Below are 54,610 nucleotides of genomic sequence, written 5' to 3' on the forward strand. Positions count from 1 at the left end.
CCCCCCCCCCACCCCCCCCCCCCCCCCCCCCCCCCCCCCCCCCCCCCCCCCCCCCCCCCCCCCCCCCCCCCCCCCCCCCCCCCCCCCCCCCCGCCACCCGCCACGGGGCGGCTCCCGGGCGGATCATCCGTCCGCGGTCTCGCCGACTTCCACGACCTCCCGGCCGGCCTCGGTCTCGTAGCGCAGCAGATCTCCCGGCTGGCATTCGAGCACCTCGCAGAGCGCGGCCAGCGTCGCGAACCGCACCGCCTTGGCCCGCCCGTTCTTGAGCACCGCCAGGTTGGCGGGTGTGATTCCCACACGCTCCGCGAGTTCACCCACGGACATCTTCCGCTTCGCCATCATCACGTCGATGTCGACGGTGATCGGCATCAGATCACCTCGTCCAGCTCGGCCTGCATCTGCGCCGCCTCCCGGTCGCGCGCGACGGCCTGGGCGAGCAGCGTCCGCAGGACGAGGACGATGAGCGCGACCCCGAGGACGGCCACGCCCACCCCGCCCAGCAGCAGGACCACACCCGGGGCGACGGCCTCGCCCGGCGCCAGGACGACTCCGAGTGCGAACACCAGGAGGGCGGCCGCCACGACCGCACCGATCACGACATCCACGTAGCGGAAGGCCCCGTGAGAGAACACCGTTCCGTGCCGCACCATCGTGACCAGCTGCCATACGCAGACCAGGACGACCTGGACCGCCACGATGCCCAGGACCGTGATCACGAGGACGCCCGCCCGGGGCAAGGCGAGGTCGTCGTCGATCCCGTTCAGGTCGGCGGCGAGCAGCGGCACCATCACCGTCTGAATGAACACGGACCCTGCCAGCAGCATCACGAGCACACCGCGCAGCGCGCGCACTGTCACCCTTCCCATGCCTCTCCTTCGATCGACCAGCGATGGAAATCTATCGAGATTCGATAGGTGAGGCAAGCGGTCGCGCGGAAGCCGTCTGCCGTGGCGCGACGTGCGGGGCCCAAGCACGCAAGGCCGTCGCCCCGCTGCCGCGCCCATCGGCCCCGGCACACCCCCGCCGGCCCGCACCGGACGCGGGGCGGCGGGGTGTGCCGGGGCCGCGGACCGGCCCGGTGATAATCGAGCGATGACGGAGACAGGCCTGGAGGACGCACCGCGTATCTCCACCAGCAGTGCCGTACGCCGGCAGAGTTTCGTACGCACCGAGACGGGGAGCGCGGCCCTGCTGCTCGCCGCGGTGGTCGCGGCGCTGCTGTGGGCCAACATCGCACCGGGCGTGTACGAGGAGGTCTGGCGGACCAAGCTGTCCATCGGCCTCGGCTCCCATCAGCTCTCGCTCGAGCTGGCCGAATGGATCAACGCGGGCCTGATGAGCCTGTTCTTCTTCCTCGTCGGCCTGGAGGCCCGCCGGGAGTTCGACATGGGCGAGCTGCGCGACCGGCGCTGGATGCTGCTGAGCGCCATCGCCGGCCTGACCGGCATGGCCGTCCCGGCGCTCATCTATGTCGCCGTCAACGCCGGGCACACGTCCGTCCACGGCTGGGGCGTGGCCATGTCGACGGACACCGCGTTCGCGCTCGGCATCCTCGCGCTGTTCGGCTCCCGGATGCCGGCCGCGCTGCGGGCGTTCATGCTGTCGATCTCCGTGGTCGACGACCTGGTCGCGCTGCTCGTGATCGCCTTCTTCTACAGCGACGACATCCGGCTGCCCGCGCTGCTGGTGGCGCTCGTCGCGCTGCTGATGATCGTCGGCCTGCGGCTGCTGGGGGTACGCCGCGGGATGTACTGCGCGCTGCTGTCGGTGGTGGCGTGGGTGGCGCTGCACGAGGCGGGCGTGGATCCGGTGGTCACGGGACTGGCCGTCGGCGCGCTGGTCGTCGCCTACCCCGCCGACCGGGTCGACCTGGAACGGGCGAGCGGTCTCTTCCGCCTGTTCCGGGAGCAGCCGACGCCGGAACTGCAGCGTTCGGCGGTCCAGGGGCTCGCCGCGGCGATCTCGCCGAACGACCGGCTGGAGCAGTTGTTCCTGCCATGGGTGAGTCTGGTGATCGTACCGCTGTTCGCCCTGGCCAACGCCGGTATTCCGCTGAGCGCGGCCGGGCTGGCCGACGCGTTCACCTCCCGCATCACCCTCGGCATCCTGTGCGGGTTCGCGGTGGGCAAGGTGCTCGGCGTGGTGGGTTCCATGGCGATCGCCCGCCGGCTCAGCGGAGGACGGCTGCGGCCCGGCGTGGGGTGGGGATCGGTCACTGCCGGCGGCGCGATCGCGGGTGCCGCGTTCACCGTGTCCCTGCTGATCGCGTCGCTGGCGTTCGACGGCCGCGAGCTGGAGCAGGCGCGGATCGGCATCCTGTCCACGCTGATCGTCGCCTTCCTCGTCGCTTCGGCGGTCACCGGGGTGATCAGGCTGCTTCCGCCGGCGCGTCGGGCCCGCGCCCTGCTCGGCACGAACGAGCCCCTGACCGATCTGGCGGTCGCGGTCGACCCGCGTCACGACCGGGTACGCGGACCCGCGCACGCGCTGGTCACCCTGGTCGAGTACGGCGACTTCGAATGCCCGTACTGCGGCCAGGCGGAGGCGGCGGTCCGGGAACTGCTCGGCAGCGACGCCGATGTCCGCTACGTGTGGCGGCATCTCCCCCTCCACGACGTCCATCCGCGCGCCCAGCTCGCCGCGGAGGCTTCCGAGGCGGCCGCCGCGCAGGACAGCTTCTGGCCGATGCACGACCTGTTGATGGACCGTCAAGACGCGCTGGGAAAGGCCGACTTGCTGCGGTACGCGTCCGAACTCGGGCTGGACGTCGCCCTCTTCCGCAAGGATCTGGAACGTCACCTGGGTGCGCGCCGGATCGCCGAGGACATGGACTCCGCCGACCTGAGCGGAGTGTCGGGCACACCGACGTTCTTCGTCAACGGGCGCCGCTACCACGGCGCCTACGACATCGCGGGCCTGTCCGACGCGGTGGAGCAGGCCCGCCAACGGGCCCTCGCCGCACAGGTCTGACGACGGCACGGCTCGGGCCGGTCCCGCACCCGAACGCGCGAGAGCCTGCCGGTGCGGCGCCGAACGCATGGCGCTCGGGGGCGGGACGGCATGGGGCCGCCCCCTCCGCACCGGAGGTCCTCGCGGTGATCATGTACGACCTGAGGCCCTCAAAGGGTCACGCAAGACCTGCTTTCCCCGCGGGGATCACGTATGAACTGAGGGCCCTCACGGTGATCACGTACGGCGGGGCGGCAGGCCCCTCGTCGAGCGGGCCGTCTCCGGCACGCTCGACGAGGGGCCGCCCGCCGGCCCGCCTCCTCGAGGCGTCAGCCCCGGCGCCCCGACGGCTCCTCGGCGACGGAGCCCCGGTCCTCGCCGGAGACCGGCGGCCCGGCTTCGCCGGATAGCGCCCCCGCGCCGGTCGCGGTGCCCTCGGCACGGTCTCCGTGCCCCGGCCACCAAGCGGCGTGGCCGATCAGGGCGGTGAGGCTCGGCGTGAAGAACATCGACATCACGAAGGCCGCGACGGCGATACCGAACGAGACCGCGAAGCCCATCTCGGTGAGGAGCGCGTTGCCCGCCAGCATCATCGTGGCGAAGGTCGCCGCGAGGATGAAGCCCGCCGCCGCGACGGTGGGACCGGCGTGCCGGACCGCCATACCTGCCGCCTCCCGCGGGTCGCGGCCCTCGCGCGCCTCCTCGCGAAGCCGGGCGATCATGAGGATGTTGTAGTCGGTGCCGATGGCGACCACGAACAGATACATGATCACCGGGAGCATGAACATCAGCCCCGAGTGCCCCTGCCCGTCCTGGAAGATCCAGACGGTGGCACCGAGCGTGGCGCCGAAGCCGAGGCCGACCGAGGCCATCAGATAGAGCGGCGCGACGACACTGCGCAGCAGCAGCCCGAGAATCACCATGATCAGCGCCGCTGCGACCGGGAAGACGGTCCGGTAGTCGTGGTTGACGGCCGTACCGATGTCCTTGTAGATCGACGACATCCCGCCGACCAGGGCTTCGGTCCCGTCGGGGGCGGCGGAGTGCGCGACGTCCCGCACCTCGCCGACCGCGTCGATCGCCCGGTCCGTGGAGGCCTCGTACTCGAGCGTCACGGTGAAGTCCGCCGTGGTACCCGCCTTGTTCAGCTGGGTCAGCTTGGCGCTCGCGACACCGTCCACGGCGCCGAGCCTGTCCGCGTATGCGCCGAAGTCGGCCTTGTCCAGCGGCTTGCCGTCGGAGCTGGACAGGTAGACGTCGGTGGGCGCGGCGGCACCGGCGGAGTACGCCTTCTGCATCTCGTCCTGGACGACCATGGACTCCTTGGTGTCGGGCATGGACCCCGACGCCAGGTCGAACGTGGCCTTGTAGCCGAACATGCCGAGCGACAGTGCGACCAGGACGAGACCGGACAGCGCCGCCGTCAGTGCCGGGCGCCGCTGCACGCCGCGGCCGAGCGCAGCGAAGCGGGCGTTCTCGGGCTCCTGGCGCCACGACTTGGACGGCCAGAAAACCTTGGGCCCGATGAGCGAGACCACCGCCGGAATCAGGGTCAGTCCCGCCACCAGCGTGGCGGCGACCGCGATGGCGAGTGCCGGGCCCATCTGCTTCAGGAAACCCAGCGTGGACAGCACGAGCGCGAGGAAGGCGATGATGACCGCCCCGGCCGCCGAGGCGATGGCCTCGCCGACCCGGCCGACGGCGTTGACCATGGCTTCCTTGGGTTCGTCACCGGCGCGCAGACGCTCGCGATAACGGAAGATCAGGAACAGGAAGTAGTCGGTGCCCACGCCGAAGAGCACGACGATCAGGATCGACGAGATCGAGCTGTTCGCCTGCAGGTCGAACAGCTTGGTGGCGTAGGCGATCAGCCCGTTGGCGACGGCGGACACCAGACCGATCAGGATCAGTGGCAGGACGGCGAGGATCGGTGCCCGGAAGATGATCAGCAGGGTCACCAGGATGATCACGAAGGTGCCGATGCCGATCAGCGCCTGGCCCCGGCTGGACGAGTCCTGCTGGTCCAGGGCCTGCGCGGCGGAACCGCCGAGCTTGACGTCGAGACCGGTGCCCTTCGCGAGGTCCTTCACCTCCTTGCGCAGCACCTCCGCCGCGTCGGCCTGCTTGGGCTGACCGGCGTTCTTGCTGTCCATCTGGACCAGGGTCGTGGTGTACCTGCCGTCCTCGGACGGCCGGCCGGGGACGACCTTCTGCACCTGGTCGATGTTCTTCCTGCCCAGCTCGGAGGTGATGCGGGCGACGTCCTTCTTGTCGGCCGCGGTCAGCTTCGCGCCGTCACTGCGCTGGTAGAGGGCGATGGCGGACGGGGTGAAGGCGCTGGGGAACGCCCTCTCCTGGAGATCCGCCGCCCTGATGGATTCGTAGCTGCTGGGCAGAAAGCTGCTCTCGTCGCTGCTGCTGGGCAGACTCGGAGCGGTGGCGACGATCGCCACCGCCGCGATCAGCCACGCCACGATCGTCCAGACGGGATGTCGGACGACGGCGTTCCCGATACTTCGGAACATGCGGAAGGTCCTCCTACGCAGGAAGATCACCACAACCCGGGGAGCGGTCCCTGGCAACGGCGACCCCGACCGGCACCCTCCACCGGTACCGGCCGATCGGTTGTCTTGGGCTCCGATCGTAGTGACCGCGTCCGGTAATTCTCATGCCTAATACGGATCTTGACGCAACTTCACCTTCGCACCCGCGACGCCGGAACGCGCCGGCATCGGGGGTGCGTTCGGGGCGCGATCAGAGCGACGAGGCCTGTGCCCACGTCCCGCAACGGCACGGGCGCGGCTGCTGCCGACGCCGAGTGGTCGAGTGGTCCTGGGCGCGGCAGCCGGCGGAGGAGGCGATTCGGGAACCGTGATCGCAGGGTGCCGTGCGAACCCCCCGACCCGGTCCGGACGCACGGGCGATCGCATCTGCTTCGCATGCGCGGCCGGACCGGACCCGGGGGACGGAGAACCGTTCCGGGGCCTTCCGTCAGGCCCCTCAGCCGACGGTCGGCGTTGCCCGGGGCGCCGCATCGGTACGGCTCCCGAGAGCCGCTCCGAAGTTCCCCTCGACCTCGGCCTTTTCGGCGGAGTTCGGATAGGGGTTCGTGCACGCCACGCCCGCGCTGGAGCCCGACATAAGGCTGGAACACGGGCCGGGCTTGCGGTCGGGCAGTCCCAGGATGTGCCCGAGTTCGTGGGACGAGATGCGGATCGTGTTGTACCCCTGGTTGACGGCCTCTCGCCCGATGTAGACGGTTCCGTTGCCGAGCGAGGTGGTCAGGGCGCGGGGCCAGCCGTTGTCCGCGAGAACCCGGATGTTGGCACGCTGTCCGGACGCGACAGGACGCAGCTCGACGCCGTCCACGCTCTCGTTCCAGATGGCTGCGCCCCGGTCCACCGCGGACTTGAACTCGGCGGAGCCGCTCGCGTCATAGGTGACGACACGGGCCGCCGAGACGGACACGGCACCCGGCGAGGAAGCCGCGGCGGCTTGACCGCCCAGCAGGGGCAGGGACAGTAAGAGCGACGCGGCCAGACAACCGGTCGTGGTTCGGACGTGCATGGTCGACCTCCTTGTGGGGGCAGGCAGTCGTGCACATGACATTCGCCCTGTCCCTCCCCCACCGGGAGGAAACCCAATCCCTCAATCGGGCCGCCGCATCGGCGTCTCGGGTGCGGCCGTCCCGCATGGCCGGTGCCGCGTCGACATCCGCAATGCGGCAGGCCCACCGGCGCGGTGGCGCGTCGAAGCCTGGGGTCCGGCCGTCCCAGTCGCGCCGGGCCGGCGCGAGCGGGCGGTCGGCCCGGACCGTGGCGGCCACCCTGCTTCGGCCGCCGGCCCAGAGACCATTCAGGCGCCTTCCCGCTCCACCGGAAGCCACAGCTCGGCGTCCGCCTCCGTCCCGTCGGACGACATGCGGGTCCGCAGGATCTCGGGGCCGGGGCGGCTGCGGTACGGGTTGGACGGGAACCACTCGGTGAACACGTCCCGCCACAGGAACTGGATCGCCTCCGGCGCCGGCCCGGAGGTGGTGAAGACCGCCCAGGTGCCGGCCGGGACCGGCAGGACGTCCGTACCTTCGGGGGCCGTCGTGGACGTGATCACGCCCTGGTAGTAGTCGAGTTCGGTCCCCTCGGCGCGACTGGGGTCCAGGTCGTCACAGACCGCGAGGACGCCCTGCGGCTCCCCGTCCGACATCTTCTCCAGCCGTTCCAACGCCTCGCGTCCGATGCCGCGGACGAAGTCGATGATCGCCTGGTTCGGACCCGTGTGCACCAGCGGTACCCGGGCCTTGAAGCCGACGACACTGAAGGCGGGCCTGTCCACTACGCGGTACCGCATGCTGCTGTTCCCTTCGACGGTGAGGCGGAAGGCCAGCCGGGGCTGGGACACGAGCGCGGAGCCGCTTCGCCGGGCCTCGCCCGGACCGACGCCGTGCATGGCGCGGAACGCCCGTGCGAACGCCTCGCCCGAGCCGTACCCGTAGCGCACGGCGATGTCCAGCAGCGGCTCACCGCCCGCGAGCACCTCGGCTCCCGCCACGGTCAGCCGGCGGCGCCGCACGTACTCCGACAACGGCATCCCCGCGAGCGCGGAGAACATCCGACGCAGGTGGTACTCCGAGGTCGCCGCGATACGGGACAACTCCGACACGTCCACGGACCGGTCGAGGTGACGCTCGATGTGGTCCATGGCCTGGTTGAGCCGGTCCAGCATGCCCGGCCTCCTTCCTCTGTTCGACCACCACGCTAGGCGGCACACCTCCCCTCGGACCCGACATCCTGTGCCCGATCCGGTCGGGTGCGAGCGGTCGCGGGCCCCGTCCGTCCCGGAGCCCGCTTGGCGGCAGGACACCTCGGGCCGAGGCAGGTGAGCCAGGCCCGTCTCCGGTGACAGACACACCGGAAGCCCGGCACCTCCACATGCCCGGAGACGGACATGGATACGGACGCGGCCATGGACGCGGCAGGGCACGGGGAGCGGTACCCCGCCCGCCGGCAACCGCTCAGCCGGCGAGTCTCAGCGACAGCTGATCCTCGATCCTGCGGTAACCGAGGCGCTGGTAGAGCGCGTTGCTGGTGGGATTAGCCAGGTCGGCGAAGAGCACCACGTGACCCGCCCCACGCTCCTGGGCCAGCCGGGTGGCCGCCGCGGTGGCCCCGGCGGCATAGCCCCGGCCGCGCCGCGAGGGCGGCGTGTAGACGGGTCCGATCCGGGCGTGCCCGACCAGGACCTCGGACGTGGCCGCGAGCGACACCGGCCCCTCCCCCGCGACCTCCCAGAGGACCAGCTGGCCGGCGGCCGCCCTGCGGGCCGCGAACTCCTCCAGGTTCCGGTCCGCCGGCAGACCGGTCTCGGCCAGGAAGGCCCCCAGCCATGACGTCAGCAGCGCCAGATCCGCTGCCCCGGCAACTCGGGACCGCCCCTCGACCGTCGGCGGCTCGATCAGTTCGGTGAGCCCGAACAACCGCTCCACGCGCTCGACTTCATGGCGTCCCCAGGCCCGGCCGAACGCCGACGCGACCTCGTCGGCTCCTCTGACGGTGGCCACGCCCCTTCCTCGCAACACCCCCGCCAGCGCACCCGCCGCCTCCGCAGGCATGGGGCTCAGCAGCGCCGGGTGAGGAGGCGTCTGGAGGAAAGCGCCGCCGACCGTCCCTCCGTCGGCCCACCAGCCGAGACGCGCGTCGGACCAGACCCCGGCACGAACGTTCTCGGAAACGGTCAGGAGTACGGAGGAACGGGCAGGGTCCCCGGCCAGCAACTCGCCCGCAGCCTCACGGAACTTCTCGATGTCGTCGGTCAGATGCCAAGTCATGGCCCATGGTCGCGTGCTGCCGCGGGAGCCGCACCTGCTTTCTGCGGGGCCCGGTGACGGACGCCGTGGCCGGTAGGGCGGTTCGGAGCCCGGAGACATTCCGCCGCGCACCCCCGTAGGCTTCCGGACTGGAACGATCAAGATCGCCGGCCTTCATCTCCCGTGCCCCACAGGCGAGTTGCCCCAGCCGGGGTTGCCGGGTTCCACACCCCGGTCCGGGCGGCGGCGAGACGGCGGTTGACCTTCACCTTGGGGGAGGACTCACCATCGGTGGAGCCGGGCCACCCGCTCGGCACGAGGAGGGAACGAGCATGGGTCTGCTGACCATCGGGGCGTTCGCCAAAGCGTCCCGTCTGTCGCCGAAAGCGCTGCGCCTGTACGACGAACTCGGCCTGCTGACCCCCGCACGCGTCGACCCGGTCACCGGCTACCGCCGCTACGCCCCGGACCAGTTGGAGCAGGCCCGGCTGGTCGCCTGGCTCCGCCGCGTCGGCATGCCACTCGCCCGCATCCGGCACGTCTGCACGCTGGAGGCGGCTGCGGCGGCCGAGGAGGTCCGGGCGTTCTGGGCCCAGGTCGAGGCCGACACCGCCGCGCGCCGGGACCTCGTCGCCTTCCTCGTCGACCACCTGTCCTGGAAGGACGTCGCCATGTCCCCGACCGCCACACCCCTGGAGATCCGTTACGCCGCCCTCTCCGACCCGGGCCTGGTCCGCGAGAGCAATCAGGACACCGCCTACGCCGGGTCCCGCCTGCTCGCCGTCGCCGACGGCTACGGCCGGCGCGGAGGCCCCGCGAGTGCCGCCGCCGTGGACGCGCTCAAGCATCTCGAAACCGCCGGCCTCCCGGCGGGAGACCTCCTCAACCTGCTGGAGGACACGGTGGAGCGGGCGGAGCAGGCCGTACGCGGAGCAACGGGGGCGGAGGACTCACCGGACGAGGCGGGGACCACGCTCACCGCGATGCTCTGGACCGGTTCGCAGCTGGCCCTGGTCCACGTCGGTGACTCCCGCGCCTATCTCGTGCGCGAGGGAGAGCTGTTCCAGATCACCCACGACCACACCCTGGTCCAGTCGATGGTGGACGAGGGGCGCCTCACTCCGGAGGAAGCCCTCTCCCATCCCCGGCGATCCCTGCTGGCACGGGCCCTCGGCACCGGTTCGGCAGCCCCGGACATGCGTCTGCACGACGCTCGCGCCGGAGATCGTTTCCTGCTGTGCTCGGACGGTCTGTCCGCCGTCGTACCGGCCGCGGAGGTTCGCCGGGTCGTCACGGCGGCCGACTCCCCCGACCGGGCGGTACGGGAACTCGTCGACCTCGCCGCCGACGCAGGCGGACCCGACAACGTCAGCTGCGTGGTCGCCGACGTGGTCGACGCCCGGGCCCAGGAGCCGGCGCGCGCACCGGTCACGTACGCGACGGCCGACTCCACGGAAACCGGCGTGCCCCGCGGCTGCCGGAGCCGCGGGCCAGGTGAGTGAGCAGTACGTCGCGGAAGGCGGCGGTCGCCACCCGGCCGGTCGACTCGACGTGCGGTGGGCCGTCGGCTGGTTAACAGTCGTGACAGTCCCCCACTCGAAGGAGAGCTCCATGCTTCGGCGTATTTCCCTGGTCCTCGTCGGTCTGACGGCTGTCGGCTTCCTCGCGGCGTCCCCTGCCGCCGCCCACGACACCGACATCGACGGCGGCTGGGTGGACGGCAGCCACGTCCGCGTGAACGACATCGAGATCGAGACCTTCGACGCCGGCTCCTTCCACGTCGGCTGATCGACGGCGCACCGAACAGCCGATGGGCTCCCTCGCGGCGCCCATCGGCTGTTGTGCGCGCGGACGGGCGGGATCCCGCACCCCGGCGACACCGGCCGGAGGCCGGCCGGCGGGTGCGTGCCGGACACGACACAACTCACGCCGCCGGTCGGGAACTCGCGGCTCTCAAGGAGCGAGCGGTGCCCGAGCCCCGTCGTCGGCCCCGTCGTTCGGTGGCCACGAGAGTCGCGGGCGGCCGAACCAGTCCTTCGCGTCCGCGCTCGTCGACAGCAACACCAGTACCGCGCCCATGGCAATACCCACGCCCCACGCCCCGCGTCCGGCCAGGAGGGCGGCCCCGCTGCCGAGGGCGATCACCCAGCCGATCACGACCGCACCCCGCCGGACCCTCGCGCCACCGTCGGCGAAACGGGCCGCGACGACGAACGACACGACGGCGAGCAGCGTGAAGGCCGTAGCGGCCAGAAGCAGCATGGGCATGATCAGCAAGCCCATGGCACCGGTCTCGAGCGTCGCGGCGACCACGGTGAGCCGGACGACCGGGACGAGGCACGCCGCGCCCGAGAGGACGAGCACGGCGCGAGCGCGTCTGACTGCGCCGGGCATACGGGTCATGCGCGTTCCTTCGCTGATGTACGTGCGGGCGGAGCCGGATAGGACGCTCAGGTTTCCTGCGCGCTTCCGTCCGCCAAATTAGTCGTCCGGCGGTGGTTCGAGAACACCTGCGATCTCTTCGATGCCGATGAGCAACCCTCCATGTCCCCGCGGAAGGGAACCGGGCACATGCTCGGAGACGGCGAGGGCGTACCGTCCCGGGTGAAGGGTCACGTCGGTCGAGGAGACCGGTGCCGGCGGCATCGGCGGGGGAGGCAGTTCCGTGGTCGCCCATGAGGATTGCGAGCGCGCACGATGTGGGGTGGTCAGGGCGTGAGCACCCTGTCGGCCGGGCCCATCCGCACTGCACGACTGGACCTGGTGCCGCTTCTCGTCGAGCACGCCGAGGAGATGGCCGAGGTGTTGTCCGATCCGGCCCTGCACACGTTCATCGGCGGCACCCCGGACACACCGCAGGCACTGCGCTCGCGCTACGCGCGCATGACGGCCGGCTCTCCCGATCCGGACGTGTCCTGGCTGAACTGGGTGGTCAGGCTCCGTGAGGGAGCGTGTCCCACCGGTACGGTCCAGGCGACCGTCGGCCACTCCGACCAGGGCGCCAGCGCCGAGATCGCCTGGGTGGTGGGAACGGCGTGGCAGGGCAGAGGAATTGCCTCCGAGGCCGCGCGCGGCCTCGTCGACTGGCTCGGCCGCCGGTCGGTGCGGACGGTCGTCGCTCACATTCACCCGGAACACCGGGCGTCCGCCGCCGTGGCCGTCGCCGCCGGGCTCTCCCCCACCGGCATCCGGCACGAGGGCGAGGTCCAATGGCGCCGGGATCTCTGAAGCGGCGGTGGCCCACGGCGGAGCCGGCCCCGCGGCCGAGTGCGTTCGACGGGCGTCGTCGCTGAAGGCGGAGGAACGGCGGGCGCCCGTCTGACAGGGAGTCGGAGGCGAGGGGGGCGGCCCGGGGGGCCCCCTGTTCCCCCCCCCCCCCCCCCCCCCCCCCCCCCTCCCCCCCCCCCCCCCCCCCCCCCCCCTCCCCCCCCCCCCCCCCCCCCCCCCCCCCCCCCCCCCCCGAGCCGACTGCGCCGCCGAGGTCACCCCTGGGCCCACTGCCTGCTCCGAACCGCCGTACTGAGTCCGCCGCCGGTTCCGAGCCGTCGCCACAGCCCCCGCCGCCGGTTCCGGCGACGTCGCTCCCGGCTCCCCCGACCAGGCCGGAGGCTCCCGGCGCGGCCGGAACGGGCTCAGGCCTTCAGGACGACCTTCTCGCAGTTGTCCTGCTTGTTCTTGAAGATGTCGTAGCCGTGGGGAGCCTCGCCGAGCGGCATGGTGTGCGTGATGACCCGTGTCGGGTCGATCTCTCTCCGTTCGATGCGCTCCAGCAGCGGCTTCATGTACCGCTGCGCATGGCACTGACCGGTGCGCAGGGTCAGCGACCTGTTCATCCAGGCGCCGGCCGGGAACTTGTCGACGAAGCCGCCGTACACGCCGATGACCGAGACGATGCCACCGCTGCGGCAGGACGTGATCGCCTGACGCAGGACGTGCGGACGGTCGGTCTCGGAGCGCACGGTCTGCTTGGCCTTGTCGTAGAAGTGCACGTGGCCGGAGCCGTGGGTCGCCTCCAGGCCCACCGCGTCGATGCACTTGTCCGGGCCGCGACCGCCGGTCAGCTCCAGCAGGGCGGAACGGACGTCCACGTCCTCGAAGTTGATGGTGGAGTAGCCCTCGGCGGCGGCCATGTCGAGGCGGTAGCGCTCCTTGTCGATGGCGATGACCTTCGCCGCCCCCAGCACCCGGGCACTGTCCATGGCGAACTGGCCGACGGGCCCCGCACCCCACACCGCGACGACGTCCCCGTCCTGGATGTCGCACATCTCGGCGCCCATGTAGCCGGTGGGCAGGATGTCCGACAGGAACAGGACCTGTTCGTCGGTCAGATCGGACTCGATCTTGAGGGGATTGAAGTCGGCGAAGGGCACCCGGGCGTACTCCGCCTGGCCTCCGGCGTACCCGCCGGTGAGGTGCGAGTAGCCGAAGATGCCTGCTGTCGGATGCCCGAAGAGCTTCTCCGCCATGCCGGCGTTCGGGTTGGAGTTCTCACAGCACGAGTACAGCTCGTTCCGGCATGCCGCGCAGGACCCGCAGGCGATCGGGAAGGGCACGACGACGCGGTCGCCGACCCGCAGCTTGTCGCCGTCGACTCCGGGGCCCACCTCCACGACCTCGCCCATGAACTCGTGGCCCAGGATGTCGCCCTTCTCCATGGTGGGGACATAGCCGTCGAGCAGGTGGAGGTCGGAACCGCAGATCGCCGTGGAGGTGACCCGGATGATGGCGTCACGGCTGTTCAGGATCGACGGGTCGGGAACCTTCTTGACCTTGACCTTGTTCTTCCCCATCCAGCAGTTCGCCTTCACGACAGCGCCTCCTTGAGCTCCTTCTTGGTGAGCGGCCGGGCGGGATGCTGGGGGAACTCCTTGCGGGCCCGCTTGCCTCCCGGGGCTCCCTCCGAACGGACGACCTCGCCGGTCTCCACGACCTGCTTGAAGCGGCGCAGGTCGTCGTCGAGCTGCTGCGACGGCTCCTCGCCGAAGTAGCGTGCGACGGCCTTGCCGAGCGAGCCGCCGGGGATGTCGTAGCGCAGGGTGACGTGGACCTCGGTTCCCCGGCCCCCGGGCGCGGGGGTGAAGCGCACCTCGCCCGAGTTGTCGATGTCGGCTCCCTCCAGGGACCGCCAGGACAGGACCCGTCCGGGCACGTCGTGGATCGTCTCGGCGTCCCATTCGACCTTGGAACCGAAGGGGGCCGATGCCTTCCAGTGGCTGGTGCGCGGGCCGGTGACGCGCACCTCGTCCAGGTGGGTCATGAATGTCGGCAGCGTGTCCAGCTGCTGCCAGTGCGCGTACACCTCCTGAGGGGATCGGATCACGGTCGTGGTGGCGGTGAGTTCCATGGAGATGCTCCTGCTCGGGCGGGTCACGGCTGCGTGGACGTCGACGGCGGCGATCGCCGCTGTCGCCGCCGTGACGAGTACGGTGCGGCCGGTCCTGCGGCCGTCGTGGTTCCTCGGTGCTCTGGTCAGCAGCGCCAGATCGACGGCGTCGCCACCGACGCGGGTCCACAGCCAGGCGCGGCGCGGCCGGCCGAGCAGACCGGCCGCCGCCGTCAGCTCGCGTACGCCCAGGGCCACGGTGGCCGGACGCCGGCCCGGCGTGGCGGCCACCCCCAGGCTTCGCGCGAACCGCCCGGGCGCGGCCACCTGCCCCACGCCGAGCAGCGCACTGGCCCAGCCGCGCACCAGCCGGTCGTGCCGGAGAGCGACGGGCGAGCCGTGGCGCGCGACGCGGGACCAGACCCGCCTCCCGCCCGGCGGGCTCGCGGATCGTGGACGTAATTCCAGTCCGGTCGTCATGGTTCACTCCTGAACGAAGTCGGACGGCGAAGTCCGGCGCGTCGGCCCCGCGGCGAAGTGGGGCCACTGTGACGAGCACCCGTATCCGGGCGAATCAAACGGAGATCACCGGAACGTCCGATCGCGAGGCGGACAGGAGGGACCCACGGCGATCACGGACGGTCAACGGCCCGGGGCGTATCCCGTTCCTCCGGCCCCGCCGCCCCTGCGGGCTGCCGCGGCGCTCTGTCGACCAGGCACGTTCGCCTCTGCGGCGAGGGTGGCGGCACCTTTTGCGGGCCCTGCGGCCCGACCACCCGGGCTGGCGGGTGTCGAGGGCACCGGTGACCGGCGCGGCCCCGTGCCGTCGCTCAGACGTGCTGTCCGACGGCGTCGATCACACCCGCGCCGTCGCTGTGCGGGACGACGCGCGCGTACGGCATCGACGAGCCGAGCCAGCCGCGCCGCTTCTTGGTGTCACCGGGGTTCACCCCCGACACGGTGACGCGGACGCGGACTTCGCCGAAGCCGGGCTCGGGATCGGGCAGTTCACCGACGCGGAGCACTTCGGCGGCCGGACCTTGGGTCTCGTACCAGGCGGCGAGCATGCGGTCTCCCTGTTCCTGCCGCCTCGGCACGCCAGGGCCCCAGGCCGAACGAGTTCGTGCCGACCGACGGCCGCCGTACGGAAGGGCGGGCGACCGGCCAGTCGGACCACGAGCCGGAGTGGGCGATGCTACAGCTGCTCGGTGTCCGCTGACAGGTTGTGCCAAGCATGTCGGCAGGCGCCTTTGCAGTACATCTCCCGACGACGGGTGTCGGCGACGGCGAACACGGAGACGATGACACGGAATGCGTTGACGTGCTCGGCGGCGGGGAGAGCGGCGAACCCGTAGCGGGGCGGTTCCCTGCAGATCATCACCGAGGGATTGGCCGTGGGCTTCACCCCGGACCGCGCCACCCCGGCACGGCCGTCCGCGGCCGTGATGCGCGCCTGCATCGCATAGCCGGCGACTTCCTGCAGCACCTCCTGTCGGCGCGTCGGCGCGAGGCCGGCGAACCAGCCCGCACCAGCATCCAACGTGCGGCGGTCTTGGACGATCTCGTTGACGACGCGCTCGGTCTCGCGCCGGAGGTCACGGTCGTCGGCACTGCTTGTCCCGGTCACTGCCCGAGGCTCTCACGATGCCCGGTCCAGGCCGAGGTCGGTGTCCGCACGCGACAACGCACTTGGGCGTACCGAGGTGGCCTCAGCCCGCTGAGCTGGGGCTCTTGCTCCGGTTGGCATGGAAGCGTGCCTTCTTCTCACGATTCCCGCACGTGTTCATGTCGCACCACCTGCGGCTGCGACTTCGACTGGTGTCGAAGAAGGCGGCTCGGCAGGTCGGCGATGCGCACAGAGCCAGTTTCCCGTCCCGTTCGCCCGCGATGATGCTGATCGCGTCGGCGGCGATCACGCCGAGGGCGTCTTCCACGCCGGAAGTCGAGCCGAGCCGCCATCGCCGCCCGCCCTCGGGCGTCAGGATCGCCGCGGCCCGCCCCTGGACGCTGCAGTCATTGATGACGTGCACGGCAGCGGCCGGGAGAGGCTCCTGGATCGCGGCCGCCGTCGCGGCAGCGTGAATCGACTCCCGCAGCTTCCGGGCGAGTTCGAACTGGGCGGAGCTGCAGGCGTCCACAGCGAGGCCGTACACCGCCAGCCAGTCGATGAGGCGCTGCGGTGTGGGAATGCGCTCCACGGCGTCGCCGTGCCGCTCCGACAGCGTTCCCGTGAAGCTGGTCGCCAGCACGGCGCCGAGGCGAAAGTCAGGGATCCCAGCAGGCATGGAACCACCTTAGCCGGTTGCACGCGGACACGGAGGCATAGTAGAACCGTCCTAGCCGGTTCGCGATGCGTCAGAGCCGGTTCCGCGATGGCCAGGAGGTCTCATGCCCCGCCCGCCCAACGACGTGCAAGCATGCGAAGCCCACGCGACAGACGCCGACCTCGAAGAACTGCGCGCCCGACTCGCCGCCGCGCGGCTACCGGAGGCCGAGACCGTCCATCGCGCCGCGCCCGGTCCTCGCCGATGGGATCAGGGCGTTCCTCTCGCCGACCTCGTCGACCTCGTGAACTACTGGCGCACCGAATACGACTGGCGGCCGTTCGAAGAACGCCTCAACCGCATCGGCCAGTTCCGTACGAACATCGATGATCTCGGAATCCACTTTCTGCACCGCCGATCCGCCCGCACGGATGCCACTCCCCTGATCCTCACGCACGGCTGGCCAGGCAGCATCGCCGAGTTCGTCGACATAGTGGACGAGCTGGCGGATCCGAAAGATGCAGAAACGCCGGCGTTCCACGTCGTGGTCCCGTCGCTGCCAGGTTTTGGCTACAGCGACAAGCCGACCGGCACCGGATGGGGAACCGAAAAGATCGCCGCCGCTTGGGTGGAATTGATGGGACGGCTCGGGTACGGCACGTTCCTGGCCCACGGCGGCGACTGGGGCGGAAACATCACCACGGTTCTCGCCGGCAGGTTCCCGGCGCACGTTCTCGGCATCCACACCTTGTTCGCCGAGGCGCCGCCCGGCTTGACGACGGACGGCCTGACGGCGACCGAGCGCCAATGGGCCGATGAGACCCGCGATTTCTGGCTTCACCGCGCGGCGTACGCGAAGCAGCAGGCGACCCGGCCGCAGACCATCGGCTACTCGCTCGTCGACTCACCCGTGGGACTGCTGGCCTGGATCCTCGACAAGTTCTCCGAGTGGTCGGACACCGTGGACAGCCCGTTCGAGACGATGTCCAGGGACAGGATCCTCGACGACGTCACGCTGTACTGGCTGACGCGAACCGGCGCCTCGTCGGCCCGCATCTACTACGAGAGCCACAACTCACTGGACCCCGAACTCCGGGTCGACGTCCCGTCGGCGATCAGCATGTATCCCCGCGACATCGAGAAGTGTCCGCGCCCCTGGGCACAGGAGCGGTATCGACACATCGTCCGATGGAGGTCGCACGAAGTCGGGGGACATTTTCCGTCGCTGGAGGTCCCCGACTATTTCGTCAAGGACCTGCAGGAGGGCCTCGGGGCAGTGCTGGCCGCCCACCGGTGAAGGCGCCCAGGCGCCCGCGGCCGGTCACTCGTTCGGAGCGTGACCTGGGAATTCACGTCCGGGAGGACGCAGACCGACGGCCTGGCTGACCGCGCAGATCCAGCTCAGAGCCCGCTCTCCCCATCGTCATCGGGGAACGGCAACGGATCCGTGACCCAGCCGGCGGTCAGCACGAGCCGCGTGTGGCTCCGTTCACCGCACGGACCGCTGTCGTCGGGACTGCCAATCCATCCCCATCGTCAACGCGCGCCAGATGCGCCCGGTCATACGTCGGCTCAGTGACGCGCCACCCCGCCCCAGCAGCACCGTACCCGTACGCTGCGGTCCTACTTCGTACCCGTCCGGCGTGTACTCGAGCGCTCCCACGTCCCCGCTTGCCGCCTCCTCCCGCCTGCAGGCCAAGATGGATGCACTATCCACCCCGCGGCCCAGAAACTCCGGGCCGGGAACAGCGAGGATGCACCCTTGATCCACCACAGGACGGCCAATGTGGTTCTGGCGCTCTCGGGACTGCTGCTCTCCGCCTGCGACTCAGGCTCGCCCGCGCAGCCGAAAGCCGACCGACGGGTGGTCCTGGACCGGCTGGCGGCAGCCGACAGCGCCCCCTACTCAGCCGCCCTCGACGCCGTCACACGCTCCGGAGCCACACGCCTCCAACACATGGCCGGACGGATCAACCTCAACGCGCCCTTGACCGGGCGCACAACGGACAAGACCCAGCAGTACAGGGAAGACGTCGTCATCACCCGGAAAAAGGTGTACCGGCGCGCTACCGGCACCCATGGTGTGTGGCAGGAGTTTCCCGCGTCGGCGGCCAAGGGCGGCATCCCGGTAGACCGGCTTCCTCAATACGCCCGTCTCATACTCCGCGGCGGATCCGTGCACCAAGGCGGTGAACCCATTCGCGTGTCGGCCCGCCTCACCCCCGAAGACATCGCATCAGTCGACAAGACCAGCGGTCGCAACCTGAACGGAGCCACCGCAATAGACGCCGACGTCTGGATCGACGAGGACGGCCGCATCGTGCGCGTGCGCCAGGACATCCACTTCGCCTCCCACCCTGACGTCACCGGCACACTCACACTCGGGGCCTTCAAGAGCCCTATCGCCGTGGGTGCCCCGCAAGCGGAGTGAACCCTGCCGGCCCGTCGACACGTGGACACCCCCAGCCTTCGGCCAGCTTGTCCACGGCGCGGCTGGTGCGGCGCACTCTCGCCCTTCCGCCGTCAAGGGATAGGCTTCCACCTGGGACGTTGCATCCACCCGCCCGCACACCGGCGCAGCAGCCGAGGGAGAGAAGAACCGCCATGACGACCACGGCCCGCTCGAGTGTGCAGCACGAGGACGAGCAGGTCCGTGTCACCCGCTGGGACTTCGACCCCGGCCAGGGCACAGGGCTTCATGTGCACGCTTACGACTACGTCGTCGTCCCCGTCACCGACGGCCTGACCGATGCGATCACCCCTGACGGCACCGTCACCCGCTCGCAACTGCGGGCGGGGCAGTCCTACGCCCGCCCTGCCGGCGGCGAACACGAGGTCGTCAACGCCGGCACAGCCCCGCTGGCCTTCGTCGAGATCGAGATGAAGCGGCCGTAGTGGTACCGCGGGCCACGGAGTCAGGTGAACGCCCGCCACCGGCACGAGCCGTGGTCAACCCATGCTGCGAACACGGGAAGGTGCCGACAGAACCCAGCAGGCCATCGCCCACCCAGCGGGAAATCTGGGTCTTCGTCGTGACCACTCCCCCGCACCCGCGTTGACCGGCCATGACTCCCCCACCTGTGCGCACCCTGGTGCGCCGCGCGACACCCCTGCTCCTGGCCACCGCCGCCGCCCTGGCTCCGCTCCCGCTACTCCCTCGGCCGGCCACGGCCACGGCGTGGCCGGTGGTGAGCGGGAGCGTCCCGTCGTCACCGCAGGCTGCCGTGGGGAGGGGCACTCCGTCGCATCTCCGCCGCGCGCTGCCCGGGTCGGCGGAGCCCACGCCGTCGGTGTCCGTCCCACCGGCGGTTCAACCGGGGCCGCTGGAACGCCTCTTCGGATCGGAGGTCCGGCGGATGCCCACGACCCGCCGGGTGATCGCCCTGACCTTCAACGCGGCGTGGGACGAGACGGGAATCGACGGGGCCCTGGCCGAGCTGCGGCGGCGCGGGGTGCCCGCCACCTTCTTCCTGACGGGGCGGTTCGCCGAGCGTCACCCCGCCGCGGCCCGCGCGATGGCGGCCGAGCACGGCCTGGGCAACCACTCCTACAGCCATCCCCCGTTCGACGGACTCACCCCGGCGGCGGCGCGGGAGGAGGTCCTGCGCGCGGACCGGGCGATCCGCCGGGCGAGCGGAGCGGCCCCGCTGCCGTTCTTCCGCTTCCCGTACGGCGCCACCACCCCGCGGGGGATCGCAGACGTCAACGCGCTGGGCTTCGCGGACATCGAGTTCAGCGTCGACACCAACGGCTATCTCGGTACGGCGCGCGGCATGACGGTGCAGAAGGTCGTGGACCGAGTCCTGGACGGTCTCTCACCGGGAGAGATCGTCCAGATGCACGTCGGTACGTCGGACGGGGGCGCAACCGCCCTCGACGTGCAGGCACTTCCCCGGATCATCGATGCCGTGCAAGCCCGCGGCTACCGCATCGCCGACCTGCGGAGTCTGCTCTCCGCCTGACGACCGACGCGGGGTGCGACCCGGGCGGACTCAGGCGCTGGTGGCGTACAGCTCCCGCAGCGGCTGTGCTGAGTCCGCCCCGTCGTGGCCGAAGGGAGCGTCGAAACTCCACACCATGAAGAGCAGGAGGACCACCAGCGCGCTGAAGGTGGTGGCCAGCAGGATCTCACGTGGCGAGTGGCGGATCTGGAGGGTGTAGAGGAGGCCCAGGGTGACGGCTCCGCCCGCGATGAGGCCGAACCACACCACCCCCGGGAGGGTCGTGCCCGCACTGTCCAGACGCTGGTGCCGGGCGTCGTCCGCGGCGGCCACCTGGTCCAACAGCGGCTGATAGGCCTGCGCTTGGAGTTCGTCGGCCGGGGCGTGGCGGGCGATGTCGGTGCGGATGCGCCCCATCAGCCGGGCACCTTCGGCTCCGGGTTCCTCGTCGTTCTGGATCGCCGGCCACTCGGCCGTGACGGCGTGCCGGGCGTACGTGTCGATGTGTTCGCGCACCTGGGTGCGGAAGGCGGCGGGATAGACGTCGAGCCGCTGGTTGATCTCGTAGAGGGCCTGGGCCTCGCGCTGGACCGTGTCCTCCGCGGCGCTGCGGGCCTCCCAGACGCCGGCGATGGCGAGGCCCAGGACGATGGCGTAGACGACACCCACCATCATCACCATGTACTCCAGTACGTCGGGTGTCTGCGTGGTGTCCTCGTCGGCGAGGCGGCGATGGCGCATCACGGTGACCGCGACGACCAGGGCACAGACCAAGACGGAGGCCAGGGTGTAGATCATCCATTCCGGCACGGGAGAACTCCAGGACTACGGGTGGGTGGGAGGGGTGGGCTTCGGTCAGCCGCGGCTGCGCCTACGGGAGTTGGGCCGCAGCGCGGCGGCGGCCAGGATGGCCGGTGTGGTGACGACGGACGTCCTCATGACCGTCGACATTCCGACGGGCGCGGGCCGCGCCGGACCGCCGGTGTAGTGGCGGCGCGGCACCCAGTGGAAGGCCGCCACGGCCGGCGGGGCGGGCCTGGCGGGCCGTACGCGGTGGACCGACGGTGGCTCGGGAGTCGTCGCGGGCGCCGCCGGCTCGATGGCGTCACCGGGCGTCGCAGGCGGTGCCGCGCTGCGGAGCATCGGTGCCGCCGGGGGCTCGGGCGGGCCGCCATGGTCCCGCGATGGCTCGGGCCCGGGCGCCGAGGGGGCGGGAGCCGGAGAAGAAGGGGTCGAGGAAGAAGGAGCCGGGGAGGGAGGAGCCGAGGGCGTCTCCGATGGAGCGGGTGCTCCGCCGATCTCGACCCACGCCCCCGGAGCACACACGACGATGTGCTCGGCGGTGCCGTCGATGTGAACCCCGGCGGCGGTGGCCGACATGCCGGGCAGCGGGCACAACGCCGCGACTCCGAGACCTACGGTGACCCACCCGCTCACCTGCAATGCACCCCTGTTCCGCGAGTCGAGGAGCGTCCCCCTGCCCGGATCGGGAGAGGAGGACGCCCTGTGGGTCGGTTGACGCGCTACAAGAACGACGAGGTGGAGCGTGCGGTAACGGCGAGATCGTTCTCGGCTGCCGAACGGGTGGGGCCGAGGCCGGCGGTCCGAGGTGATGCGGTGCCGGCCTCATTTATCCGCTCGCCGAGCCGCGTCGGCCTGCGTAGGGTCGTCCCGCGCGGACGAGGGTGCGGGGGCGCCGGAACGCACGGGCGTGCCGGGCCGGAGTCGGGGGACGATGAGCAGAAGGCGTTACGTCGCACGGGGCGTGCCCGGCGGCTACCGGATCTGGGACAACCGGGGGCGCCGGTGGTGGGGCGACTTCTACGAGCTCTGCCCCGACGATCTCCTGACCGAACTCAACGGCCGGGCGGACCGCGACCGGATCACCGCGCTCATGAGGCGATACCGCGCTCAGAAGCGGTAGCCGCCGTCGGCTCTTTCCGGAAACGGCAACAAAAGTGGCCCGCGGGGGCGTCCTGAACACAGCCTGGGCGGCATGACAGGAAATCAGAACGGCTCCCACTCCACAGCGGCCGAAGAGGATGCCGCACGGAATCGCGACCGCGGCGCCGTCTCCACCACGCACGACCAGGGAGGTCCGGCGGTCCGAGGGGCCGTGGCCGCCGCGCCGATCGCGCGCGCGGCCGCCCCCCGCCGCCCCTCTGGCGTGCCGGACGCGGATCAGGCCATCGAACACCCGGCGTTCTCCGCGGAGATGGAGCAGCAGGTCACCGCTGCCGTCCTCGGCGACCGCCGGCACGGCCTGTGACGCCGCACCCCGCCGCCACGTCTCCGCGACTCCACCGTACGCGTCTTCCACGCCGCCCAGACCTGAGGATCATCCCGACATGACCGAGCACTCCACCACCCGTCCGGCCCTGCACGTCGGCCCCCCGCCCCGGCATCACATGGCGCTGATGATCTGGCTGGCGGTCTTCCCCACGCTCACCGTGCTGCAACTGCTGCTGCGCGGCCTCGGCCTGCTCGACGGTGCGCCGCTGGTCCTGCGCACCCTGGTGCTGGCGACCATCGCGGTCCCGATCGTCATCTACGGCCTCATGCCGCCGCTGCAGCGGCTTCGGACCCGCCTGGTCGGCCGCCGGAGCCGGACCTGACGGTGCTCCGGCGTCCGCCGTCCGTGAGGCCGACGCGGCAGGTCTCGTACGACGTACCCGGGTCCGCCGAGACGGCGGATCCCGGGCGTCCGCTCGGCCGGGCGCGAGCCATGCGTTTTCCACCGACGGGTTTCGGTCACAACCCTGTTGTACGACCGGATCGAATGCGATGCTGAGCCCGCGGTGATCCTCCCGCTCCACGGTGGAAACCGCTGGTCGCGTCCGTGTGCAACGGTACGGACAGGCTGCGCCGTCCCTCCCGCGCCCTCCCCACGGGAGGGCCGACGCGTGTCCGAAAACGGCGCGGTGTTGGGCCGCCCGGAAACGGGCGGAACGGTCAGCGCCGGCGTCCCCCGGCCTCGCCGTCGGTGTCGTCGGTCAGGGCCAGGCGAGCGGTGATCCTCTTGCCGACCGGTTCCCGTTCGATCCGGAAGCCCTGGGTGATGGCCATGACGATCTCCAGGCCGTGCTGCCCGATGCGGCTGGGGTCGGCGTCCCGGGCCACCGGCAGCACCGGATCGCTGTCCCACACGGTCACCTCGACCGCGGCCCCGTCGATGCGCAGCTCCAGCAGCACGGGGCCGGGGGCGTACTTGCGGGCGTTGGTCACCAGCTCGCTGACCACCAGCTGGGTCAGGTCCATCGCGCGCGCGGACACCGCGAGGGCCTGCTCGGTCTGGACGCGCGTGAGGAACCCGGCCGCGAAATGCCGGGCCTCGGCGATGCAGGCACCGTCCCCTTCCAGCGCGACGACGGTCTTCATCGGATCGGAAGTCGGCACCCCGTCGCCGCCTTCCTCACCACCGGAAACTGACTCCACCAGGTCCACCTTCGTTCCCCCGTTCACGCGCGCGCCTACCCCGCTCTCGACGGCCCATGCATGTCCGGGCTCCCGGTCCGGTCCGCGCGGGTGCATTTCCCCGTGCGGGCGGGGCAGGCTCTCCACGTGTGTCGTCGCTGACGAGACCTACCGGCGAGCGCAGCAGAGGAACCAGTGGCAGACGCTCACGAACCAGCGCGTCCCGAGCCGTTGTCGATCGGCACCGGAGCCGCCGACGAGGTCCGGGTCGTCGTACTGCGCGGCGAGATCGACCACAGCATCCGCGAGCACCTCCGGCGGGCGCTGCTCCCGGGCGGCGTCGTCCCGGCCCCGCGGACCGTGGTCGACCTCAGCGGTGTGACCTTCATGGACTCCACCGGAATCAACGTCCTGATCGCCGCTCATCGGGCCTCGGTGGACGCCGGCGGCTGGCTTCGTCTGGCCGCTCCCCGGGAGCAGGTCCTGCGGGTGATGCGCATCGTCGGGCTCGACGCCGTCATCCCCTGCTATCCCGCTCTCCGTCCGGCACTCGACGTCTGAACGCACCGGGTCCCGTCAGGGGCCGCGCGTCGTCGCCTCCCGAGGTGCGCGGCGGCTCGCGGCCCGCCGGTCAGAAGAGGTGTTCCTGCTCGGCGGGCGCGGTCCGGCGCCGGGCACGAGGGGCCGGAGGACGGGCGGGTGGCTCCTTGCCGAACAGGGGCTCGGTGCCGTACTCGTCCGGTTCGGCCGGTACGGCGGTGGGTCCCGTACCGACGCTGAGCCGCAGCGGAGCGTCCCGGTCGAAGTCTCCCGGCGTCATCGCCGTCCAATCGCGGTCCCGACGCTGTCCGCTCACCGACACTCCTCTGTTCCCACCAACGGTGCACGGGCCGGGTGTCGTCCCGCCCCTCCACACTCCGAGCGCTGGGCGGCCCCCGGGCCATGGTCCGAGGGCCCCACCACTCCACTCTTTCCCGGATACCCTCGCCCGGCACCGCCTTCACACAGCAATGATCAACGCTTCCATGCCGTCGACGGGCTCCGCAACCGGGCAGGCTGCCGACGTACCCGTGACGTCGTCAGCGTCTCGGTGCGAGCGTCGGCGATCAGGACGCTCGGTGGACGCGGGGGCGGGGTCCGGCGCCCCGGAATGGCCAGCGCCGCCACCGCTGTCGCGCGGCGCCGGCCCGGTTCGTCAGCCTGCCCGCCACGGGCGCCACGACCGTCACCGCCGCGGTCCAGGCCGGCAGGTGCAGCCCGGCAGCCGGCGGGGCGTCGCCGCGCCCCGAAGGCATCCGGTTGCTCCCCCTGCGTGCCCATGGACAGCCCGGCTTCGCCGTCCACCGCGACGGCGACGCGGACGCCGTCCAGGTCCGCTCGCTGCGGGGCCCGGCCGTCGCCGCCGGCACGGCGTTCCACGACCCCGCGCTCGTACGGCGGTTCGGGCTGCCCCTCCGCCTCTGAGGGGGCGCGGGTCAGCCGCCCACGTGGATGCCGGGGCGACGGTCCGGGTCGGGCTCGTTGCTGCGGATGATCTCGCGGGTGACGGGAGCGGTGTCGCCGCGGCCGAGCAGGAAGTAACGGACCATGTGGACCAGAGGACTTCCCTCGGCCCAGGAGAAGTAGCAGTGCGGCTGGACGCCCGTGGCGTTGCGCAGGGCGAGCAGGATCGCGGCGATGGCGTTCGGCGCGGCCGGGGCCTCGGCGCGCAGGACCCGGTAGCCGTCGACCTCGACGCCCCGCACGGAGAGGGTCTCGCTGAAGTCGGACGGGTCGACGACGTCGATCTCCAGGAACAGCACGTCGGCGGGGCCGGGCACCGGGTTGGTGCCGCGCTGCTCCCATTCCTTGTGGGCGTATTCGGCGCTGTCGCCTGCCTCTCGGCGGTTGGCGATGATGTTGATCGAGTTGTCGTGGGCGAGGGTGTCCGCGATGAACCGGCGGGCCTCCGCGTCGAACACGATGCGGTCGGCCCGCAGTTCCGTGGTGCGCGAGACCCGGGAGATCAGCGACACGGCGATGATGCCGGCGATGAACATGCCGGAGATGGCGATGCCGTCGGGCTTGTCGACGATGTTGGCCACCAGGGCGTAGAAGAGCACCGCGGTGAGCAGTGCGAAGCCTGTGGCGTGGACCCGTCGGCGGCTGCGGACGACCGAGACCGTGACCGCGAACGCGCCGGAGACCATCATGGCCAGGATGCCGGTCGCGTAGGCACCGGCCTGCGCGTCGACGTCGGCGTCGAACGCGATGGTGATGGCGACGCAGAGCACGGTGTAGACGATCACGACGGGGCGGACGGCGCGGCCCCACTCCGGGGCCATCCCGTAGTCGGGCAGGTACCGGGGCACGATGTTGATCAGGCCGGCCATCGCGGACGCGCCGGCGAACCACAGGATCAGGATGGTGCTGATGTCGTAGGCGGTGCCGAACGCCTCACCCACCTTCTCGTGCGCCAGCCAGGCGAGCGCGCGGCCGTTGGCCCCGCCGCCGGACTCGAACTCCTTGTGCGGGATGAGGACGGTCGTCACGAAACTCGCGGCCAGCAGGTAGACGCTCATGACGAGGGCGGCGGTGGTCAGCAGGCGCCTGGTGTTGCGGATGCGGGACTGCAGTTGCTCCTCGGGGGTGCTGCCCTTCGCGGACACCAGGGGCATCATGCTCACCCCGGTCTCGAATCCGGACAGGCCGAGCACCAGGAGCGGAAAGGCCAGCAGTGCGGGTTCCACAAGCCCGCCGAAGCCGCCTCCCAGGTCGCCGAGCGCGTCGGTCCACGCCGAGAACGCGCCCTTGGTGGTGAAGACGTCCACCAGGCCGACGGCGATGACCACGGCGTTGAGTGCCAGGAAGACACCGACGAGCGGAATGGCCACCTTGACCGCTTCGCTGAACCCGAGGAGGAACACGCCGCCCAGGAGGAGCAGCAGGATCACGGTCAGGCCGACCTCGTGGCCGTGCAGGGCCTCTGGGAAGAACGGGTTCTCCACGACGTGGACGGACGCGTCCGCCGTGGAGAGGGTGATCGTGATGATCCACGAGGTGGCCACGAAGCCGAGCAGGACCAGCACGAACAGCTTGCCCCACCAGAAGGGCAGCAGGTCCTCGAGCATTGCCACGGACCCGGCGCCGTGCGGACTCTCCCGGGCGACACGCCGGTACATCGGCAGCATGCCCACGAGTGTGAGGGCCACGATCAGCAGCGTCGCGAGCGGAGACACGGCGCCGGCGGCGAGCGCGGCGATCGCCGGGACGTAGGCGAGGCTGGAGAAGTAGTCGACACCCGTCAGGCACATGACCTTCCACCAGGACTGCGGGTGGGTGTGTCCCTCGCCGGCCGCGGGTCCCACCGGCTGCACGCGGTGGCGCAGCATCCACTGCGCCAGCCTGCCGCTCGGCTGCGTCCGCGGCGCCGGGCTCTCGACCTCTTCCGGCATCACCGGGTCGTTCGCTGGCTTCATGTCCCCCATCGTTCCTCTCACTTGCCGCCGCCCGGCGCATCGGTTGTCGTCGTGTCGGCACGAGCGGACGATCACCGAGTATGCGACCTGGCGGGCGGCCCTCTCCCACCGGGGCGGCCCATCGCCCCGGTGCACCGGCCGGACCCTTCTTCCCCGGCACGCGGTTTCCACCCGGCCCGTACCCTGCCGGAGCGGCCGCGCTCCACGCCCGTCGGCCGCCGGCGTCACGCGGACAGGCGCCGTCGGCCGCAGCACAGGTCGCGGCCGGCCGACGTTCTCCGCAGCACGGTGCGCGGGCGGGACCGGTCGCGTCACCCGCGCGGGCGGGTCACGACAGCTGCTGGGTCCCGCCCAGGGCGATCTCCGTCCAGACCGTCTTGTCCGTCTCGGAGTACCGCACGCCCCAGCCGTCCGTGACGGTCGCGCAGATGTGCAGCCCGCGCCCGCCCTCGTCGTGTGCCTTCGCGTGGCGCAGGTAGGGGGCGTTCATCGCGGCGTCGCTCACCTCGCAGGTGAGGGAGCCCTCGCCCCTGAGCAACCGGAGGGTGATGGGCGCGGCGCCGTAGCGGATGGCGTTGGTGACGAGTTCGCTGACGACCAGCTGCACGGCGAACGGGTCGACGTCCAGGCCCCACTCCTCCAGCCTCCGTTCCACGTCCCGACGGGTCTCCGACACCGCCTCGGGTTCGGCCGGGACGCTCCACTCGGCCATCTCCTCCTTCGGGAGGCGGCGCGTCCGCGCCACGAGGAGCACCGCGTCGTGAGCGATGAGGTGCCGCACCTCGTCGGCCATGTGCCAGGGGCTGCGCTCGGGGTGGGCCAGTGCCTCCACCAGTCGTTCGGTGGGCATTCCGGCCGGTGCGGAGACAGGCTGGGAGGCCAGGCACAGGCTGCTGCCCTCGGGAAGCACCTCCGAGGCGCACGGGAACGGAGGCCCGTCGGCACCGAGGAGGGGGCCCGGCGGGAGCGGAGCGGGATCGACCGATCCGTCCGGGCGGACGACGCAGAACAGGGACGACCCCGCACGGGCGACGTCGAGCCGTCCCGTGACCGGATCGTGGACGGCGAACAGGCAGCCGGCGGTCGGCGCGCCCGCACCCGCCGGATCGCCCTGCTCCTCGGCCAGCCGGAGCGTGGTGGCATGCAGCCTCGCGAGCAGTTCGTGCGGTTCGAGATCGAGGGTGGCCAGGCTGTGCACGGCGGTCCGGAGCTGGCTCATCGTCGCCACGGCACTGATGCCGGGCTGCTTCACCTGTCCCACCACCAGGGCGACGCGGGCTCCGGACAGCGGGATCACGTCGGACCACGCTCCGGCGCCACCGGCGCCCTCCCCTCCCCCGGCCACCTCGACGGCCCGCTGGGTCGCCGCCTCCTGCCGCCGCGGCCCTCCTTGCAGCGCCGTCATGACGACGTGTTCGCGGGTGAAGCGCAGCGCGTTCTCCAGGCAGGTGGCCGTCCGGGAGGCGATGCCGTCGGCGAGGGCGAGGTCGTCCGGGTCGAACGGATCGCCGGTGGGCCGGTGGAAGGCGACCACGCCGAAGATCCTGCCGCGCGCGGCGAGCGGAGCGACCAGGGCCCGGTGCCCGGTCGGCCCGCCGCTGCTCGACGCCGGGTGCCCGGTCGGCTCGCCGGTCCTCGACGCCGGGTGCCCGGCCGTATCGCCGGTGCTCGTCCCCGCCGTCGTGGGCACCAGAGGCAGCAGGGCCGCCTCGGTGGGGAGCACCGCGCCGAAGAGGCCGGGGAGCAGGATGGCCCCGGGCTCCGGCGGCTGCCAGTGGACGCCCGCGCCCGCGACGGCCGCACAGCGCAGCAGCGGAGATACCTCGCTCGGCAGCATCTCGGGGGCTTTACCCTGCAGTACGGAGTCGGTGAGGGCCACCAGCACCCCGCCGGCGAATTCGGGCACGGTCGTGTCGACCAGTTCCTGCGCGGTGTGCAGCACGTCCAGGCTGCGGCCGATCTTCTCGTGGGCGGTGTGCAGGAGGCGCAGGCGTGCCCGGGCCCGCTCGCGTTCGGTGACGTCCACCGCGGTCGCCACCACCCCCAGGGGGCGGCCCGTGCCGTCCTGGAGCCGGAACGCCGAGGTGGAGAAGACGTGCTCCCGGCCCGGGTCGGCACGCGGGTGCGCGCGCACGAGCACGTCGCGTCGCGGGCGCCCTGTCTCCAGGACATCGCGGAGGAAGCCGTCGACGGCGTCGTCACTCAGCGCCGCGTACGCCTCGCTCGCCGTGAGCCCGATGATCTGTTCCTCCGGCATGCCCTGCATGCCGATGGCCACGGTGTTCACGCGGACGACCCGCAGGTCCGTGTCGAGGACGTGCAGGCCCACCGCCGACTGCGTGAAGACGGCGTCGAGCACGGCGTCGTCCAGCCCGACCGGCTCCGCCGCCCCCACGGGCCACACCCCCCACTCCGGGGCGCCGGAGCCTCCGGGAACCCGCCCGAGGTACCAGCCGACGTCGGAGGGGGCCGCATGTGCCAGCAGGTCGGTCACCTTCGAGAGGGCCGCGTGCTCCGCGGCCGCCGGGGGTTCGGCGGACAGCACGTCCAGGGCGGCCGTGCCCACCATGTCCGCCGCCGACCTGCCGAACAGGGCCCGGGCCCAGTCGCTCCAGCGCAGCACCCGCCCTTGCTCGTCCATGACGAACAGAGGTGCTGGTGGTCGCGGCATGGGGCACCCGCCTGCGCTCGCGGTACAAGGACAGTCCTTTTCGACTCTCGCACCTCCTTCCGCAGCCCGCCAGCGGCGCACTCCCGCCCCTTGTGTCCGGCCTGCCCCCCGGCCCCCAGGGGCACCGCGTCCGGTCCGTGATCCCCCGGAAAAGAGTGAGAGGAGCGTGACAGCTGCCGGGAATCGGTCGGTTCCACGCCCCGATGGTGTGATCATGGTGGGTATGACCACTGAGAACGTGTACTTCGACATCGAGATCGGCAACGAGCCGGCCGGGCGCATCGTGTTCAAGCTGTACGACGACGTCGTACCCGAGACCGCCCGCAACTTCAGGGAGCTGGCCACCGGCGCGCACGGCTTCGGCTACGAGGGATCGCAGTTCCACCGCATCATTCCGCAGTTCATGCTCCAGGGAGGTGACTTCACCCGGGGTGACGGGACCGGCGGCAAGAGCATCTACGGCAAGACGTTCAACGACGAGAACTTCAAGCTCAAGCACACCAAGCCGGGCCTGCTGAGCATGGCCAACGCGGGCCGGAACACCAACGGCTCGCAGTTCTTCATCACCACGATCGTCACGGACTGGCTCGACGGCAAGCACGTCGTGTTCGGCGAGGTCGTCGAGGGCTTCGACCTCGTCAAGAAGATCGAGAGCCACGGCTCCTCCAGCGGCACCCCCAACACGACCATCAAGATCGCCAAGTCCGGGACGGTCTGAGTCCCCGACCGGTCCTTCGCCTCGTCGGCGGACCGCGCGGACTCGATCTCCGAGTGCCGGACCTCCGGGTCCGAGCCTCCGGACTCGCGTACGACGCCCCCTGTCGGTCCTCCGCGGCCGACGGGGGGCGCGCTGCTTTCGGGGCTGCGTTCCTGTCGGCGACGCGCGCTGCAGTGGCGCCTTCGACGCATGACCGGCACCGGACCGACGCATGATGTCGCGGCGGCCCGGGGGTGCCGCGTGCGGCACCCCCGACGCCGAGGCGGTGCACCCGTCTGTCGCGGCAGGTCGCCCAAGGCTGCCGCTGCGCTCGCGCCGCACTCGGCCGACGGCGGGTCGGCCCGCAGGGGCGGGAGAGGCCGCTGGGGACGCATCGGCGGCGGCAGACGGAGGTACCCATAAGGTGACCCCCATGTCTGCCACATTGAGTTCCACGAAGACACGGGCCGCACTCCGCACATCGGCGCGTGTCTCGGTCGAGTTGCTGCTGGTTCTGGTGATGGCCGCGACGGTCCTCTGGGTGCTCGGGCGCATGTGGTCAGTCGTCTGGCCACTCATAGTCGGCCTCTTCATCACGACCCTGACCTGGCCGCTGACGCGATACCTGCGCAACCGCGGCTGGCCGCCGGCCCTGGCCGCGTCAGTCGTGACCGTGCTGTTCCTCCTGGTCGCGGCGGGTACCGTGGCGCTGATCGCGGTGCCGGTGGCGTCCCAGTCCGGCGAGCTGACCGACGGGGTCGTCGACGGCATCCAGAAGCTGCGCGAGTGGGCCGCAGGTCCACCGCTGAACATCGGCGAGGACCAGATCACCGGGGCTTCCGACGCAGCGGTCGAGCGCATCCGCAACAGCGCGGGCAGCATGGTCACCGCCGTCTTCACCGGCGTCAGCACCGTGGTGAACGGCGTCGTCACGGCCGTCCTGGCACTCTTCCTGATGTTCTTCTTCCTCAAGGACGGCCCGCGGTTCCTGCCCTGGCTCACCCGTCAGTTGCCCGGCCGCCTCGCCACCGACATCCCGACCGTGGCCGCCCGTGGATGGGACACTCTCGGAGCGTTCGTACGCTCCCAGGCGCTCGTCGGCCTGCTCGACGCGGTGTTCATCGGCATAGGTCTGTGGGTGCTGGGTGTCCCGCTGGTCCTTCCGCTGGCGGTGCTCACCTTCGTGTCCGCGTTCGTACCGATCGTGGGCGCGCTGTTCGCCGGTTTCGTGGCGGTCCTCATCGCCCTGGTGTCGAACGGCCTGACCGACGCACTGATCGTGCTGGCGATCATCGTCGTGGTGCAGCAGCTCGAAGGCAATGTGTTCCAACCCATCATCCAGAGCCGCGGGTTGGGCCTGCATGCGGCTGTGGTCCTGCTGGCGGTCACCCTGGGTGGCAGCCTGGCCGGCATCGTCGGCAGCCTGCTCGCGGTGCCGGTCGCCGCCCTGATCGCCGTGGTGTGGAACTACGTGCGCGAGCAACTCACCGACCCGTCGCGGGAGTCGGACGCCGACGGCTCGCCGGAGGGTGCCGCCGTACCGTCGTAGCGGCCCCCGGCGGCCTACCGGGGGGCGCATCCGGCAGGGCCCGCGGCTCACTGTCACCAAGGTCACGCGGATTGAGCGCGGGGCGGTTTTGAACACGTTCAAGTCAAGGCGTACTGTCCTGTCATGAGCGACAGAGCCGCCCTGCTCAAGGGCATCCGCGCATGGTTGGTCGTCTTCGTCGTCTGCCTGGTGCTGAGCGGTGCCACGGCCTTCCCCCTCGTGCACGAACTGCGCTGGACGGAGGACCTGTTGCGGGCGCTTTCCGTTCCCCGACACCTTCCCGGCCTGATGGACTGGATCACCCGGGTACGCGAGGGGCTCGACGCCACCGACGCCCGGTACCCCTTCATCCTGTACGGCACCGACTGGCTGGCCTTCGCCCACCTCGTCATCGCGGTCGCCTTCTACGGCCCCTACCGCGACCCGGTGCGCAACATATGGGTCGTCGAGTTCGGCATGATCGCCTGCGCCGGGATCGTCCCCCTCGCCCTGATCTGCGGCCCCATCCGCGGAATCCCCTTCTGGTGGACGCTCATCGACATGTCGTTCGGGGTCTTCGGAGTGATTCCGCTGTACGCCGTGCGCAGGAGGATCAAGCGGCTGGAGGCGCTCGCTCCGTGGCAGCCCGGGGTGCCGGCCGCCGTCGAGGGATGACACCCCGACGCGGCCGTACGGCCTGCTCCGCTCGCTCAGGCGGGCGAAGCCCCGTCGGGGCGCCGGCAGTGCAGGAAGAGGTGCGGTTCGGGGGTGGCGTCGGGGTGGGCGGGGGTGAACACCAGGCTCTCCTCCGTCAGCACTTCGAGGCCCGCCTCCTTCACCATCGCGGTGAAGGCCGGGGGCGCGTAGCTGGTCACCCGTACGGCCTGCCCCATGAAGACCGCTTCGACGTCCTCCACGTCCACGGGCACGGTCGCGAGGACGATGTCGCCGCCCGGCCGCAGAGCCCGCGCCAGCTGCCGGACGAGGGCGGACTGCTCCGGACGGGGCATCTGCAGCATCGAGAAGTACACACAGACCGCATCGAACGATGCGTCCGCGAGGGGGACTTCGCGGATGTCGGCACACTCGAAGACGGCCCCCGGCACCTGGCGCGCGGCGAGTTCCACCATCACCGGTGAGACGTCGACGCCCAGCACGTCGTGGCCGGCCGCCGCGAGGGTCAGGGCGGTCGGCCGTCCCGTGCCGCACCCCACGTCCAGTACACGACTGCCGGGGCGGAGCCGGGCGAGCAGGCGCTCCAACGACAGCCGGTGGGGCTGCGACCCGGCGAACGCCTTCTCGTAGTCCGCCCCCAGCGCGTCGAACACCGCGGCCGCCCGCGATTCCCGCTGCTCGTCGCTCACGATCGGCCCTCCGGTTCGCGATGTGCTGGTGCCGGGCATCCTCGCACCCGGGCCCGGCGGCCCACAACGGATCTCCCGAACCGCACCCCGAACGCGGGGACGCCGACCGGGACCGCCTCCGCCGCGAGGACACCTCTGCGTACGCTTCCCGGGTCGAGTCGCGTACGGATGAAGAGCAGCGGGGAGTATCGGGTGCGGATGCGGGTGCGCAGGGGGATGGCCGGGGTCGCGGCAGCAGGAGCGCTCGCGGCCGGGCCGGCGGCGTGCGGCGGGCACGCGGCGGACACCGACGACGCGGGCAAGGCGACCGGGAAGGCCGCCACCGCCCGGGCGTTGACGGTCGAGTCGACGCCCCGGAAGGCCACCTGGACCCAGCGGGGCCAGGCACACCAGCTGAGGGTCGCGCCGACGCGGCTCGCCCGAGGCTCCGCGGCCGATCTGGCGCACGTCCGGCTGGACGACGAGGTCGAGGGCATGGTCCCGTACTACCTGACGGTGAGTTACACCAACAGGGGTTCGGCGGTTCTGAGGCGGCCGACGCCGGAGGTGAACTTCACGCTCACCCTCTCGGACGGGGTGCGCGGCAGGGCGATCTCCCTGTGGAACTCCAACCCCCTTGCCCCACCGAGCGGTCCCCGGCTGCCCGAAGGCTGCGACCGGGGCGGGCCCGCCGCTCTCGAACCGGGCGCCACGGCGAAGGTCTGCCGGCTCGTGATGCTCGCCGAGGGACACGAGCCGGCCACGGTCGCCTACGCGGACGAGTCCGGCGGCACCCTGCTGTGGAAGGTCGGCGACGGCAGGGGTGACGACGACGGAGGCGCCCTGCTGCCCGCCGGCGAGGCGGCGGGCTCGTCCTGGAAGGGCATCGGCGACACGACCGACGTGCCGCTGCGGGTCACTCCGAAGAGCGTGCGCGCCGGCAGCATCGAGGACCTCGACGCGTACGACCTCGGCGCCGAGCAGAAGAAGCTCGTGCCGTACTACGTGACGCTGGAATACCGGAACGACGGCCGTGCGAAGCTCCTCCCCGTCATGGACGAGGGAGTGGGCGTGCGCAGCGCGGGCGGCACCGAGGCACGGCCGCTCACGCTCGTCGACCTCTCCGCCTCGGCGAGGGGCGAGGGCATCGAGCAGTGCCGCGGAAGCGTCCCCAACACGCGCCTCGAACCGAAGGCGACGCTGGCCCTGTGCACGGTTCACCTGCTCCCGAAGGGCGACCGTCCGGCGATGGTCTCGTTCGAAGGAGAGGGCAAGGGGGCGAAGTCCCTCATGTGGCGCGCCGACTGACGCCGTCCTGTCTGCATCGCAGCCCGTGGGAGGGGGACCGAAATCGGGTGGCGGTCCTTCCTGCCTGCTGCTGGGATGGCGCGATGCGCATCGGGGCATCGGCGGTCGTGGACCGCGGGCAGTACCAGGACGCGGTGACCCCCTGGGAGCGGGGGGACTGGCGCGGCGCGGCCCTGGACTGGGTGGCCGGTGAACTGGCGGCACGCGGTCTGGGTACCGACGGTCACGCGCGCGTGCGACTGCGGCCGTGGTCCGTTCTGATGCGCGTCCCCGTCGCCGGACGGCGCGCCGTCTGGTTCAAGGCCAATCCGCCGGAGACCGCCTTCGAGGGGGCGCTGACGGCGGCGTTGGCCCGCTGGATGCCGGAGCACGTGCTGGAGCCACTCGCCGTCGACGCGGAGCGGGGCTGGTCGCTGCTGCCCGACGGCGGTGAGCTGTTCCGCGACCTGGTCGCCCGGGAGGCGGTCGGTCCGCGCGCCTGGGAGGAGTTCCTGCTCCAGTACGCGGCCCTGCAGCGCGCGCTCGTCGGTCGCACGCAGGAGATCCTTCGGCTGGGTGTGCCCAATGCGCGCACCCCTGCCCTGCCCGAAGTCCTCGACCGGCTCGTGGCGACGAATGCGGCGCTGCGTCCGGACGAGCGGACGAGACTGCGGAGATTCCGTCCGCGGGTCGAGGAGTGGTGTGCGGAGCTCGCGGCGGTCGGGATCGCCGACTCCCTCGACCACTCCGACCTGCACGACGGGCAGCTGTTCCGGCCGGCGCCGGGGCGGTACGTGTTCTTCGACTGGGGCGATGCCGCCGTCTCCCATCCCTTCTGCAGCCTTCCGGTCGCCGCCCGGAGTGCCTGCGAGCGGTACGGCCCGGGGGTGCTGCCGCGGCTGCGGGACGCCTACCTGGAGCCCTGGACGGGCGAGGGCCGAACGACTGCGGACCTGCGGCGGGCCGTGAGCCTGGCATGGCGGCTGGCCGCTCTCGGCCGTGCCGGATCCTGGGTCCGGCTGTTCCCCGCGGCGGGGGCCGTCGCCGCGGGCGCGGCCGACACCGACGGCGCCGCGGAAAGCGCACACTGGCTGCTCGAACTGTTCAGCGACCCACCGCTGTAGGTGCCGCGGGCGTCCCGGCGGGGACGGGTGCGTCGTGTGACGGCCCCGCGTGCGGGTAGCAGGGCCCTACAGATCCGTCGGGCCGAAGTCCCGGCCGCCCGAGAAAGAGGTGCCGCATGTCCGCCTCCCTGGTGGAAACCGTCGACATCGAAGCCCCCGTGGCCGTCACCTGGGCGCTCTGGAGTGACGTGACCAGGTGGCCGTCCTTCCTCAGCCACGTACGTCTGGTGGAGCCGCTGGACGAACGGCGGTTCGCCTGGCAGCTCTCGCTGCCGGGCGCCGACAAGAACTTCGTCGCCGAACTCACCGAGGTGATCCCCGAGGACCGGATCGCCTGGCGGACCACGGAGGGCGTCCACCACGCCGGGGTCGTCACCTTCCACCGTCTCGGCGACACGTCGAGCCGGGTCACCCTGCAGATCGAGTACGACCCCAAGGGCTTCGTGGAGCACATCGGCGCCCTCACCAACCTGGACTCGACACTCGCGAACTACGACCTCGGCGAGTTCCAGAAGCTCGCCGAGACGGCGGCGGCGAGCTGACCTCACCTCTGTGCCGTCAGCGACTTCAGCGCGATGTTGAGTTCGAGGACGTTGACGCGCGGCTCTCCCAGGAACCCCAGGGTGCGGCCCTCGGTGTGCTCGTCGACGAGGTGCCGCACCCTGCCGACCGGGAGGCCGTTGCGCTCGGCGACCCGGTGCACCTGGAGGTCGGCGTACGCGGGAGAGATGTCCGGGTCCAGGCCCGAGCCGGAGGACGTCACCGCGTCCGCGGGCACGTCGGAGGGATCGACCGTGTAGCCGTTCACCGAGTTGTCCTCGACGACCGCCCGCTTGGCGGCCGTGACCCAGTCGACGAGTTCCTTGTTGTCACCGGCCCTGTTGGTGGCTCCGGACAGGATCAGCCGGTACTGCGTGTTCACGCTGTTGGTGCCGAGCCCGTTCCGGGGACGGCCCTGGAACCATCTCAGGTCGGGTTCGGGTGTCTCCTGCCCCTTCTTGAGCGGCAGGTCGTAGGACTGGCCGATCAGTGCGGAGCCGACCACCTTGCCGTCCGCCTTGATCTCCGAGCCGTTCGCCCGGCCGGGGAACAGTCCCTGGCCGACGGCCGTGAGGGCGAGCGGGTAGAGGACTCCCGTCACGACCGTGAGGACCAGGAGGGCACGCAGGCCGGCCCAGAGCAACCGGGCGGAACGGGTTACCGAGTTGTTCATGGCGATCAGCCGATTCCTGGGATGAGGGAGATGAGCAGGTCGATGAGTTTGATGCCGAGGAACGGGGCGATCAGCCCGCCCAGGCCGTAGACGCCGAGGTTGCGGCGCAGCAGCCGGTCGGCGCTCAGCGGCCGGTAGCGCACACCCCGCAGGGCGAGCGGCACCAGCGCGATGATGATCAGCGCGTTGAAGACGACCGCGGACAGGATCGCGGAGTCGGGCGAGGACAGCCGCATGATGTTGAGCCGGTCCAGCCCCGGGTACACCGCCGCGAACAGGGCCGGGATGATCGCGAAGTACTTCGCCACGTCGTTGGCTATGGAGAACGTCGTCAACGCTCCCCGGGTGATGAGGAGTTGCTTGCCGATCTCCACGATCTCGATGAGCTTGGTCGGGTCGGAGTCCAGGTCCACCATGTTCCCGGCCTCCTTGGCGGCCGAGGTACCGGTGTTCATGGCGACACCGACGTCGGCCTGGGCGAGTGCGGGCGCGTCGTTCGTACCGTCCCCGGTCATCGCGACGAGCTTGCCGCCGGCCTGCTCCCGCCTGATGAGCGCCATCTTGTCCTCGGGGGTGGCCTCCGCGAGGAAGTCGTCGACGCCCGCCTCGTCCGCGATGGCCTTGGCCGTCAGCGGATTGTCCCCTGTGATCATGACGGTTCTGATGCCCATCCGGCGCAACTCGGCGAACCGTTCGCGCATGCCCTCCTTGACGACGTCCTTGAGGTGGATGACGCCGAGGACCCGGGCTCCGGCCTCGTCCTCCACGGCCACGAGCAGGGGTGTGCCGCCTGCTTCGGCGATGGTGCCGGCCAGTGACACGACGTCCGCGGCCACCTCTCCCCCGCGTGCGCGGACCCAGGCGACGACCGAACCGGCCGCACCCTTGCGGACCTTGCGCCCGGCCACGTCCACACCCGACATACGGGTCTGAGCGGTGAAGGCGATCCACTCGGCGTCCGCCAGTGCCCCCCGGCGGCGCTCCCGGAGTCCGTACCTCTCCTTCGCGAGGACGACGACGGAGCGCCCCTCGGGTGTCTCGTCGGCCAGCGAGGAGAGCTGCGCGGCGTCGGCGATCTCGGCCTCGGTGGTGCCGGTCACCGGCACGAACTCCGCCGCCCTGCGGTTGCCCAGGGTGATGGTGCCCGTCTTGTCCAGCAGCAGTGTCGAGACGTCACCGGCCGCCTCCACCGCCCGTCCCGACATGGCGAGGACGTTGCGCTGGACCAGCCGGTCCATGCCGGCGATACCGATCGCGGACAGCAGCGCGCCGATGGTGGTGGGGATCAGGCAGACCAGCAGCGCCACCAGCACGACCATCGTGAGGTGCGTGCCCGCGTAGGCGGCGAACGGCGGCAGGGTCGCGACGGCGAGCAGGAAGACGACGGTGAGGGAGGCGAGCAGGATGTTCAGGGCGGTCTCGTTGGGTGTCTTCTGCCGGGCCGCACCCTCGACGAGGCCGATCATCCGGTCGATGAAGGTCTCCCCCGGTTTCGTGGTGATCCGCACGACGATCCGGTCGGACAGGACCTTCGTCCCGCCGGTGACGGCACTGCGGTCGCCGCCGGACTCGCGGATGACCGGCGCCGACTCCCCCGTGATCGCCGACTCGTCCACCGAGGCCACGCCGTCGACGACGTCGCCGTCGCCGGGGACGACGTCGCCCGCCTCGCAGACGACGAGGTCCCCGACGCGCAGGTCGGTGCCCGCGACCCGTTCCTCGGTGGCGCCGTCGAGCCGCCTGGCCACGGTGTCGGTCCTCGCCCTGCGCAGGGTGTCGGCCTGCGCCTTGCCGCGGCCCTCGGCGACCGCCTCCGCCAGGTTGGCGAAGACCACGGTCAGCCAGAGCCAGGCGGTGATCGTCCAGCCGAAGAGGTCCCCCGGGTCCGTGCACGAGAACACCGTGGTCAGCACCGATCCGACGAGGACCACGAACATCACGGGGGACTTGGCCATGAGGCGCGGGTCGAGCTTGCGGAAGGCGTCGGGCAGTGCCCCGAGGAGCTGACGGGGTGCGAACAGGCCCGCGCCGACACGTTGTTGGTGCCGGCGGCCGGTCGGGACATCGCCGGGTGCCCGCACCCGGGTCGCTGTGGACATCGTGTCCTCTTGCTTCTGGCCGGTGGTCGTGTCGGTGTGCGTAGTCATGACGCCAGCCCCTCGGCCAGCGGGCCCAGGGCGAGGGCCGGGAAGTAGGTGAGGCCGGTGACGATGAGGACGGCTCCGACCAGGAGGCCGGTGAACAGCGGCTTCTCGGTGCGCAGGGTGCCCGCGGTCGCCGGTACGGGCCGCTGCTCGGCGAGCGATCCGGCCAGGGCGAGGACGAACACCATCGGCAGGAACCGCCCGAGCAGCATGGCCAGCCCGATGGTGGTGTTGAACCACTGCGTGTCCGCGTTCAGACCGGCGAAGGCCGAGCCGTTGTTGTTGGCGGCCGAGGTGTACGCGTAGAGGATCTCGGAGAAGCCGTGCGCGCCCGAGTTGGTCGTCGAGTTGCCGGGGGTCGGCAGGGCCGTCGCGGCAGCGGTCAGCACGAGCACCAGCGCCGGGGTGACGAGGAGGTAGCAGGCCGCGGACTTGATCTCGCGGGTGCCGATCTTCCTGCCCAGGTACTCGGGCGTACGGCCGACCATGAGTCCCGCGATGAACACGGCGATGACCGCCATGACGAGCATGCCGTACAGGCCCGAGCCGGTGCCGCCGGGCGCGATCTCGCCGAGCTGCATGCCCAGCATGGTGATGCCGCCGCCGAGCCCGGTGAAGGAGGAGTGGAAGGAGTCCACCGCCCCCGTCGAGGTCAGCGTCGTGGACACCGCGAAGAGGGACGAGGCGCCGACCCCGATGCGGGTCTCCTTGCCCTCCATGGCGCCGCCCGCGAGGTCGAACGCAGCTCCGTGGTGCTGGAACTCGGTCCACATCATCAGGGAGGCGAAGCCGGCCCAGATGGTGGCCATCGCCGCGAGGACGGCGTACCCCTGCCGGACCGAACCGACCATGACACCGAAGGTGCGGGTCAGGGACACCGGGATCACCAGCATCAGGAAGATCTCGAAGAGGTTGGTGAACGGAGTGGGGTTCTCGAAGGGGTGGGCGGAGTTGGCGTTGAAGTAGCCGCCGCCGTTCGTCCCCAGTTCCTTGATGGCCTCCTGCGAAGCCACCGCACCGCCGTTCCACTGCTGCGAGCCACCCGTGAACAGGCCGACCTCGTGGATGCCGGAGAAGTTCTGGAGCACGCCGGACGCCACGAGCACGATCGCGGCGACCACCGCGCCCGGCAGCAGGATGCGGACGACACCGCGCACCAGGTCCGCCCAGAAGTTGCCGAGCCCACCGGTGCGGGACCGGGCGAATCCGCGCACCAGGGCGACGGCGACCGCGATGCCGACGGCGGCGGAGACGAAGTTCTGCACCGCGAGGCCGGCGGTCTGGACGACGTGTCCCATGGCCTGTTCGCCGTAGTACGACTGCCAGTTGGTGTTCGTGACGAAGGACGCGGCGGTGTTGAAGGCCTGGTCCGGATCGATGGCCCGGAAGCCGAGGGACCCGGGCAGGTGTCCCTGTACCCGCTGCAGGACGTAGAGGAAGAGGACACCGGCCGCGGAGAAGGCCAGCACCCCGCGCAGGTACGCGGGCCAGCGCATCTCGGCGTCCGGGTCGGCACCGATGCATCGGTAGATCCCCCTCTCGACCCGCAGGTGCCCGGCGGAGGAGAAGACGCGCGCCATGTGGTTGCCGAGGGGGACGTAGGCGAGGGCAAGTGCCGCTGTCAGGGCGAGCAGTTGGAGCACGCCGGCGAGGACGGGGCTCATGAGGCTTCTCAGAACCTCTCGGGAAAGATCAGGGCGAGGACGAGGTAGCCCAGGAGGGCGACGGCCACGACAAGGCCGGCGATGTGCTCGGCGGTCACAGCTTCGTCACCCCCTTGGCGACGAGAGCCACCAGCGCGAACACCGCGACCGTGGTGAGAACGAAGGCCAGGTCGGCCACCGCGAACTCCTAGGTGTGGTTCGGATCGAACGGACACCTGCAGCAAACCGCCTCGCCGGCCGGGTTCCGGCGCCGTTGACGCCTCCCTTACGTCGCCCCGTCCGTCCTTGACGGATCTTTGACGGCCGCCGTCCCCGCGATGACGGGCCTGGGCCGGAGCCGTTCCCTCGGGCACCGGCGGTGTTCGGGGCATGGGCATGCCGGAGCTGGGCACTCGGCCGTCCGGTCACAGCGATGGCGGGGCGGAAGGGGGAGGTCGTGTTGCTGTCCCACACTCTTGAGCGCGGCGTCTTGGTGATCACGGTGCGCTCCGGTCCGGACACGGGCGAGCGAGCGGAACCGGCGCAGGCCATCAGCGATCTGGTGCACACCTACCGGCCGTACCCGGTGGTGATCGCCCTCGACGGGCGGGCCACGGACGCCGCCGTGAGCGCGGTGGTCCGCGCGCACGGCATGTGCCATCACCTGGGCGTCCTCATGTCCGTCGCGACGGACAGCGCACCCGCCCGGCGGCTGCTGGAGGCGAGCGCCGGGGCCGACGGGCCCCGGCTGGTCGTCCACGCACGCGTCGACACCGCCGTCGCGGCGGCGTACGGCGCGGCGGCCTGAACCGCGGACGGAACACCTCGGCGCCACCGTACGGGGCCGGGCGGCCGTAGGGCAGTATTCTCCCGGCCCGGCCCCGTAGGTGAGCGCGTCAGTCCGTCAGCCACACCGCCGTGTCGGACGGCAGGCGGCCGTCCTGCAGCGGGCCGCTCGCCACGAGGACAGCTCGGTGGTCAGGGAGCGCGGCCGGCTCGGCGGAGAGGTTGACGACGCAGCGGAAGCCGGGGTCGCGGCGGAAGGAGAGCACCTCGTCGTCGGGTGCGCTGTCCCAGGCGAGGGTCCCGTCGCCGAGCGCGGGCTCCGCGCGGCGGATGCGCAGCGCCTCGCGGTAGAGCTCCAGCATCGAGGACGGGTCCCCGTCCTCGGCCGCCACGGTCAGCGCCTTCCACGCCTCGGGCTGCGGGAGCCACGTCCGCGTCCGGCTGCCCTCGGGGCTGAAGCCGAACGGCGGGGTGTCGCCGCTCCAGGGGAGCGGGACACGACAGCCGTCGCGGCCCCGGTCGGTGCGGCCGGAGCGGTGCCACGTGGGGTCCTGCAGCAGGTCCTCGGGGAGGTCCTCGACCTCCCACAGGCCCAGTTCCTCGCCCTGGTAGAGGTAGGCGCTGCCCGGCAGGGCGAGGGTGAGGAGCGCGGCGGCGCGCGCCCGTTTCGTACCGAGGTCCAGGTCGGCGGGCTCCGTGAGGTCCGACAGCGAGCGCAGCGTGCCGTCCGGCTGGGGGCGCGCGTACCGGGAGACGTGCCGTGCCACGTCGTGGTTGGAGAGCACCCAGGTGGCGGGAGCGGCGACATGGCCCAGCGCGCTCAAGGACGTGTCGATCACGCGCCGCAGCCGGTCGGGGCGCCACGGCGTCATCAGGTAGTCGAAGTTGAAGGCCGTGTGCAGTTCGTCGGGCCGCACGTAGCGCGCCAGCCGTTCGGGGGCGCCGGTCCACGCCTCGGCGACGAAGACGCGTGGCTCGTCGTAGGTGTCGGCGACCGCCCGCCAGCCCTGGAAGATCTCGTGGACCTCCTCCCGGTCCCAGTGCGGGTGGTCCTCGCGGGTGGCGCCCTCCAGCAGTTTGCCGTCCAGCGAGCCGAGGTCGGGCAGACCGGGGGCCTTGACCAGGCCGTGGGCGACGTCGATGCGGACGCCGTCCACGCCCCGGTCGAACCAGAAGCGCAGGATCGACTCGAACTCCGCCCTGACCTCCGGGTCGTCCCAGTTGAGGTCGGGCTGCTCGGGGGCGAACAGGTGCAGGTACCAGGGGCCCGGCGAGCCGTCCGGTTCCGTGATGCGCGTCCAGGCGGACCCGCCGAAGACGCTGCGCCAGTCGTTGGGCGGCTCGGCGCCCCGGTCGCCGCGTCCGGGACGGAAGATGTACCGCTCCCGGGCCGGGGACCCGGGCCCCTCGGCCAGGGCTCGGCGGAACCAGGCGTGCGCGGTCGAGGTGTGGTTGGGCACGATGTCGATGATCAGCCGCAGCCCGTGCCCGTGGACCTCGTCGAGCAGGGCCCCTGCGTCGTCCAGGGTGCCGAACAGCGGGTCGATGTCCCGGTAGTCGGCGACGTCGTACCCCCCGTCGGCCATCGGCGAGGGGTACCAAGGGGTGATCCACAACGCGTCGACGCCCAGCCCGGCGAGGTGCGGCAGGCGCTGTCGCAGTCCGGCGATGTCTCCGATGCCGTCGCCGTTCCCGTCGGCGAAACTGCGCAGGTACACCTGGTAGATGACGGCGTCACGCCACCAGGAGGTGCGGGTACGGGCTGAGTCCACCGGCTTCTCCTTGCGCTGAGCTGAGCGAATGACCTGGTCGTGCCGTGCTCTCGGACCCACGGATGCCTGGCCGGCCGCCGCGGGTCCTCGATCACCTCAGGAGGCTTCCCGGCGGACGCGGTGTCAGTCGGAAGCGACCCGTTCGGGGTCGTCCGCCGGAGTACCGACGCGCAGCCACCGGTACCCGTAGGCGGGCAGTTCGACGCGGAGCAGACCGTCGTCGCCGACGGTGAGGCCGGCATGTCCGTCGTCGAGCAGATCCGTCAGCCGTCCTCCGGGGCCGGCCTCGGACAGCCTCAGCCGTACGGTGACCGGTTCGCCCGCGAAGTTGTGCAGGGCCAGGACCCGGCCGTCGGTGGTGCAGCCGACGTGGGCCAGGACGGAGCGCTCCCCCGTCTCCACGAGGCGGTAGTCGCCCCACGCCAGCTCGGGTGCCTCCCGGTAGCGCTCGGCGAACAGCCGGATGCGGCTCAGCAGCGAGCCGGGGTCGCGGCTCTGTGCGTACACGTTGACGTGCTGCGGTCCGAACGCGCCGTCCGCCAGCGGGTTGGGGAAGGTGTCCGGTTCGGCGGTGGAGTAGCCGGCGCCGGTCTCCGGCGTCCACTGCATCGGTGTCCGGACGGCCTGCCGTCCCTCCACGGCGAGGTTCTCGCCCATGCCGATCTCCTCGCCGTAGAAGAGCACGGGGGTGCCCGGCAGGGTGAACAGCAGGCTGTAGGCGAGTTCGACGCGGCGTCGGTCGCCGTCGACCATCGGCGGCAGCCTGCGCCGCAGCCCGCGGTCGTACAGCTGCATGTCCTTCTCGGGGCCGAAGGACCGGAACACCTCGGCGCGTTCGTCGTCGCTCAGCTTGTCGAGGGTGAGCTCGTCGTGGTTGCGCACGAACGTGGCCCAGTGGGCGTCCCGCGGGGCGGCGGGGCGGTCCCGCAGCGCGGCGGCCAGCGGGCCCGCGTCCTCACGTGCCATGGACAGGTACATCTGCTGCATCCCGACGAAGTCGAAGCACATGGTGAGTTCGTCGCCGCGGTCGGAGGCGGGGTCGCCGAAGAAGCGCGCGAGGCCGTCGTAGGGCAGGTTGACCTCGCCGAGCAGGATCGACTCACCGTTGCGGCGGCCGAGGAAGGCCCGTAGGTCGGCGAGGTACTCGTGCGGGTCCGGCAGCTTGTCCGCGTCGTCCTGCCCGTCCGTCTCCAGCAGGAAGGGCACGGCGTCGACCCGGAAGCCGGACAGACCGAGCTGTGTCCAGAAGCCCATGACGCGGGCTATCTCGTCGCGCACCGCGGGGTTGGCGACGTTGAGGTCCGGCTGCTGCTTGTAGAAGCGGTGCAGGTAGTACTGGCCACTGCCCTCGTCGTACTCCCACAGGCTGTCCTCGGCGTCGGGGAAGACCACACCCTCGGGTCCGTCCTCGGGGGGCTCGTCCTGCCAGACGTACCAGTCGCGGTGGGCGGAGTCACGGCTCGAGCGGGCGTCCCGGAACCAGGGGTGGTCCTCGGACGTGTGGTTGACGACGAGGTCCGCGATCACCCGGATGCCGCGGTCTCGGGCGGTGCGCACGAACTCGGTGAAGTCGCCGAGGGTGCCGAGCCGGGGGTCGACACCGTAGAAGTCGGTGATGTCGTAGCCGTCGTCGCGCTCGCGCGTCGGGTAGAAGGGCATCAGCCAGACGCAGGTCACGCCGAGGCGCACCAGGTGGTCGATGCGCTGGGTGAGGCCGACGAAGTCGCCGATCCCGTCGCCGTTGCCGTCCTGGTACGTCTCGACGTCCAGGCAGTACACCACCGCGTTCTTCCACCACAGGTCGGACGTGCGGGTCAGACGCATCGGTACTCCTTCGCCGTGGCGGGGAGGGGGCGGGTGACGTCGAGTCGCGGCAGCACCTCGGCCGCGAACGCGTCGATGAACGGGCCCTGCGCACGGCCCACGTGGTGCAGCATGACCGCGTCGAAGCCGAGTTCGGCGTACTCCTGAAGCCAGGCGGTGTGCCGGCCGAGGTCGGAGGAGACGTTGACCGTGCCGGCCACCTGCTCGGGCGTGACGTGCTCACTCACGATGTCGAAGAGTTCCGCGGAGTCCAGGTCCCAGCTGGCCGGGGGCGCGTGGACGTTGGTGCGCCACTGGTCGTGCGCCAGCGCGAGAGCCTCGTCCTCGTCGGGGGCCCAGCTCAGGTGCGCCTGGAGGTGTACGGGCCCGCGGCCGCCCGCGTCGCGGTAGGCGCCGATGATCTCGCGCAGCCGTTCCCGCGGGGCGTTGACGGTGATGAGTCCGTCCGCCCACTCGGCGCACCAGGCCGCGGTGGCGGTGCTGCACGCGGCTCCGATCAGCGGCGGCACGGCGGAGGGCAGCGTCCACAGCCTGGCCCGGTCCACGGTCACCAGCCCGTCGTGGCTGACCTCCTCCCCGTGCAGCAGGGCCCGTATGACGTCGACGCACTCCCGCAGACGCGCGTTGCGGACGTCCTTGCGGGGCCAGCCGTCGCCGGTGATGTGCTCGTTGGAGGCTTCACCGCTGCCGAGCGCCACCCAGAACCTGCCGGGGTACATGGACGCGAGGCTGGCGACCGCCTGCGCGACGATGGCGGGGTGGTAGCGCTGGCCCGGCGCGTTCACCACGCCGAACGGCACCTGTTCGGTGGCCTGGAGAGCGGCTCCGAGCCAGGACCAGGCGAACCCCGACTCTCCCTGGCGGACGCTCCACGGCGAGAAGTGGTCCGAGCACATGGCCGCGGTGAATCCCGCGCGTTCCGCGTGCACCACGGCGTCGAGCAGATCCGCGGGCGGTATCTGTTCGTGCGAGGCGTGCAATCCGTAGACAGTCATGCCGCACGGTTACCCCCGGGATGGTTCCTCAGCGGGAGCGGGGGCGTCGGTCCGGCGCACGTCCCTTTCGGCGGACGGCTTTTGGGGCGCCGGTGAGGTCGCTGTTCCTCAGGGGGCCCGCGGGGAGTCCTGAGGCCGTGGCGGGATGAGGAACTCCAGCTCGGGCCGGTCCCAGGCCACGGCGGGCGGGTTCGCCGGGGCGGTGCCGGTGGGGAGCGCGCCGACGCTGCGGTAGAAGCCCTCGGCCGGGGGGTGCGACAGCACGTGCACCCGGTCGAGCCCGGCCGCCCGGGCCTCGGACTTCATGTGCTCGACGAGGAGCCGTCCGATGCCGCGCCCCTGGGTGCCGTCGGCGACGAACAGCAGGTCCAGCTCCGCCGAGGCGAGCACCAGCGAGTAGAACCCGAGGACGCGGCCTGCGGGGTCGTCGCGGCCGACGGCCACGAAGACGCGGTGTGCCGCGATGTAGTCGGGCCCGACGCGGTAGTCCGCGACCATCGCCGCGTACTGCCCTTCGTAGGCGCGCGAGCCGCGCACGAGACGCGTGAGCCGCTTGGCGTCCCGGGCGACGGCACGCCGGATCACGGTCGCACCGTTCCTGGACGTCGTGCTCGGGTTCATACGTCGAGTATCACGCACCGGGAGGGCGCGCTCCCGGTGCGGGCCACGCGCCCCCACGGCGGAGGCGGGTCAGGCACGGGCCGCGGCCGCCAGGCCTTCGGCGGCGAAGACCCGGGCGGCGAAGCGTTCGCCGATGCGGCGGTGGGTGGCCGCGTCGGGGTGGAGCCCGTCGGGCAGCGGCAGTTCGGCGAAGTCGTCCTCGCCGTAGAGGTCGCGGCCGTCCAGATGGTGCAGGTGGGGGTCGTCGGCCGCCCGCTGCCGCACGATGCGGGCCAGTTCGTCCCGGATGACGGTGAGGGTCAGCTTCCCGGCGGCCCGTTCCGCCGGATCGCCCATGGCCCGGAATCGGAGCCTTCCCGCAGCGAGGTCTCCGAGGTCCGGGGCGCTGGGCCCTGGGGTGTCCTCGTGCAGGGGACACAGGAGGGGCGAGACGACGAGCAGCGGAGTGGTGGGATGCCCCTCGCGGATCGTGTCGAGGAAGCCGTGCACGGCGGGGATGAAGGCCCGCACGCGCATCAGGTCCGTGTTGACCAGATTGATGCCGATCTTGACGCTGATGAGGTCCGCGGGGGTGTCGCGCAGTGCGCGGGCGGTGAACGCGTCGAGCAGGGCGCTGCCTCCCAGCCCGAGGTTGACGAGCTCTACGCCGCCGAGCCGAGCGGCGAGCGCCGGCCAGGTCGTCGTCGGGCTCGCCGCGTCGGAGCCCTGGCTGATCGAGCTGCCGTGGTGCAGCCACACCGGGCGCCCCGTTCCCGGCGCGGTCTCGACGGGCGCGTCGGTGCGCAGGGAGATCAGCTCGGTGATCTCGTTGTGCGGGAGCCAGATCTCGACGTCCTTCATCCGGTCCGGCAGGCGCGCGAACCGGACGGTGCCGACCGGGCCGGGGCGGGTCTCCGTCACTCCGGTGGCCAGGTCCGTCATCAGGACGTTCCCTCCGGTGACGGACGCCTGCCCGGCCGGGACTCCGTCGACGAGCAGGTCGTACACGCCGTCGGGTCGCGGCGGCGCCCCCTCGTACGCCGTCTTGGTGCGAAGGGCGTCCAGCTCCACCGTCGTCGCTCGCGTGCGGAACACCAGCCGTACACCCGAGGGCTGGGCCTCGGCCAGGGCGACCTGGCCGTCGGGAAACCGAGCCCGGGCCGGCGCGGGCAGCCGGTGCGGCAGCAGCCCGCGTGCGGTGGGTTCGAGGTCGAGGGCGCCGCGGAGCAGGTCAGGGGTGACGGGTGTGGTGATCCGGCCTGCGGACCTGTTCCCGGCTTCGGGGTTCATGTCTGGGGAGTCCATGCCTTCGGAGGTGCGCTGCTTCGGAGTTCACGGTGCTGGAGTCCACGGTGTCGGACGTCACGGATCCGGAGGTCGCTCAGGGCGCGGTCCAGTTCCGCAGCAGGGTGTCGAGGGAGTCGAGGATCCGCGACCAGGACTCCTCGGCGTCGGGACTGCTGTGGCTGAACCCGCCGCCCGCCTCCAGGCTGACGAAGCCGTGGAAGACGCTGCCCAGCAGGCGGACCGCGTGCGTCTGGTCCGGGTCCTTCAGGTCGTATCCGCGGAGGATGGCCCGCATCATCTGCGCGTGCCGCACGCCGGCGCTGGCGGCCGCCGTCTCGTGGTCGAGCCTCATCTGCGCCGCGGCGTACCGGCCCGGATGTTCTCGGGCGTAGTCGCGGTAGACGTCGGCGAAGGCCCTGAGGGCGTCTTTGCCGGCACGTCCGGCCAGCGCGGCGGCTCCCCGGTCGGCGAGCTCCTCCAGGGCGAGCAGGGCGATCCTGGTCCTGAGGTCCTGAGAGTTCTTCACATGCGAGTACAGGCTCGCGACCTTGACGTCGAAGCGCCGGGCGAGCTCCGAGACGGTCACCCGGTCGAAGCCGACCTCGTCGGCCAGTTCGGCCCCGGCCCGGGTCAGCCGCTCCGTGGTCAGCCCCGCACGCACCATGGTTCCTCGCTCTCGTCCCGCCCATCATGCAGGCACCTAAGACCTTTAGGCAAATAGCGAAGTGCTTTAAGCAGCTACTGACGGCTCATCAGGAGGCGAGTATCAGCGGGTTGACGGTTCCCGGTTTGCCGATGGAAGGGCCGGATAACCGAGCGGTATGGCTGGAACGAGCAACAAGACGACGAACGGACAGTCGCCGACGGCGAACGCGCGAGCGGCCAAGAAGACCGTGACCGAAGGAGCCTCGGCACCGGCGAAGGAGGCACAGCAGTCTGCCACCGATGCGGCCAAGAGCGCCGGCGAAGCAGCCGGCGCGGCGGGCCGCGGCAGCAAGGAAGTCCTGGCGGGCATCGGCGGTGCGGCGTCGGAGAAGGCCCGGGAGGCGGCCAAGACAGTACAGGGCACCGTCTCCACCGCCGCTCAGCAGACGGTGGGCAAGGCCGGGTTGGCCTGGACCCTCATCAAGGCCAGGAAGGTCGTGGCGGCCGCCGCGGGCGCGGGGACCGCAACCGTGGTCCTCTGCTCCTACACCCTGGGCCGCCGCGCCGGCCTGCGGCAGCGGGGACCGCTCTCCCGCCTGAGCGGCGGCCGCCTCTGACCGACAGGACGTCACCTGGGCAGTGTCGAGGTGGTTCTGTTGCCGGGCCCGCCGGAGCTCTCCGCTCCGGCGGGCCCGGCCGCATGACGGCACCGGACGCGCGGACCGGACCGAGCAGGCGGCCACCCGACCCCGGAACCCCCAACTCCCCCCGGCAGCAGCCTCGTCGGCCGCCGAAACCGCCCCATACGCCCCGTCGGCCGGGCCACCCTCCCGGAGATCAGCCGAGCCTCCCACACAATTTCCACCCGAAACATGCATGCGTGACGGACACCGGGGTAACCGCCGGTCGTCGGCCCACAGGGGGCAAGTGGGGGCTGATCGATCTGGGAGGGCATTACTGATGACGACAATGACAGTTGGTACGGTCGACGCGGGAATGGCGGCGCTGCCGGAGGTGGCGGACCCGCAGAAGGTGGCGCCCAAGGACGCGCGGGAGCTGTCGCGGCAGTTCTTCGACCAGCTCGCGGTACTCGAGGAAGGCACCGCGGATTACCAATATGTGCGCAACACCCTGATAGAGATGAACATGTCCCTCGTCCGCTACGCGGCCGGCCGCTTCCGGAGCCGGGGCGAGCAGGAGATGGAGGACATCGTCCAGGTCGGCATGATCGGACTGATCAAGGCCATCGACCGGTTCGAGCTCACCCGCGAGGTGGAGTTCACCTCCTTCGCCGTCCCTTACATCGTCGGCGAGATGAAGCGCTTCTTCCGCGACACCAGCTGGGCCGTGCACGTTCCGCGCCGCCTGCAGGAGGCGCGCGTGCAGCTGGCCAAGGCCACCGAGGAGCTGCGCAGCCGCCTGGGCCGCACTCCCACGGTGAAGGAGCTCTCCGAGCTGATGTGCCTGCCGGAGGAAGAGGTCATCGAGGCCCGCCTGGCGGCCAATGGCTACAACTCCGCCTCCCTGGACGCCGCGATCGGCGGGAACGAGGACGGCGAGACCGCCCTGGCGGACTTCATCGGCACCCAGGACGCCTCCCTGGAACTGGTGGAGGACTTCCACGCCCTCGCGCCGATGATCGCCGAGCTCGACGAGCGCGACCGGCAGATCATCCACATGCGGTTCGTCGAGGAGCTCACCCAGGCCCAGATCGGCGAGCGCCTCGGCGTCTCCCAGATGCATGTCTCGCGCCTGCTTTCCCGCACCCTGGCCCGGCTGCGTGAGGGCATGCTCTCCAACCACTGAGCCCTTCGCCCGGTTCCCCGTGAACCGGAACGGAAAGCGCCAGCAGGGCACAACGACAGGAGCCCGCCACCGGCACACGGTGGCGGGCTCCTGCTGTCGTGCGGCGGAGGTACCGGTCACCGACGCGTTCGCTCCCTCGCCGTCCCGGCAGGCACCCTCGGCCGCCACGACTCAGCGGACGCGCTCGTCGGCACCGTCTTCCGCGCGGAGCTGCTGGCGCAGGGACGCCCATCCCGCCGACGGACTGCCGGACCGGGTCGACCAGTACGGATGGTGCAGCACGCGGGTATGGAGCCGGACCAGTTCCCGACTCAGCCGGGCGGTCCGGTCGGAACGCGGGCCCGCCAGGGCGCGGTAGGTGCGGGCGTAGGCCCGATGCAGTTCGACCAGGTCGGGCGGGAAGGGTCGGTGCGTCATGCCTGTAATTAGAGCACGCGTTCGATTTATCGCGCATGCCGACACGCGCCCGCCGCGACCGCGACCGCTGCCGCGCGGCGGGGCGAGCGCGGTACCGCGAGGCGCGGCACCGCACGGCACCGCGGACCGCATGACACCGCGGAGCTCCCCCGAGGCGCCACGGCGACAGCGCGCGATGCCATGTAGTGCCACGTGGTGCCACGTGGGTGCCACGTGGTGCCACGTGGGCGCCATTTCACTCGGCATGGCGACCAGAAGGGCGCGTCGCATCACCATCCGTCCATGCATTACGGCCTATTCATGCAGGTCAGAGAAGTTGGTCAGTCCTCCGATTCCCCAGATGACCGTGGACGCTTGCAAGTGGCGCCATAGTGGTGCCATTATGGCGTCATGGACCTCACGCCGTACGTCGACACCCTCCGCCGCGAACTTGCGGTGGCCGCCGAGGCAGGCGGGGAGGACGCCCGCGAGCTGGCCGAGCGGCTCACCGCTCCGCTGGAGTCGGCGACCCGCCTGACGATGCTCAACGTGCTCTCCGCCGCGATGGACGAGATCACCCGCGAACTCGCCCCCGGCTCGGTCGACGTGCGGCTGCGCGGACTCGACCCGGACTTCGTGGTGACGCTGCCGCGATCCGAGGAGGCCGTCACGGAGCCGGCCCCGTCCGCCGAACCGCTCAGGGCGACGGCGCCCACCGACCTCGACGAAGGTGGTACCGCTCGCGTCAATCTGCGCCTGCCGGCCCACCTCAAGGCCCGCGCCGAGGAGGCCGCGAGTCGCGAGGGTCTGTCGGTCAACGGCTGGCTGGTCCGGGCCGTGTCCGCCGCGGTCGACGGCGGCGGCGCGGCCCGCCCGCCGGAGAGGGCCCGCACCGTCGGACAGAGCTTCACCGGCTGGGTGCGCTGACCCACCGGCCCACAGGCCCGTCACGTCACTCCGCATCACCCCACATCACGTCCCACCAGCGGGGACGCCCAAGGAACCCAGAGGACGGAACAGCCATGCCTTCTTTCGACACCCCCGAACCGATCTCGGTCACCGCCCTGGTGGAAGCCGGTTCCATCCAGTTCACCGCGAGCGACCGCACGGACACCGTCGTCGAGGTGCGGCCCCGCGATCCGAAGCGGGACCAGGACGTGCGGTCCGCGGACCAGACCGAGGTGACGTGCACAGGAGGCACCCTGACCGTCAGGACACCCAAGCAGCGCCACCTGTTCGGGCGCACCGGCACCGTCGACGTGACGGTCGAACTGCCCTCGCGTTCGCGTGTCGACCTCACCGGCTCCTGGACCCAGGTACTCGGCGAGGGCCGGCTCGGCGAAGTCCGCGTGAAGACCTCGTCGGGTGACGTCCGCCTCGACACGACCGGGCCGCTCCAGCTGACCGCCTCCCACGGTTCGATCACCGTCGACCGGGTCGAGGGCACGGCCGAGATCAGCACCAGCTCCGGCAGCCTGCGCGTCGGCACGGTCGACGGCCCCGCCGTACTGAAGAACTCGCACGGCACGACCACCGTCGGCGCCGCGACCGGTGAACTGAGGGTGAGCGGCGCCAACGGCGACATCGACATCACCCGGGCCGAGGGCTCCGTCACCGCCACCACGGCTCACGGCACGCTGCGGGTCGTCGAAGTCGTCCGCGGCACGGTCCAGTTGGAGACCTCGTACGGCGCCATCGAGGTCGGCATCCGCGAGGGCACCGCCGCCTGGCTCGACGTCAGCTCCGGCCACGGGCAGGTGCGCAACACGCTCACCGCCTCCGAGGCGCCGGAGGAGAGCCTGGACACCGTCAAGGTCCGCGCCCGGACCCGCTTCGGCAACATCGACGTACGCCGTGCCCGGCCTTGATCATCGGCGAACCCGCCTGCCCGCCCGGTCCCGCACACTCCGCATCCCGCCGGCTCATCGTCCCCTCACCCTTCGCTTCCGAATGGAGGGCCTCGTGCCTTCGCCTGTCATGCCCACGCCCAAAAACGGAGACGGTGTCCAGCCGCCCGCCGCCGTCTCCGCGATCGGTCTGCGCAAGTCGTACGGCGACAAGGTGGTGCTCGACGGCATCGATCTGCGGATCCCTGCGGGATCCGTGTACGCCCTGCTCGGGCCGAACGGTGCCGGCAAGACCACCACCGTGCAGATCCTGTCCACGCTCGTCGGCGCCGACGACGGCCAGGTCCAGGTCGCCGGTCACGACATCGCCACGTCTCCGGACGGGGTGCGTGCCGCGATCGGTGTCACCGGGCAGTTCTCCGCCGTCGACGGCCTGATCACCGGGGAGGAGAACATGCTCCTGATGGCGGACCTGCACCACCTGCCCAAGCAGGAGGGACGCCGGGTCACCGCCGAACTGCTGGAGCGGTTCGACCTGGTCGACGCGGCGAAGAAGCCGGCCTCCACCTACTCCGGCGGCATGAAACGCCGCCTCGACATCGCCATGACCCTCGTCGGCAGCCCCCGCATCATCTTCCTCGACGAGCCCACCACCGGCCTCGACCCCCGAAGCCGCCACACCATGTGGGGCATCATCCGCGAACTCGTCACCGGCGGGGTGACCGTCTTCCTCACCACCCAGTACCTGGAGGAGGCGGACGAACTCGCCGACACCATCGCGGTGCTGCACGACGGCAGAATCGCCGCCGAAGGCACCGCGGAGGAGTTGAAGCGGCTCGTCCCGGGCGGACACGTACGCCTCCGCTTCACCGACCCCACCGCCTACCGGAACGCCGCCGACGCCCTCGACGCGGCCACCCGAGACGACAACTCCCTCGCGCTCCGGATCCCCAGCGACGGAACCCAGCGCGAACTGCGTTCCATCCTCGACTGGTTGGACGCGGCCGGTGTCGAGGCCGACGAACTGACCGTGCACACCCCCGACCTCGACGACGTCTTCTTCGCCCTGACCGGCGACACCACCGTGCCGAACCAGCCCAAGGAGACTGTCCGATGAGCTCCCTCTCCCTCGCCGTACGCGACTCGTCCACGATGCTGCGCCGCAACCTCCTGCACGCCCGCCGCTACCCCTCCCTCACCCTGAACCTGCTGCTGACACCGATCGTCCTGCTGCTGCTCTTCGTGTACGTATTCGGCGACGTGATGAGCGCCGGCATCGGAGGCGGCGGAGCCGACCGCTCCGCCTATATCGCCTACGTCGTCCCGGGCATCCTGATGATGACCATCGGCGGCACCGCGGTCGGCACGGCGGTGTCCGTCTGCAACGACATGACCGAGGGCATCGTCGCCCGGTTCCGCACCATGGCCATCCACCGCGGGTCGGTGATCACCGGGCACGTCATCGGCAGCGTGGTGCAGGCGGTCCTGAGCGTGGTCCTCGTCGGCGGTGTCGCCGTGGCCATCGGCTTCCGCTCGACGGACGCCACCGCCCTGGAATGGCTCGCGGCACTCGGCCTGCTCTCGCTCGTCGCCACGGCACTCACCTGGATCGCCGTCGGGATGGGCCTGGTCAGTCCGAACGTCGAAGCTGCCAGCAACAACGCACTGCCGTTGGTCGTCCTGCCGCTCATCTCCAGCGCCTTCGTCCCGCTCGACTCGATGCCCGGCTGGTTCCAGCCGATCGCCGAGTACCAGCCCTTCACCCCGGCCATCGAAACCCTGCGCGGGCTCCTCCTCGGCACCGAGATCGGCCACAACGGGTGGCTCGCCCTCGCCTGGTGCCTCGC

56 protein-coding genes and 1 pseudogene (1 of these 57 cut by a window edge) are annotated in these 54,610 nt (G+C 71.3%); 27 read left to right on the top strand and 30 right to left on the bottom strand.

Annotation, left to right across the window (positions count from 1 at the left end; translation table 11 throughout):
• Positions 1–123: 123 nt before the first annotated feature.
• Positions 124–372 (bottom strand): helix-turn-helix domain-containing protein, encoded by a 249-nt coding sequence (locus tag ACZ4NT_RS02650; RefSeq protein WP_121409041.1) that lies wholly within the window; start codon positions 370–372, stop codon positions 124–126.
• Positions 372–869 carry a DUF2975 domain-containing protein gene (locus ACZ4NT_RS02655; protein ID WP_467722899.1) on the bottom strand — a complete coding sequence of 166 codons (498 nt, stop codon included), beginning with the start codon at positions 867–869 and terminating at the stop codon, positions 372–374. Before ACZ4NT_RS02655 ends, ACZ4NT_RS02650 begins: the two co-directional genes overlap by 1 nt.
• Positions 870–1,095: 226 nt before the next feature.
• Here ACZ4NT_RS02655 and nhaA point away from each other — a divergent pair, with 226 nt between their 5' ends.
• The gene (gene nhaA, locus ACZ4NT_RS02660) at positions 1,096–2,973 is read left to right on the top strand and encodes a Na+/H+ antiporter NhaA (protein WP_467722901.1); all 1,878 of its coding nucleotides are present in this window, start codon (positions 1,096–1,098) and stop codon (positions 2,971–2,973) included.
• A gap of 308 nt (positions 2,974–3,281) precedes the next feature.
• Here nhaA and ACZ4NT_RS02665 read toward each other — a convergent pair whose 3' ends face one another.
• The 4 genes from ACZ4NT_RS02665 to ACZ4NT_RS02680 form a co-directional block, all read right to left on the bottom strand.
• Positions 3,282–5,477: an MMPL family transporter gene (locus ACZ4NT_RS02665; protein ID WP_467722903.1), complete on the bottom strand. Its 2,196-nt coding sequence runs from the start codon at positions 5,475–5,477 to the stop codon at positions 3,282–3,284.
• Between the two features lie 475 nt (positions 5,478–5,952).
• The gene (locus ACZ4NT_RS02670) at positions 5,953–6,519 is read right to left on the bottom strand and encodes a snapalysin family zinc-dependent metalloprotease (RefSeq protein WP_121409045.1); all 567 of its coding nucleotides are present in this window, start codon (positions 6,517–6,519) and stop codon (positions 5,953–5,955) included.
• 288 nt (positions 6,520–6,807) lie between these two features.
• Complete coding sequence (locus ACZ4NT_RS02675) at positions 6,808–7,674, bottom strand: AraC family transcriptional regulator (protein ID WP_121409046.1); 867 nt, start codon at positions 7,672–7,674, stop codon at positions 6,808–6,810.
• Between the two features lie 289 nt (positions 7,675–7,963).
• Entirely contained in the window at positions 7,964–8,776 is an 813-nt protein-coding gene (locus ACZ4NT_RS02680) for a GNAT family N-acetyltransferase (protein ID WP_467722904.1), read from the bottom strand.
• Positions 8,777–9,087: 311 nt separating this feature from the next.
• Between ACZ4NT_RS02680 and ACZ4NT_RS02685 the strand changes: the two genes are divergently transcribed.
• Together ACZ4NT_RS02685 and ACZ4NT_RS02690 are read left to right on the top strand one after the other, a co-directional pair.
• A complete protein-coding gene (locus ACZ4NT_RS02685; protein ID WP_467722906.1) occupies positions 9,088–10,257 on the top strand; it encodes a MerR family transcriptional regulator in 1,170 nt (389 codons plus the stop codon).
• A gap of 109 nt (positions 10,258–10,366) precedes the next feature.
• On the top strand, positions 10,367–10,543 hold the full coding sequence (locus ACZ4NT_RS02690) for a hypothetical protein (protein ID WP_183117236.1): 177 nt from the start codon (positions 10,367–10,369) through the stop codon (positions 10,541–10,543).
• A 165-nt stretch (positions 10,544–10,708) separates the two neighbouring features.
• Here the strand turns inward: ACZ4NT_RS02690 and ACZ4NT_RS02695 are convergent, their stop codons facing one another.
• Entirely contained in the window at positions 10,709–11,158 is a 450-nt protein-coding gene (locus ACZ4NT_RS02695; protein WP_467722908.1) for a hypothetical protein, read from the bottom strand.
• A gap of 294 nt (positions 11,159–11,452) precedes the next feature.
• Between ACZ4NT_RS02695 and ACZ4NT_RS02700 the strand changes: the two genes are divergently transcribed.
• Entirely contained in the window at positions 11,453–11,983 is a 531-nt protein-coding gene (locus ACZ4NT_RS02700; protein WP_467722910.1) for a GNAT family N-acetyltransferase, read from the top strand.
• Between the two features lie 404 nt (positions 11,984–12,387).
• Here the strand turns inward: ACZ4NT_RS02700 and ACZ4NT_RS02705 are convergent, their stop codons facing one another.
• From ACZ4NT_RS02705 to ACZ4NT_RS02725, 5 genes and pseudogenes are all read right to left on the bottom strand, one after another.
• Positions 12,388–13,563: a zinc-dependent alcohol dehydrogenase gene (locus ACZ4NT_RS02705; RefSeq protein WP_467722912.1), complete on the bottom strand. Its 1,176-nt coding sequence runs from the start codon at positions 13,561–13,563 to the stop codon at positions 12,388–12,390.
• Positions 13,560–14,558: an SRPBCC family protein gene (locus ACZ4NT_RS02710; RefSeq protein WP_467722914.1), complete on the bottom strand. Its 999-nt coding sequence runs from the start codon at positions 14,556–14,558 to the stop codon at positions 13,560–13,562. The genes ACZ4NT_RS02705 and ACZ4NT_RS02710 overlap by 4 nt, the downstream gene beginning before the upstream one ends.
• A 353-nt stretch (positions 14,559–14,911) precedes the next feature.
• Positions 14,912–15,145: pseudogene (locus tag ACZ4NT_RS02715) on the bottom strand (alcohol dehydrogenase catalytic domain-containing protein); the annotation flags it as partial.
• A gap of 128 nt (positions 15,146–15,273) precedes the next feature.
• Positions 15,274–15,705: a DUF5958 family protein gene (locus tag ACZ4NT_RS02720; protein ID WP_121409053.1), complete on the bottom strand. Its 432-nt coding sequence runs from the start codon at positions 15,703–15,705 to the stop codon at positions 15,274–15,276.
• A gap of 82 nt (positions 15,706–15,787) precedes the next feature.
• Complete coding sequence (locus tag ACZ4NT_RS02725; RefSeq protein WP_467722916.1) at positions 15,788–16,363, bottom strand: CGNR zinc finger domain-containing protein; 576 nt, start codon at positions 16,361–16,363, stop codon at positions 15,788–15,790.
• Positions 16,364–16,466: 103 nt separating this feature from the next.
• Here ACZ4NT_RS02725 and ACZ4NT_RS02730 point away from each other — a divergent pair, with 103 nt between their 5' ends.
• The 4 genes from ACZ4NT_RS02730 (at position 16,467) to ACZ4NT_RS02745 (ending at position 20,304) form a co-directional block, all read left to right on the top strand.
• On the top strand, positions 16,467–17,639 hold the full coding sequence (locus ACZ4NT_RS02730) for an epoxide hydrolase family protein (RefSeq protein ID WP_467722918.1): 1,173 nt from the start codon (positions 16,467–16,469) through the stop codon (positions 17,637–17,639).
• A gap of 465 nt (positions 17,640–18,104) precedes the next feature.
• Complete coding sequence (locus ACZ4NT_RS02735; RefSeq protein ID WP_467722920.1) at positions 18,105–18,773, top strand: hypothetical protein; 669 nt, start codon at positions 18,105–18,107, stop codon at positions 18,771–18,773.
• A gap of 173 nt (positions 18,774–18,946) precedes the next feature.
• On the top strand, positions 18,947–19,237 hold the full coding sequence (locus ACZ4NT_RS02740; RefSeq protein ID WP_121409056.1) for a cupin domain-containing protein: 291 nt from the start codon (positions 18,947–18,949) through the stop codon (positions 19,235–19,237).
• Between the two features lie 461 nt (positions 19,238–19,698).
• A complete protein-coding gene (locus ACZ4NT_RS02745; protein ID WP_467722922.1) occupies positions 19,699–20,304 on the top strand; it encodes a polysaccharide deacetylase family protein in 606 nt (201 codons plus the stop codon).
• Positions 20,305–20,334: 30 nt separating this feature from the next.
• On the opposite strand, the gene ACZ4NT_RS02750 is transcribed toward ACZ4NT_RS02745, so the two are convergent.
• Positions 20,335–21,093 (bottom strand): bestrophin-like domain, encoded by a 759-nt coding sequence (locus ACZ4NT_RS02750; protein WP_121409058.1) that lies wholly within the window; start codon positions 21,091–21,093, stop codon positions 20,335–20,337.
• Between the two features lie 25 nt (positions 21,094–21,118).
• Between ACZ4NT_RS02750 and ACZ4NT_RS02755 the strand changes: the two genes are divergently transcribed.
• Entirely contained in the window at positions 21,119–21,271 is a 153-nt protein-coding gene (locus ACZ4NT_RS02755) for a hypothetical protein (RefSeq protein ID WP_467722925.1), read from the top strand.
• 117 nt (positions 21,272–21,388) lie between these two features.
• Here ACZ4NT_RS02755 and ACZ4NT_RS02760 read toward each other — a convergent pair whose 3' ends face one another.
• Positions 21,389–21,592 carry a hypothetical protein gene (locus tag ACZ4NT_RS02760; RefSeq protein WP_467722927.1) on the bottom strand — a complete coding sequence of 68 codons (204 nt, stop codon included), beginning with the start codon at positions 21,590–21,592 and terminating at the stop codon, positions 21,389–21,391.
• Positions 21,593–22,018: 426 nt separating this feature from the next.
• Between ACZ4NT_RS02760 and ACZ4NT_RS02765 the strand changes: the two genes are divergently transcribed.
• From ACZ4NT_RS02765 to ACZ4NT_RS02775, 3 genes are all read left to right on the top strand, one after another.
• Complete coding sequence (locus tag ACZ4NT_RS02765; protein WP_121409059.1) at positions 22,019–22,207, top strand: hypothetical protein; 189 nt, start codon at positions 22,019–22,021, stop codon at positions 22,205–22,207.
• Between the two features lie 72 nt (positions 22,208–22,279).
• Positions 22,280–22,552 carry a hypothetical protein gene (locus ACZ4NT_RS02770; RefSeq protein ID WP_467722929.1) on the top strand — a complete coding sequence of 91 codons (273 nt, stop codon included), beginning with the start codon at positions 22,280–22,282 and terminating at the stop codon, positions 22,550–22,552.
• Between the two features lie 79 nt (positions 22,553–22,631).
• Entirely contained in the window at positions 22,632–22,898 is a 267-nt protein-coding gene (locus tag ACZ4NT_RS02775) for a hypothetical protein (protein ID WP_121409060.1), read from the top strand.
• 337 nt (positions 22,899–23,235) lie between these two features.
• On the opposite strand, the gene ACZ4NT_RS02780 is transcribed toward ACZ4NT_RS02775, so the two are convergent.
• Positions 23,236–23,661 (bottom strand): ATP-binding protein, encoded by a 426-nt coding sequence (locus ACZ4NT_RS02780; RefSeq protein WP_121409061.1) that lies wholly within the window; start codon positions 23,659–23,661, stop codon positions 23,236–23,238.
• A gap of 231 nt (positions 23,662–23,892) precedes the next feature.
• Here ACZ4NT_RS02780 and ACZ4NT_RS02785 point away from each other — a divergent pair, with 231 nt between their 5' ends.
• The gene (locus tag ACZ4NT_RS02785; RefSeq protein ID WP_121409062.1) at positions 23,893–24,258 is read left to right on the top strand and encodes an STAS domain-containing protein; all 366 of its coding nucleotides are present in this window, start codon (positions 23,893–23,895) and stop codon (positions 24,256–24,258) included.
• Positions 24,259–24,328: 70 nt separating this feature from the next.
• On the opposite strand, the gene ACZ4NT_RS02790 is transcribed toward ACZ4NT_RS02785, so the two are convergent.
• Positions 24,329–24,517: a hypothetical protein gene (locus ACZ4NT_RS02790; protein WP_121409063.1), complete on the bottom strand. Its 189-nt coding sequence runs from the start codon at positions 24,515–24,517 to the stop codon at positions 24,329–24,331.
• Positions 24,518–24,996: 479 nt separating this feature from the next.
• Here ACZ4NT_RS02790 and ACZ4NT_RS02795 point away from each other — a divergent pair, with 479 nt between their 5' ends.
• Complete coding sequence (locus tag ACZ4NT_RS02795) at positions 24,997–25,161, top strand: hypothetical protein (RefSeq protein WP_467722931.1); 165 nt, start codon at positions 24,997–24,999, stop codon at positions 25,159–25,161.
• An 11-nt stretch (positions 25,162–25,172) separates the two neighbouring features.
• On the opposite strand, the gene ACZ4NT_RS02800 is transcribed toward ACZ4NT_RS02795, so the two are convergent.
• Complete coding sequence (locus ACZ4NT_RS02800; RefSeq protein ID WP_467723553.1) at positions 25,173–27,131, bottom strand: APC family permease; 1,959 nt, start codon at positions 27,129–27,131, stop codon at positions 25,173–25,175.
• A 352-nt stretch (positions 27,132–27,483) separates the two neighbouring features.
• Positions 27,484–29,796, bottom strand: coding sequence for a SpoIIE family protein phosphatase (locus ACZ4NT_RS02805; RefSeq protein WP_183117237.1), 2,313 nt, complete (start codon positions 29,794–29,796; stop codon positions 27,484–27,486).
• Between the two features lie 253 nt (positions 29,797–30,049).
• Here ACZ4NT_RS02805 and ACZ4NT_RS02810 point away from each other — a divergent pair, with 253 nt between their 5' ends.
• The 3 genes from ACZ4NT_RS02810 to ACZ4NT_RS02820 all read left to right on the top strand — a co-directional run bounded on the left by ACZ4NT_RS02810 (position 30,050) and on the right by ACZ4NT_RS02820 (position 32,726).
• Positions 30,050–30,544 carry a peptidylprolyl isomerase gene (locus ACZ4NT_RS02810; protein WP_121409066.1) on the top strand — a complete coding sequence of 165 codons (495 nt, stop codon included), beginning with the start codon at positions 30,050–30,052 and terminating at the stop codon, positions 30,542–30,544.
• Positions 30,545–30,956: 412 nt separating this feature from the next.
• Positions 30,957–32,072 carry an AI-2E family transporter gene (locus tag ACZ4NT_RS02815; RefSeq protein ID WP_121409067.1) on the top strand — a complete coding sequence of 372 codons (1,116 nt, stop codon included), beginning with the start codon at positions 30,957–30,959 and terminating at the stop codon, positions 32,070–32,072.
• A gap of 123 nt (positions 32,073–32,195) precedes the next feature.
• Positions 32,196–32,726: a hypothetical protein gene (locus tag ACZ4NT_RS02820; RefSeq protein ID WP_467722934.1), complete on the top strand. Its 531-nt coding sequence runs from the start codon at positions 32,196–32,198 to the stop codon at positions 32,724–32,726.
• Positions 32,727–32,761: 35 nt separating this feature from the next.
• Here the strand turns inward: ACZ4NT_RS02820 and ACZ4NT_RS02825 are convergent, their stop codons facing one another.
• The gene (locus tag ACZ4NT_RS02825; protein WP_467722936.1) at positions 32,762–33,454 is read right to left on the bottom strand and encodes a class I SAM-dependent methyltransferase; all 693 of its coding nucleotides are present in this window, start codon (positions 33,452–33,454) and stop codon (positions 32,762–32,764) included.
• A 159-nt stretch (positions 33,455–33,613) separates the two neighbouring features.
• On the opposite strand from ACZ4NT_RS02825, the gene ACZ4NT_RS02830 reads away from it, so the two are divergent.
• The 3 genes from ACZ4NT_RS02830 (at position 33,614) to ACZ4NT_RS02840 (ending at position 36,347) form a co-directional block, all read left to right on the top strand.
• Entirely contained in the window at positions 33,614–34,702 is a 1,089-nt protein-coding gene (locus ACZ4NT_RS02830; RefSeq protein WP_467722938.1) for a hypothetical protein, read from the top strand.
• 83 nt (positions 34,703–34,785) lie between these two features.
• Positions 34,786–35,805 carry a phosphotransferase gene (locus tag ACZ4NT_RS02835; protein ID WP_467722940.1) on the top strand — a complete coding sequence of 340 codons (1,020 nt, stop codon included), beginning with the start codon at positions 34,786–34,788 and terminating at the stop codon, positions 35,803–35,805.
• Positions 35,806–35,921: 116 nt separating this feature from the next.
• Positions 35,922–36,347, top strand: a complete 426-nt coding sequence (locus tag ACZ4NT_RS02840) for an SRPBCC family protein (protein WP_467722942.1) — start codon at positions 35,922–35,924, stop codon at positions 36,345–36,347.
• A gap of 2 nt (positions 36,348–36,349) precedes the next feature.
• On the opposite strand, the gene ACZ4NT_RS02845 is transcribed toward ACZ4NT_RS02840, so the two are convergent.
• The 4 genes from ACZ4NT_RS02845 to kdpF are packed head-to-tail and all read right to left on the bottom strand — an operon-like array spanning position 36,350 to position 40,924.
• Positions 36,350–37,018: a potassium-transporting ATPase subunit C gene (locus ACZ4NT_RS02845; RefSeq protein WP_467722944.1), complete on the bottom strand. Its 669-nt coding sequence runs from the start codon at positions 37,016–37,018 to the stop codon at positions 36,350–36,352.
• Positions 37,019–37,023: 5 nt separating this feature from the next.
• Positions 37,024–39,117, bottom strand: coding sequence for a potassium-transporting ATPase subunit KdpB (kdpB, locus tag ACZ4NT_RS02850; protein WP_467723555.1), 2,094 nt, complete (start codon positions 39,115–39,117; stop codon positions 37,024–37,026).
• 44 nt (positions 39,118–39,161) lie between these two features.
• Positions 39,162–40,826 carry a potassium-transporting ATPase subunit KdpA gene (gene kdpA, locus ACZ4NT_RS02855; RefSeq protein ID WP_467722945.1) on the bottom strand — a complete coding sequence of 555 codons (1,665 nt, stop codon included), beginning with the start codon at positions 40,824–40,826 and terminating at the stop codon, positions 39,162–39,164.
• A gap of 8 nt (positions 40,827–40,834) precedes the next feature.
• The gene (gene kdpF / locus ACZ4NT_RS02860) at positions 40,835–40,924 is read right to left on the bottom strand and encodes a K(+)-transporting ATPase subunit F (RefSeq protein WP_121409076.1); all 90 of its coding nucleotides are present in this window, start codon (positions 40,922–40,924) and stop codon (positions 40,835–40,837) included.
• Between the two features lie 338 nt (positions 40,925–41,262).
• Here kdpF and ACZ4NT_RS02865 point away from each other — a divergent pair, with 338 nt between their 5' ends.
• Positions 41,263–41,613, top strand: coding sequence for a hypothetical protein (locus tag ACZ4NT_RS02865; protein ID WP_467722947.1), 351 nt, complete (start codon positions 41,263–41,265; stop codon positions 41,611–41,613).
• A gap of 88 nt (positions 41,614–41,701) precedes the next feature.
• On the opposite strand, the gene ACZ4NT_RS02870 is transcribed toward ACZ4NT_RS02865, so the two are convergent.
• The 6 genes from ACZ4NT_RS02870 to ACZ4NT_RS02895 form a co-directional block, all read right to left on the bottom strand.
• A complete protein-coding gene (locus tag ACZ4NT_RS02870) occupies positions 41,702–43,363 on the bottom strand; it encodes a glycoside hydrolase family 13 protein (protein WP_467722949.1) in 1,662 nt (553 codons plus the stop codon).
• Positions 43,364–43,486: 123 nt separating this feature from the next.
• Complete coding sequence (locus ACZ4NT_RS02875; RefSeq protein WP_121409078.1) at positions 43,487–45,187, bottom strand: alpha-amylase family protein; 1,701 nt, start codon at positions 45,185–45,187, stop codon at positions 43,487–43,489.
• On the bottom strand, positions 45,178–46,182 hold the full coding sequence (locus ACZ4NT_RS02880; RefSeq protein WP_467722951.1) for a TIGR03885 family FMN-dependent LLM class oxidoreductase: 1,005 nt from the start codon (positions 46,180–46,182) through the stop codon (positions 45,178–45,180). The genes ACZ4NT_RS02875 and ACZ4NT_RS02880 overlap by 10 nt, the downstream gene beginning before the upstream one ends.
• 108 nt (positions 46,183–46,290) lie before the next feature.
• On the bottom strand, positions 46,291–46,803 hold the full coding sequence (locus ACZ4NT_RS02885; RefSeq protein ID WP_121409080.1) for a GNAT family N-acetyltransferase: 513 nt from the start codon (positions 46,801–46,803) through the stop codon (positions 46,291–46,293).
• Between the two features lie 69 nt (positions 46,804–46,872).
• Entirely contained in the window at positions 46,873–48,072 is a 1,200-nt protein-coding gene (locus ACZ4NT_RS02890) for a GDSL-type esterase/lipase family protein (RefSeq protein WP_467722953.1), read from the bottom strand.
• Between the two features lie 91 nt (positions 48,073–48,163).
• Entirely contained in the window at positions 48,164–48,733 is a 570-nt protein-coding gene (locus tag ACZ4NT_RS02895; protein WP_121409082.1) for a TetR/AcrR family transcriptional regulator, read from the bottom strand.
• A gap of 157 nt (positions 48,734–48,890) precedes the next feature.
• Here ACZ4NT_RS02895 and ACZ4NT_RS02900 point away from each other — a divergent pair, with 157 nt between their 5' ends.
• Both ACZ4NT_RS02900 and ACZ4NT_RS02905 read left to right on the top strand, forming a co-directional pair.
• On the top strand, positions 48,891–49,331 hold the full coding sequence (locus ACZ4NT_RS02900) for a hypothetical protein (protein ID WP_121409083.1): 441 nt from the start codon (positions 48,891–48,893) through the stop codon (positions 49,329–49,331).
• A 343-nt stretch (positions 49,332–49,674) separates the two neighbouring features.
• Positions 49,675–50,520 carry an RNA polymerase sigma factor SigF gene (locus ACZ4NT_RS02905; protein WP_121409084.1) on the top strand — a complete coding sequence of 282 codons (846 nt, stop codon included), beginning with the start codon at positions 49,675–49,677 and terminating at the stop codon, positions 50,518–50,520.
• Positions 50,521–50,691: 171 nt separating this feature from the next.
• Here the strand turns inward: ACZ4NT_RS02905 and ACZ4NT_RS02910 are convergent, their stop codons facing one another.
• Positions 50,692–50,937, bottom strand: coding sequence for a hypothetical protein (locus ACZ4NT_RS02910; protein ID WP_467722955.1), 246 nt, complete (start codon positions 50,935–50,937; stop codon positions 50,692–50,694).
• A gap of 390 nt (positions 50,938–51,327) precedes the next feature.
• On the opposite strand from ACZ4NT_RS02910, the gene ACZ4NT_RS02915 reads away from it, so the two are divergent.
• The 4 genes from ACZ4NT_RS02915 to ACZ4NT_RS02930 form a co-directional block, all read left to right on the top strand.
• Positions 51,328–51,843: a hypothetical protein gene (locus ACZ4NT_RS02915; RefSeq protein WP_121409086.1), complete on the top strand. Its 516-nt coding sequence runs from the start codon at positions 51,328–51,330 to the stop codon at positions 51,841–51,843.
• A 95-nt stretch (positions 51,844–51,938) separates the two neighbouring features.
• Positions 51,939–52,784, top strand: a complete 846-nt coding sequence (locus ACZ4NT_RS02920; protein ID WP_467722956.1) for a DUF4097 family beta strand repeat-containing protein — start codon at positions 51,939–51,941, stop codon at positions 52,782–52,784.
• A 109-nt stretch (positions 52,785–52,893) separates the two neighbouring features.
• The gene (locus ACZ4NT_RS02925) at positions 52,894–53,880 is read left to right on the top strand and encodes an ATP-binding cassette domain-containing protein (RefSeq protein WP_467722958.1); all 987 of its coding nucleotides are present in this window, start codon (positions 52,894–52,896) and stop codon (positions 53,878–53,880) included.
• On the top strand, positions 53,877–54,610 hold the 5' portion of the coding sequence (locus ACZ4NT_RS02930) for an ABC transporter permease (protein WP_467722960.1). It continues 52 nt past the right edge of the window; 734 of the gene's 786 nt are visible here — the first part of the coding sequence; it begins with the start codon at positions 53,877–53,879; its stop codon lies beyond the right edge, outside the window. Before ACZ4NT_RS02925 ends, ACZ4NT_RS02930 begins: the two co-directional genes overlap by 4 nt.

It is taken from the genome of Streptomyces sp. NPDC026417 (assembly GCF_055567695.1).

Excerpts from the sequence above, each read along its gene's own strand:
- ACZ4NT_RS02650 (WP_121409041.1), bottom strand. The coding sequence starts at position 372 with ATGCCGATCACCGTCGACATCGACGTGATGATGGCGAAGCGGAAGATG.
- ACZ4NT_RS02655 (WP_467722899.1), bottom strand. The coding sequence starts at position 869 with ATGGGAAGGGTGACAGTGCGCGCGCTGCGCGGTGTGCTCGTGATGCTG.
- nhaA (WP_467722901.1), top strand. The coding sequence starts at position 1,096 with ATGACGGAGACAGGCCTGGAGGACGCACCGCGTATCTCCACCAGCAGT.
- ACZ4NT_RS02665 (WP_467722903.1), bottom strand. The coding sequence starts at position 5,477 with ATGTTCCGAAGTATCGGGAACGCCGTCGTCCGACATCCCGTCTGGACG.
- ACZ4NT_RS02670 (WP_121409045.1), bottom strand. The coding sequence starts at position 6,519 with ATGCACGTCCGAACCACGACCGGTTGTCTGGCCGCGTCGCTCTTACTG.
- ACZ4NT_RS02675 (WP_121409046.1), bottom strand. The coding sequence starts at position 7,674 with ATGCTGGACCGGCTCAACCAGGCCATGGACCACATCGAGCGTCACCTC.
- ACZ4NT_RS02680 (WP_467722904.1), bottom strand. The coding sequence starts at position 8,776 with ATGACTTGGCATCTGACCGACGACATCGAGAAGTTCCGTGAGGCTGCG.
- ACZ4NT_RS02685 (WP_467722906.1), top strand. The coding sequence starts at position 9,088 with ATGGGTCTGCTGACCATCGGGGCGTTCGCCAAAGCGTCCCGTCTGTCG.
- ACZ4NT_RS02690 (WP_183117236.1), top strand. The coding sequence starts at position 10,367 with ATGCTTCGGCGTATTTCCCTGGTCCTCGTCGGTCTGACGGCTGTCGGC.
- ACZ4NT_RS02695 (WP_467722908.1), bottom strand. The coding sequence starts at position 11,158 with ATGACCCGTATGCCCGGCGCAGTCAGACGCGCTCGCGCCGTGCTCGTC.
- ACZ4NT_RS02700 (WP_467722910.1), top strand. The coding sequence starts at position 11,453 with ATGTGGGGTGGTCAGGGCGTGAGCACCCTGTCGGCCGGGCCCATCCGC.
- ACZ4NT_RS02710 (WP_467722914.1), bottom strand. The coding sequence starts at position 14,558 with ATGACGACCGGACTGGAATTACGTCCACGATCCGCGAGCCCGCCGGGC.
- ACZ4NT_RS02725 (WP_467722916.1), bottom strand. The coding sequence starts at position 16,363 with ATGCCTGCTGGGATCCCTGACTTTCGCCTCGGCGCCGTGCTGGCGACC.
- ACZ4NT_RS02730 (WP_467722918.1), top strand. The coding sequence starts at position 16,467 with ATGCCCCGCCCGCCCAACGACGTGCAAGCATGCGAAGCCCACGCGACA.
- ACZ4NT_RS02740 (WP_121409056.1), top strand. The coding sequence starts at position 18,947 with ATGACGACCACGGCCCGCTCGAGTGTGCAGCACGAGGACGAGCAGGTC.
- ACZ4NT_RS02745 (WP_467722922.1), top strand. The coding sequence starts at position 19,699 with ATGCCCACGACCCGCCGGGTGATCGCCCTGACCTTCAACGCGGCGTGG.
- ACZ4NT_RS02765 (WP_121409059.1), top strand. The coding sequence starts at position 22,019 with ATGAGCAGAAGGCGTTACGTCGCACGGGGCGTGCCCGGCGGCTACCGG.
- ACZ4NT_RS02770 (WP_467722929.1), top strand. The coding sequence starts at position 22,280 with ATGACAGGAAATCAGAACGGCTCCCACTCCACAGCGGCCGAAGAGGAT.
- ACZ4NT_RS02775 (WP_121409060.1), top strand. The coding sequence starts at position 22,632 with ATGACCGAGCACTCCACCACCCGTCCGGCCCTGCACGTCGGCCCCCCG.
- ACZ4NT_RS02780 (WP_121409061.1), bottom strand. The coding sequence starts at position 23,661 with ATGAAGACCGTCGTCGCGCTGGAAGGGGACGGTGCCTGCATCGCCGAG.
- ACZ4NT_RS02790 (WP_121409063.1), bottom strand. The coding sequence starts at position 24,517 with ATGACGCCGGGAGACTTCGACCGGGACGCTCCGCTGCGGCTCAGCGTC.
- ACZ4NT_RS02800 (WP_467723553.1), bottom strand. The coding sequence starts at position 27,131 with ATGCCGGAAGAGGTCGAGAGCCCGGCGCCGCGGACGCAGCCGAGCGGC.
- ACZ4NT_RS02805 (WP_183117237.1), bottom strand. The coding sequence starts at position 29,796 with ATGGACGAGCAAGGGCGGGTGCTGCGCTGGAGCGACTGGGCCCGGGCC.
- ACZ4NT_RS02810 (WP_121409066.1), top strand. The coding sequence starts at position 30,050 with ATGACCACTGAGAACGTGTACTTCGACATCGAGATCGGCAACGAGCCG.
- ACZ4NT_RS02815 (WP_121409067.1), top strand. The coding sequence starts at position 30,957 with ATGTCTGCCACATTGAGTTCCACGAAGACACGGGCCGCACTCCGCACA.
- ACZ4NT_RS02820 (WP_467722934.1), top strand. The coding sequence starts at position 32,196 with ATGAGCGACAGAGCCGCCCTGCTCAAGGGCATCCGCGCATGGTTGGTC.
- ACZ4NT_RS02825 (WP_467722936.1), bottom strand. The coding sequence starts at position 33,454 with ATGCCCGGCACCAGCACATCGCGAACCGGAGGGCCGATCGTGAGCGAC.
- ACZ4NT_RS02830 (WP_467722938.1), top strand. The coding sequence starts at position 33,614 with ATGCGGGTGCGCAGGGGGATGGCCGGGGTCGCGGCAGCAGGAGCGCTC.
- ACZ4NT_RS02835 (WP_467722940.1), top strand. The coding sequence starts at position 34,786 with ATGCGCATCGGGGCATCGGCGGTCGTGGACCGCGGGCAGTACCAGGAC.
- ACZ4NT_RS02840 (WP_467722942.1), top strand. The coding sequence starts at position 35,922 with ATGTCCGCCTCCCTGGTGGAAACCGTCGACATCGAAGCCCCCGTGGCC.
- ACZ4NT_RS02845 (WP_467722944.1), bottom strand. The coding sequence starts at position 37,018 with ATGAACAACTCGGTAACCCGTTCCGCCCGGTTGCTCTGGGCCGGCCTG.
- kdpB (WP_467723555.1), bottom strand. The coding sequence starts at position 39,117 with ATGTCCACAGCGACCCGGGTGCGGGCACCCGGCGATGTCCCGACCGGC.
- kdpA (WP_467722945.1), bottom strand. The coding sequence starts at position 40,826 with ATGAGCCCCGTCCTCGCCGGCGTGCTCCAACTGCTCGCCCTGACAGCG.
- ACZ4NT_RS02875 (WP_121409078.1), bottom strand. The coding sequence starts at position 45,187 with ATGCGTCTGACCCGCACGTCCGACCTGTGGTGGAAGAACGCGGTGGTG.
- ACZ4NT_RS02880 (WP_467722951.1), bottom strand. The coding sequence starts at position 46,182 with ATGACTGTCTACGGATTGCACGCCTCGCACGAACAGATACCGCCCGCG.
- ACZ4NT_RS02885 (WP_121409080.1), bottom strand. The coding sequence starts at position 46,803 with ATGAACCCGAGCACGACGTCCAGGAACGGTGCGACCGTGATCCGGCGT.
- ACZ4NT_RS02890 (WP_467722953.1), bottom strand. The coding sequence starts at position 48,072 with ATGAACCCCGAAGCCGGGAACAGGTCCGCAGGCCGGATCACCACACCC.
- ACZ4NT_RS02895 (WP_121409082.1), bottom strand. The coding sequence starts at position 48,733 with ATGGTGCGTGCGGGGCTGACCACGGAGCGGCTGACCCGGGCCGGGGCC.
- ACZ4NT_RS02900 (WP_121409083.1), top strand. The coding sequence starts at position 48,891 with ATGGCTGGAACGAGCAACAAGACGACGAACGGACAGTCGCCGACGGCG.
- ACZ4NT_RS02905 (WP_121409084.1), top strand. The coding sequence starts at position 49,675 with ATGACGACAATGACAGTTGGTACGGTCGACGCGGGAATGGCGGCGCTG.
- ACZ4NT_RS02910 (WP_467722955.1), bottom strand. The coding sequence starts at position 50,937 with ATGACGCACCGACCCTTCCCGCCCGACCTGGTCGAACTGCATCGGGCC.
- ACZ4NT_RS02915 (WP_121409086.1), top strand. The coding sequence starts at position 51,328 with ATGGACCTCACGCCGTACGTCGACACCCTCCGCCGCGAACTTGCGGTG.
- ACZ4NT_RS02920 (WP_467722956.1), top strand. The coding sequence starts at position 51,939 with ATGCCTTCTTTCGACACCCCCGAACCGATCTCGGTCACCGCCCTGGTG.
- ACZ4NT_RS02925 (WP_467722958.1), top strand. The coding sequence starts at position 52,894 with ATGCCCACGCCCAAAAACGGAGACGGTGTCCAGCCGCCCGCCGCCGTC.